Here is a 57,671-nt window from a genome sequence, read left to right as displayed (position 1 = left end):
CTAAATTATATAATTTTTCAAAGCCTTCCATATCTAGTAAAGTGCACGCAGTTATACTTCTATGGCCACTTCTACAGTACACTACTACATTTTTATCTTTATAATCTTCAATATCATCTAAATTAAACAAAAGTGTAGATATTGGAATGTTTATTGCTCCTGGTATAAATCCTTCTTCAAACTCTTCTTCTGTTCTTATATCTAATAATAAAATATCATCGTCATTATTCATCATATTATTTAACTTTTCTTTATCTATATTAACGTACATACTAATATCTCCTAACCTTAATTATTTACTAACTTTATACCCATAATTAGCTTTAATAATCTAAATAAAAAATAATTAAGATATAAAACGTTAGTTTAAATTTTGTCTCACTGGAAAATATAATTTTATCGATTAATTTTATTAACAATAACAATTAGAGGTGAAATATGATATATATAGAAAAACTACGAAAAGTCTATCCAAATGGGTACGAAGCCTTAAAAAGTATTGATTTACAAATCAATGAGGGAGAACTTGTATGTTTATTAGGTCCTAGTGGCTGTGGTAAAACAACAATATTAAATTTACTTTCAGGCTTATTAGATCCATCAAGTGGTGATATTAGGTTTGATAAAGAATCAATAATAGGAAAACATCCTAAAGATAGAAATATTGGTTTAGTATTTCAAAATTATGCCCTATATCCTCACATGACTGTTCTAGATAATGTAATGTTCCCTTTAGTTGTGGGGAAAAATAAAAAAACTAGAGATGAGGCAATGGAAGTTGCGAGAAAGTATATGAAAATAACTAGTATTGAAGAACTTTCAGATAAAAAGCCTGGTGAAATGTCTGGAGGTCAACAACAAAGGGTTGCAATAACCAGAGCACTTGTTCAAAATCCTAAAATATTATTACTTGATGAGCCTTTGAGTAATTTAGATGCTAGACTAAGATTAAAAATTAGAGAAGAAATTAGAAGACTTGTAAAGGAAATAGGTATTACTACAGTATTTGTTACACACGACCAAGAAGAAGCATTATCTATAAGTGACAGGATTGTATTAATGCACCAAGGTGTAGTTCAACAGTTTGACATACCTCAAAATTTATATTTAGAGCCTGCTAATCTATTTGTGGCTAAATTTATGGGTAATCCAATAATAAACATTTTTGAAATGAAAAAAGATGGCAATACTTTAGTTGGTGATGACTTCTCTATTGATTTAAGTTTACTTGATAAGAATAGATTCAAAATGGATTTAAATAAAGATAATTACGTGGTTGGTATTAGACCTGAACATTTTGTTATAAGCGATAATCCACTATTTATTACTACCGTAGAATCCAACGAACTTATAGGTAAAGACTGCATACTTAATTTTAATGTTAATAATAAAATAGCAAAATCAATAACTGAAATCAGCAAAACACTAAATGAAGGTGAAGAAGTTGGATTTAACATAGACTATAAAAATATTTACTTATTTGAAGAGGAAGGAGCTAGAGTGTACTGATGAAGACTCGAAGATACAGCGCAGAAAATTCACCTCAAGCTTGGTTATTTTTATTACCTGCATTAATAATTATTATAATTTTTAATGTATTTCCATTAATTCAAACATTTATTTTATCCTTTCAAAAAGGTACTTTAAATAATCTTGTATTTAATGGCTTTAGAAACTATCAAATTGTGTTATCTGACCCTAAGTTTCATACAGCATTAAGTAATACTGCAATATACTCATTTATTGTTGTACCTTTAGGTCTTATAATTTCAATGTTTATTGCAGTTACTGTTTTTGAAAAAATAAAGTTTAAAGATTTTTTTGAGACAGTATTTTTTATTCCTTATTTAACAAGTGTAATAGCTGTTGGTATAGTATTTAGATTTTTATTAAATGGTGAATATGGTTTTGTTAACTATTTATTAGGTTTTATAAATATTGGACCAATAAATTTTTTAGATAACCCTAAAATGAGTATTTATACACTTGTTATATTTGGTGTTTGGTCAAGTCTAGCATTTAATATTGTAATATTACTTTCTGGACTTAGAACTATTAATGGTGATTATTATAAAATAGCTGATATGTTTGGTGCTACTAAAATTCAGCAATTTTTTAAGATTACTCTTCCTCAAATGTTACCTATCATAACATTTTTATTAATGGTTAACTTTATAAGTGCATTTAAGGTATATGCTCAAGTATTTGCAATATTTAATGGTAAAGCCGGTGTTGCTGATAGTGCCACTACTGCAGTTTTTTATATATTTAATAAGTTTTATGTTGAAAACCGTTATGGTCAAGGTATGGCTGCTGCAGTTATTTTATTTGTTTTAATATTGTTATTTACCATAATACAAAATTACGTATTAAAAAGATTATCTAAGTAGGTGAAAATATGAAAAAAGTTTATACGTTTATTTCCTATACTTTTATTACTATAATGGCTTTTATTACATTGTTTCCCTTTGTATATATGATATTGTCAAGCTTAATGACATTCCAAGAGGCAACAAGTATACCTCCAACATTGTTTCCAAAAGATTTTCAATGGCAAAACTTTAGCCTTGCAATGAAACAAGCTCCTTTTGCTATATATTTCTTAAATACTATTTTAGTCGCAGGATTATCTACATTAGGAACAATAATAACATCAATACTTGCTGCATTTGCTTTAGTAAAGCTTGAGTTTAAATATAAAAATGTTTTAATACTTTCAATGATTGCTCTACTAATGGTTCCTTATGAAGTTGTTGTATTTACAAACTATCAAACAATTGCAAAACTAGGCTTACTTGATACTTACACAGCTTTAATAGTCCCTTCACTTGCGAGTGTATTTTATATATTCTATTTAAAAGAATACTTATCAAGTATACCTTTATCATATTATAAAGCTGCTAAGGTTGATGGATGTAGTGATTTAGAGTTTATTACAAAAATATTAATCCCTCTAGGTAAACCAGCTTTATTTACTATGGGAATATTAAGCTTTATAAACGGATGGAATTCTTTTTTATGGCCAATATTAGTTACAAACACTAAAGAAATGAGACTATTAAGCAACGGCCTTAGTGCCTTTGCAACTGAAAGTGGTACAAATGTTCAATTACAAATGGCGGCTTCAACAATAACTATAGTACCAATATTAATAGTATATTTCATTTTTAGAAAGCAAATAATCAGAGGAGTTGTTAAGAGTGGTGTTAAAGGATAAAAAAACTAAAATTACTTTTCATAATGGTATATTGACCATTGGAGGAACAATAATAGAAGTTATATATAAAGATAGCCATATATTTTTTGATTTTGGTAGTGAGTACAACCCAGCTTCTGAAATACAACCTAATGATTTACAAGGATTATTAGACAATAACTTGGTACCATATTTAAATAATATGTTTGACCCAGCGATACCTTTAAATAGTTATGAGTCTAAGGATGACAGTTTTATGAATACAGCTGTATTTTTATCACACGTACACTTAGATCATTCTAAGATTATAAACTATTTAAACCCCAATGTACCTTTATATACACTAGAAGGTACAAAGTCTTTGCTTAATACTTTAAATATTAACAATGATTTTTTATTCCCTCTTTATAATAATAAAGATAAAAATACAAGAGATATAATTGGTGTTAAAGAAAATGAAATAATAGAAGTTGGTGAAATAAAAGTAAAAGTAATGCCTATAGACCATGATGCTTACGGTGCATGTGCTCTTTTGATACAGACTCCTGACTTAAAGATATCTTATACAGGAGATTTAAGAATACATGGTTATAGAAAGGATGACACATATAATTTCTGCAAAGAAAGTAAAAACTGTGATGTACTTTTAATAGAAGGTGTTAGTGTTTCTTTCCAGGATTTTGATGATGAAAACCTTGGTGATGATTCTACTAATGAATGTGATTTAATAAATAGAATAAATAAAGTGATAAAAGAAAATCCTAATAAACAGATTACTTTTAACTACTATATTTCTAATATAGAAAGAATAATGAATATTATAAAGTATAGCCCTAGAAAAGTTGTTTTAGATGCATATTCTTCTTATGTAGTTAAAGAAGCTACTAATTTTGAAAGTCTTTATTATCAATTAGATGATAAAGACTATGGTTTAAGTATTGATAAAAAAGTAGATTTTAAAGATTTGTTAAAGGATGAAAGACGATTTTTATGGCAATTAGATACACTTGCCTTAAAATATATAGACAAATTAAAAAAAGGTGGACTATATATCCACTCAAATGCAACACCACTTGGTGAGTTTGACCCATCCTATGCTCCATTTATTAAAAACTTTGAAGATAGAGGTATTAAATTTATTAGGATTGGCTGTAGCGGGCATGCTCATCCAAATGACTTAATTAAAATAATTAATTTAATTAAGCCAAGGCTTCTTATTCCAATACACTCTTATCGTCCTGAAAAATTATATAACGAGCATGGGGATGTATTATTACCAAAGAAAAATCAAACTATTTAAGGAGGAAAAAATGAAAGTATCTAAAAAATTATTAGTTTGTTTACTGTCATTAGGTTTAATGACAGGATGTAGTAACAAAAAAGCAGAACAACCAGCCAATGAAGAAATTATAACAGAAATAACAGCACCAGTAGAAATAACTTTCTGGCATGCAATGAGTGGTGCTCAAGAAGAAGCATTAAAGAAGCTAACATCAGAGTTTACAGCTAGTAATAAAAACATAACTGTAAACCTACAAAATCAATCTAGCTATCCAGACTTACAACAAAAGCTTACTGCAACAATAGCTAGCCCTAAGAATTTACCAACTTTAACTCAAGCATATCCAGACTGGATGTTAAATCCTATAAAAGATGGCTTAGTTCTAGGATTAGATAACTATATTAATCATGAGAAAATAGGCTTTGAAAACTATGATGATATATTAGAAGGATTTAGAGCTGTTACAAAAATAGATGGTGTTACATATAGAATACCATTTAATAAATCTACTGAAGTTTTATGGTATAACAAAACTATGTTAGATGAATTAGGATTAAAAGCTCCAACAACATATGAGGAATTTACTAATGTATGTAAAGAAATAAAAGCAAAAAAAGGAATTGTTGGTGGTGGATTTGATTCTTTAAGTAATTATTATACTACGTACTTAAAAAATCAAAATGTAGTATATGATTCAAAATTTGATCCAACTAGTGAACCTTCAGTTAAAGCTGTTGACTATTACTTAAATGGTATAAAAGATGGATACTTTAGAATAGCTGGTACTGATAAATTCTTATCTGGACCTTTTGCTAACGAAACTATTGGTATGTTTGTAGGATCAAATGCTGGAGAAAGTTTTGTTACTTCAGGAGTTAGCGATAAGTTTGAAGTTGGTGTTGTACCATATCCTGCAAAACATAGAATGCAACAAGGAACTGATTTATATGTATTTACAAATGCTTCAGCTGAGCAAAGAACTGCAGCTATTGAATACTTAAAGTTTTTAACAACTAAAGAAAATCAAATAACTTGGGCTAAAGAAACTGGTTATATTCCTGTAAGAAAGAGCGCAATAGAATCAGATGAATATAAAAAATCTGGTAGCTTAGTTGCACCAATAGTATCTGAAGCTACTAAAGATTTATATACAAATCCTGTTATGCCAAATGCAGATAGTGCATACCGTGAATCAGCAATAATGCTAGAAGGCATATTAGCACAACCTACTTCTGATGTTAAAGCTAAGTTAGATGATTTTAAATCAACTTTAATGTCTATTTGGGAATAGTTTCTTTAAGATAAAATAAATTAAGGGTACTTCTAGGTACCCTTAATTATATTTAATATTTATTATAGTTGTGGATTTTCACCATTCATTAATTTTTTCATAGTTCTCATCGAACACATTTTACCACACATAGTACAGCTTTCCTTCTCATCAGGTATTGAACTTTCTCTATATTTTCTTGGCTTTTCTGGATCTAGAGCTAAATTTATCATTTCATCAAAGTTAATATCAGCTCTTGCTTTACTCATTTTATAGTCCCAATTTTTTGCACCATTAACTCCTTTGGCTATATCTGCTGCATGGGCTGCAATCTTAGCTGCTACTATTCCTTCTTTCATATCGTCTAAATCAGGAAGTCTTAAATGCTCTGCTGGAGTTACATAACATAAGAAGTCTGCACCATAGGTTGCTGCTATTGCTCCACCTATTGCAGAAGTTATATGGTCATATCCTGGAGCTACATCCGTTACTATTGGACCTAATACATAAAAAGGTGCTCCATGGCAAAGCTTCTTTTGAAGTACCATATTGGCTTCTATTTCATTTATAGCCATATGACCAGGACCTTCTACTATTATTTGTACATTTTTCTCCCAAGCCCTTTTAGTTAGCTCTCCCAATGTTATTAATTCTTTTATTTGGCAGGCATCTGTTGCATCATTTATTGAACCAGGTCTTAAAGCATCTCCTAAAGATATTGTCATATCATACTGTGCACATATTTCTAGTAGTCTATCATAATACTCATAAAAAGGATTTTCTGCATTATTTAGCTCCATCCAAGCATATAAAAGAGATCCACCTCTTGAAACTATATGAGTTAATCTTTTATTTCTTTTTAAGGTTTCAACAGACTCTCTATTAAGACCGGCATGTACAGTAATAAAATCCACACCATCTTCTCCATGTTTCTCAACTACTTTAAAAAATTCGTCTACTGTAATATCTTTTAATTCTTTATCATAAAACCCAATGGCATCATACATAGGCACAGTACCTATCATTGCACTTGACATATTAACTATATTCTTTCTTAAACCTTCTGTTTTTCCATAATTAGAAAGGTCCATTATAGCTTCAGCTCCCATATTAAGTGCTACTCTAACCTTCTCTAATTCTTTATCATAATCGCAGCAGTCTTTAGATATTCCTAAATTAACATTTATTTTAGTTCTTAAGCCTTTTCCAACACCTTCAGCACTTAATGATTTATGATTTTTATTTGCTGGTATTGCTATTTGTCCTTTTGCTACTAATTCTAATATTTCCTCTATTTTTTTACTTTCTTTAGTAGCAACAATTTGCATTTCTTTTGTTATTATTCCTTTTTTTGCAGCATCCATTTGTGTTGAGTAATTCATTTTATCCCCCTAATTTTTAGCTATACCTTGATTGAGAGTTTTATATACTAAAAAAAGCTATATTCCACATAGGAACATAGCTTTTTGATTACATTACAAAAAAGTATATAAATCTGCTTTCCTACGCTGGCATTATCCAGATCAGGTACAAGGGTTGATTTTCATCTCTCAGTCTTTCGACACCCCTAGCTAATATTTTATTTTACAATTGTATTGTAACTCTATTCTTTACAAAAATCAATTAAATTATTAGATTTATATGTATTCTTCAATTTTTTCTTTTAAGCTTTTTTCAGGAATAAATCCTACTAATCTATCTTTTTCTTTACCATCCTTAAAAACTATTACAGTTGGAACTGTAGTTACTGTAAATTTTTGTGCAAGATCCATGCTTTCATCTATATCAACTTTAAAGAAATCTGCTTTGTCTTCCATTTCTTCTGCTAATGATTCAAATACTGGTGAAAGCATTTTGCAAGGTCCACACCATGTTGCAAAGAAATCAACTACAACCACTCCTTCTTTATATTCTACTTCATTTACAAATTCATTTGTGTTTATTATATTAGCCATCTTTTACTCTCCTTTTATTTTGTTAATATAAATTCAGAAATTCATATAGTAATAATAGGTTTTTCATTTGTGTTTTTATTATACATTAAATAAATATATCTTTTTAAAATTAACTATAACTAAATTATGTAAACCATTTCGATTATATTTACTTTATAATAACGCTTTTTATACGTAAATAAGAGTTAGTATATGCTAACTCTTATTTACCATAATCTGATGAAATTACAAAGTCTTTAAAGGATTTACATATAGGTGAAAGATATGAATTTTTCATCCAACCCATATATATTATACTGTTTTTTATTTCTTCTTTAATTTTAATTACTGATACTAAATTTTTATTTATTAAGGGCGTATTAGGTATAATACTTATTCCTGCACCAGTAGCTACCAAACCTTCAAATATAGTAGAACTGCTTGGTTTAATTGAAATCTTTGGTATATATCCTAATGAATTTTTATACCACTGCATTTTATCTTCATTTATTTCACATGATGAAACAAAATACTCGTCTTTTAAGTCTTTTAAAGAAACTTCTTCTTCATTTGCAAGTTTATGATTTTTAGGAACTATTAAAACATATTCTTCTTTTTTTATTGGAATAAATTCTATGTCGCTATTTTCTGAAATAGAATCTTGTGTATCAAAAAAGCATAATTCAATATTACTATTTTTTAAATCCATTAACATATCTACTCTTGATTGATAATTAAACTGGAATTTAGCATTAGGATTATTATTAAAAAATACACTAATTACAAGAGGCATAAAGTACGTACCAACGTTAGAAGTTGAAGAAATTGAAATTGTTCCCGTATCAGCATCGGTTATTTTTTTTAATTCCTTTATACCCTTTTCTATTTCTTCTAATGCTTTACTTATATGATTTAAAAATATATTTCCAAAGGATGTAAGCTTTATATTTCTACCTTCTTTTTTAAAAAGCGGTACTTCAAGCTCTTCTTCTAATTTTGCTATTGCTTTACTTAAGGCAGGCTGAGATACTGCTAATTTTTGTGATGCTATAGTGAAGTTTTCTGTTTCTGCAATAGTTTTAAAATACTCTAACTGTTGTAAGTTCATATTACCTCCTTTAATAGTATAGAAAATATTTTATAATAATTTCATAAATTGGTTTTATATACAGTTTATATAACCAATAGTTATATAAGTATGAAAATTTTCAATTAGACATTACTGATTTACCAATGCTATAATTAAAAACATAGTAAATAAACTATAATTAATAATTATAGATATTTTATTAATTTATGTCAAATTCTTATTTGAGGAGATTAAATATTATGATGAATGTAAACAAAGAAAAATGTATTTCATGTGAATTATGTATTAAAGACTGTCCTACAAGGTGTATATCATTAGTAGATAATAAAGCAGATATTAATAATAATAATTGTATAAAGTGTGGTCACTGTGTAGCAATATGCCCTAAGTATGCTATTACTACAGACGAATATAACATGGATGATGTTATAGAATACGATAAAGAGAAATTTGATGTTGATAGTGATAATTTATTAAACTTTATTAAATTTAGAAGATCAACTAGACAATTTAAAGCTAAAGATGTAGAAATAGAAAAGCTTAATAAAATAGTAGAAGCTGGAAGATTTACTCAAACTTCAACGAATAGTCAAGATGTCTCATATATTGTAGTAAGAGATGATTTAGAAAAACTTAAAGAAATAACTTTAGAAGCATTACACGGTCAAGGTCAATACTTACTTAATAACTTAAATGAAAAAACAAAGCAATTTGAAAAATATGCAAGAATGTGGGTTTCAATGTATGAAAGTTATAAGAAAAACCCTAAAGAAAATGATAGAGTGTTCTTTAATGCTCCAGCTGTAATACTTGTAGTTTCTAAGACTCCGATAAATGGAGGTCTTGCTTCTACAAATATGGAACTTATGACTAATGCTTTAGGTCTTGGTACTTTCTATAGTGGATTCTTAGTAAGAGCATCTCAAGGAAATGAGAAAATGAGAGAATTCTTAGGATTACAAGGTGAAGAACAAATAATCACTGCTATGGTAATAGGATATCCTGCTGTTAAATACCAAAGAACAGTTCCAAGAAAAGATGTATCAGTTTCTTGGATGTAAATATATATAGAAAAATAGTTATTATAAAGCTATAAAAAATAAACAAAAAGGTCTGTAAATACAGACCTTTTTTCTTATATATAACTATCTTTTTATCTTTTTATCTTTTAATAGTAATCTTCCTAAATATAAAAATACTATCCCTATTAATATCATTTGAATAGATTGTATTAATGATATTGCATTTATTTGTGATACTTCAATACTACTAGATTGATTTGTTAAGTGCGTTACTACTACTGATAATCCATTATTTAATAAGTGGATCATCATAGCAACAAATATTGAGCCAGACTTATAAACGCTATATGCTAAAACTAAACCTAAAATTGTTGTTGGAACCATTCTTATAAAGTCAATATGCATTGATCCAAATAATATAGCACTAAATATTATAGCTCTCTTAGGTGATTTATCATTTTTATTAAATGATTTAAATATAAATCCTCTAAATAGAAGTTCTTCACAAATTGCTGGTAAAAGAGCTACTACTATTAAGTTAATAATAAATGAGTTTTCCATAAATAATGCTTTATTTAAGGATTCCACAACTTCTTGGTTACTTGGGAATAAATATAATAATATTTGTGATACTAATAGAGCTATTATATATCCACCAATCCAAAGAACTATAGAGCCAAAAACATGTTTTATCGAAGGTAGTTTTATACTAAATACCTTTTTAAAATCAGCTTTAATATAATAAGCAAGTAATAATGGTAATAATAAAAGCATTCCTTGAGTCATGGCTATTCCTGCCATTTTAAATTTCATTTGAACTATACTACCAACATAAATTAATGCAAGCAGAGCTGTTGCATAAAGTACTATACCATCACTAGGAGCAGGCATTGTTCCTTTTTTGATGTTTGATCTTTTTTCTAAGAATGAGAAGCTTTTGTTTTCTCCAAATAATACTTCCTCAGAGTTAAATATTTTAGATAAGGCTACTACTGATAAAATAACAAAAGCAATATTTGAAACTAATACTAATGATATTAATCCTAAATCACTATTAAATGACATTACACTTTTTATTAATAATGATATGTTTACTACAGGAATTACTGCTGTTGTAGAAGTCAATTTTAAAGTTGGAAGCATACAAGCGTAAGATGGTATCATAATTAATAACATAAGTGGAGTAACATAGTTTTGTGCATCTTTAAAGCTTTTTGTAAAGGAACAAATACACAAACTAATAGCTGATACTACCATTGCAAATAAACATACACATATTATACATACTATTATTGGTCCAATTAGTTTTGTAATATCAAAACTTTCTATGGCCATAGAATTTGCTAAGTCTTGAGAATAAGCCATAAATCCAAGAGTCAATGCTATTGATAATATATTTAGTATTGCTGTTACAATAGCACTAAAAGATACAGAAAGGTACTTACCTATAATAAGCTCTAAGTTCGATATTGGCAAAGTAAGCAATGTCTCTAATGTTCCTCTTTCCTTTTCTCCTGCCATAACATCTATTGCTGGGTATATTGCACCTAGTAATACTCCCATTATAAGAATAAATGGTAATATCTGACCTAATAGATATCCTGCTTTTTCTTCGCTTTTTGCTAAATCTATATTTTGATAACTTACTGGATTCAATATATATTCAGAATCTAAACCTTCATTTTCTAATTTGCCTCTAATTATTGAATCTTTATATTCTAATAATATTTCATCAATTTTACTTTGTACTGCTAAAGACTTATCATTGGAGTTACTAGTGTATATTTTATAGTTTATTTTATTTTCTATATTTTCCTCTTTAATATATGCATCTAGTTGGCCTTCTTCTATTTCTTTTTCATAGTCTTTTGAATCTATTATTTTTATGCCTTCACTATCTTCATTACTATTATTATAATTAGAAAACCTATTTATTAATTCTTTGTTTACATCTTTATCAAAGGCAACTATTACTTCTTGGCTTTCCATAGAGTTCATACTCATCATAAGTATTTGTGAAAAACCTACTAAAATTAATGGATATAATATAATAGGCAAGACTATCATCATAAACAAGCTTTTTTTATCTCTTAAAATATCTAGCATTTCTTTTTTAAAGATTTCAAATATTATTTTAGTCCTCATGTAACTCACCTCTTTCATTGGCAAGTTTTATAAATGTGTCTCTTAAGTTTGTAGAATTAGTAAGTTTTTTTAGCTCTGTAGCATTTCCTTGAGCTATTATCTTACCTTTATGTATCATAATGATTCTATCGCAAAGACTTTCAGCTTCTTCCATATAATGCGTTGAGTAAAGTACTGTTTTTTTATTTTTCTTTTCTCTTTTCATAAAATCTATTATTGATTGACTACTTATTACATCAAGTCCTAATGTAGGCTCATCAAAAATATATAATTTAGGTGAGTGAATAAGGCAACGGGCTATTGATGTTCTTTGAGTTTGACCTGTAGATAAATTCTCTATTCTATTATCTATAAATTTGCTCATATTCATTATTTCACATACATTCTCTATGGCATTTGGAATCTCATCTTTTTGCATTTCATATAAGCTTGCAAAGGTACTTAAAAGCTCTCTTGGTGATATTCTTCCATACAGTTTAGTATTTCCTGATAAATACCCAATTTCTCTTTTTGCTTTATCTTTATCTTTCTCATAATCATAGCCCATAACATTTATGCTACCACTACTTTGGCTTAATATTCCACCTAGCATTCTTAGTAGTGTGGTTTTTCCTGCACCATTTGGACCAAGTATTCCTATAATCTCACCTTCCTTTGCTGTGAAATTTACATTGTCCACTGCTAAAAATTCTTCTTTTTTTGTTTTTAGTTTTTTTAATTTACTTTTTTCATCTTTTACAACTCTAGTAAAGACTTTTGATAAATTTTTTACTTCTATTACAGTCTCCATAATATTCCCCCCTTCAAACAAGTTGATTTTTGCTATTAGTTCTATTGTAGCCTTCTATACCATTTTCTTCAATTATTTAGTTTATTTAGTTAGATTATTAACGTAAAAAGCTTAGAGTTTAACCTCTAAGCTATAATTTATATTACTTAACATTTTTTTGTCTCAATATCTCTATTGTTATTGTAATCAAAATTTGCGTAAACTTATTTAATTGTATATATTTTGTGCCTATATTACAATAAATACCAAGATTATAATCTGATATCTATAGAAGTTCCTTCCCCTATTATACTGTAAATTTTTATCTCTCCATTATGAACACTTATGATTTTTTTTACTTCTGGGATTAGTGATAATTAATTATATATCTACTTCTATTTTGCCCTTATAAATGCCGCCATGATAGCAAATAACTTTATTAATATCATAATTTAATAGCTTTTTTACTGATTGCTTAGCTCTTTCCATATCTAGTGTATAATGCGGGTTAGCTATTACAAGTTTATTACCTTCAATAACTAAAGCATCACCGCATATTAATGACTTACTTTCCCTTAGATATAAAGATATATGTCCTGGCATATGACCGGGTGTTTCTATTATTTCTAATCCTCCACACCAATCAAATATATCTTTATCTTTCACTTTAATATCTACATTAACTGGTTCAATATCCTTAAGTATTTTCTGAAAGCTTAGTGCCCCTTTTTTATCATCATCTGAAAGGCTATCGTAAATTCCTTCAGCTTGTTGTAACCTTAGTGATTTACATTTTCCATTGATATAATTTTCTTCTTTAGATGAAGATATAATTTTAAGATTAGGATACTTTAGCTTAAAAGCTTTGGCAGATCCCATATGGTCAAAGTCATGATGAGTTATTATCAGTTTTGTTAATTTACCTAAATCAATATTATTTTTTTGAGAACATTCTTCTATTAGTTTTAAAAAATTTGGATAACCACAATCAACAAGTATCATCTCTTTATCATCTTCTAATATTACTGGATATATTTTATCAATCATACCATTAGAATTAAATGGTATTTCTAGTATATTTATTTTATTCATTTTACTTACTCCTTCAACAATTTTTATATTATAAATAAAATTATATCATTATATAACTGAAATATTACTATTATAAACATTTCTGAATTAAAGTTGATAGGAATAAAAAAGAATGCTTATAAAGCATTCTTTTCTTGTTTTATTATTCTTCTAATACTACTTTCCGTAAGGTAGTATTCATTAACTAATTCTTTTATTTTTACACCATTTATATATTTATTAAAAATCTCTTTATTTCTTTTACTTAATTCTCTTTTTAACCCACTATTTTCTCCCCAGGATTTTTTCGTGTCCTGTTTTGTAGGTATATACAAATAACTACCATCTACATATTCTTGCACTAATTCAAGTAAATGCTTCGGTAATATCTCTTGTGCTTTTTTATACTTCATAATCTTTACTCCTATTCTATTTTAATTAACAAATAGTTATCGCAAAGACTGCACAAAACATATAGACCATATCTATTTTATGGCCCCAAACAACTTAACATTTTGTTATAGTCTTTGCTTGGAGCCTAATTCAATTACCAATTTAGATTTTCTAATCATATTTACACTTCCTTTCACTAAGTATATTATCATAAAAATAAAAACCATAGTAGATTTTACTATGGTTAAGGTTATTAAAATTATTTAATCATACTTTTTTAATCTTCTATTGGAAGATTTATTATAAACTTAGTTTCTCCATAATCACTATTAAGTATAATCTTTCCATCATGTGCTTCTACTAAGTTTTTAGTTATAGCTAGTCCTAAACCTGAACCACCATCATTTCTATTCCTTGATTTTTCTACTCTGTAAAATCTATCAAATATAAAAGGGATGTCAGCTTGTGGTATTGGTTCTCCGTAATTTTTTATTTCTACGACCGCAAACTTATCATCTTTTTTTGTTACAACATCAATATATTTTCCTTCATTGCCGTATTTTATTGCATTTGTTACTAAGTTTTCAAATACTCTAACTAATTTATCTGGATCTGCGTTTACTATAAGTCTATCATCTGAAAAATTAATTCTTACTTTCACATTAGCTTCACTTATTTGATACTCTAGATAAGATATTACCTGACCTATTAATTCTACTAAGTTTATATCAACTTTATTAAGTGACAACGATCTATTTTGAAGCTTAGTAAGCTCAAATAAATCATTAATTAATACATTTAAATTTTTTGATTTTTCATATGCTATTCTAGTATAATATCTTAAATGAACTTCATCTTTATACTTATCTTCTTCTATAAGATTTAAATATCCGATTATTGATGTTAACGGTGTTCTAAGGTCATGTGAAACATTTGTTATTAAGTCGGTTTTAGTTTGTTGAGCTTTTCTTTCTTCAACTGTAATATCTTCTAATTGTTTTATAATATGATTAATATTACTTGCTACTTTTCCTACATCATCACTAGATTTTACATTTATTCTTTTGTCTAAGTCACCATTAGCCATTATTTCTACACTTTCCATTAAATTTGCTATATTCTTATTGGTTCTATAAGATATTAGCACATATATAAAAACAACAAATATTAACATAATCGCCATACCAATATAGTATTCGAATGGTCCTAAATTATTAACTATAATTCTCAATAAAGGTCCTATTATTCTTATATCCAATATAACTCTAACTAAGTCATAAAACATGGCATTTACAAATATGGCTAACAGAAAACTTACTCCTATTAATAAAATCTGAGTAATAATATATTTATATACTTTAAATATATATCTAGTTTTATTTTTCAATTTTATAGCCTACCCCCCATACTGTATGAATAACTTTACTTCCACCCATGTGCTTTTCTATTTTCTCTCTTATCCTGCTCATATGAACCATAACCGTATTATTAGATTGGTAGTATTGCTCGTCCCATACGCGTGAGAATATTTCTTCTGTGCTAAACACTCTTCCTCTATGACTTGCTAGTAAATATAAGATATCAAATTCTCTCGATGTAAGCTGTATCTCATTGTCATCTGCAGCCACTATATGATTGATTTTGTCTATTTTTAATGATTCTATTAAAATTAAGTCTTTATTGCTGTCCGTTCTATTAGTAAAATAGTATGCTCGTCTTAAAAGAGCTTTTACTCTAACTGTAAGCTCTAAAGGATTAAATGGCTTTGTCAAATAATCATCTGCACCAGTCATTATACCTTGAATTTTATCCATATCTTCAGATTTTGCACTTAGCATAATTATCGGTACGCTCATTTTTTCACGTATTATTTTGCATGTTTCTATTCCATCCATCTTAGGCATCATTATATCTAGTACAATAAGATGAACATCCTTTTGCTCAATAATCTCTAATGCTTCTTCTCCATTGCTTGCTTTGCATACTTCATAACCTTCATTTAACAAATATATTTCCAACAGATTCCTTATTTCTGCTTCATCATCTACTACAAGTATTGTATTTTTCAATTTACTTCTCTCCTTACTCTACAATATAATTTATTTTATATATATTCTTCTTAAGTTATTCCTTACTGGTAAATATATTCAGTAACTTCGGCTAGTAGTTTAATTTTATAAAATAGATATTAAGATATTTATAAGTAAATATTAAGAATTCTTAAGTTTTAATTATAAATATATCTACATTAAGAAAGGTGTATTTTAGATTATTTCTAAAATACACCTATAATAAAATCAAATTAAATATATACTTTACAAACTCTTTGACCTATACCTGTAAGTGTTTCATTATTAATGGTATTGGTTAACTTACTTATCTTATCTATAGAAATATATTTATCTCCATCTTTACCTATTAATGTTACAGTATCACCCATATTAATATCATCAATATGACTTACATCAACTAACATTTGATCCATACAAATATTTCCTATAACACTAGCTTCTTTTTCATTTATTAAGACATTAAAGTTTTGTTTTGAAAGTCCTCTTGGATACCCATCAGCATATCCAATAGTTACTATAGCAATTTTAGAGTCTTTAGATGCTGTAAAGTTATTTCCATATCCTACTGTTTCATTTTTCTTTATATTTTTTACTAATCCAACTTTAGATTTTAAAGATAATGCAGGCTTAAGATTTAGGTCTTCTATGCTATCATCATAAGGACTACTTGAAACACCATATAAGATTATTCCTGGTCTTACTAAATCACATCTTAATTCTCTGTAATTTGTAATACCATAACTACTTTGTAAATGTATTTTACCTAGATTTATGTTGTTTTTTTCCAACAAGTCTATTATATCATAAAATCTATTAATTTGTTTTTTTGTAAACTCAATATCTTCTTCTAATAAACTATCTGCCCTTGATAAATGGCTAAATGTTCCCATAACCTTAAGTTTATTACTATTATATATATTAATTAACTCTTCAATGTCTTCTTTTTTTGTTCCTAGTCTATTCATACCTGTATCTAATTTTATATGAGCCTTAACTTGTCCATCACTTTCACAAAGCATGTTTGCATAGCTAAAGTTTACTATAGTTTGAGATATATCATAATACATCAAATCTTTTTTTCTATTAACATGTGTATATCCAAGTACTAATATTTCACCATTTATATTAGCATTCCTTAATTCTATTGCTTCATCAAGGCTTGCTACTGCAAAGTGTTCTACGCCTAAGCTTTCTAAGTGAGTAGCTACTTCTACTGCTCCATGTCCATATGCATCTGCTTTAATAACACCCATTATTTTACACCCATCAGATAATATAGATTGGATTTTAAGTAGATTATGCTCTATATTTGAAAGATTTATTTCTCTATACGCTCTTAAGTTATCTTTATTAACATTTTTAAAATTGTTCATAGTAGTTTCCTCATAATTAATTATTATTTTTAACTTTTAATTTATCATTTATATTTACTAATACTACTGATACCAAAATAGATATTAAAGTTACTGAAATATAATTTATTAAACTATTATTTATTAGAATATATGTGGTTTTAGTTATTTTACCTATTAATCTCACTAAAATAATAATCATTGGATGTAGAATGTAAATATATAAGCTTATGTCTCTTAATTTTTTCATACTTTTATTTTTTAGATCTATACATATTTTAAATAATAGATATACTGCTGGCACTAAAAAAACTGTCATACTGTCATGTTTAGGTATGTCAAATGTTTTTAATAGTGTAGCTTCTATACCTAAAAGCATAATTAATAATAAAAACAAAATTAAATCCTTTATAAATCCTTTGTTTTTTGTACTATATTTATTATCTTCATCTTTCAATTTGTCATTTTCTTTATTATCAAATTTTGTGAATTTAAAACCTAGTAATATAAATATTGGTGCAAAGAATATACCATTTCTTGTATAATCAAACACTAAAAACATATTACTATATAAATTATTTAATAAATCTATACTACTTGTTATTTTAAAATAACTATCACCTAATAATCCAAGAATATATAAAACTATAGTAATTATTAATGAGGTATTTATACTAAAATTATTGATTAATATAAATACAATACACATACCTAAGATTAATGCTGGAAGGTACCACAAATGATACATTGTTCCATTAAAAATTATGTCTTTCAGTATACTTATTAAACTAAAATCACTAGTAAAGTACCCATTATATATATTTATTGGAATGTATATTATTATTGATATCAAGTAAATACTAAAAATTCTTTATAAATAAGAAAACAATAGTTTATTATTTTCTATTTTGTTATCAGTCAATTTTAAAGAAAATAAATAGCCTGCACAGATGAAAAAGAATGGGACTGCTAATCTTGCAAGAACTCTTGTAAGTATAAAGTTTCCTGCTATGCTATAAGTTGTTAAAGGATCTGTATGAATAGTTATTACAAGTAATGATGCAACAAACTTAAACAAGTCTATATATCCATATTTTGTTTTTTGTATCATATTTATAACTCCTTTAATTCTTCAAAGAGAGTAACAATAAATCCATCTACATTATTACCTGATACATTATATTTTTTACTTTTCAATAACTTTACTTCTGTTATTTTATTTAGTTTTTCAGCATAAAATATTTCCACTTTATATCCGTTATATATTAACTTTAAAGAGTTTCTTTTATATTTAAAGTTTTTTAAGTAATCTATATATTCTTCTAAGCAAAAATTATTTTCATTCATTATTTTTGAATGAGGTACACCTACATATCTAAAGTGCCATACTTCTTCTGATATATTTGTTATTTTTTCTTTGTCTTTTTTATATCTCATTATAAAACCGTAGTCCTGGGCTAATTCTTTAAATTCTTTACATATACCATGGTTAGGAAAAGAAGGACATATAAAATCTACGTTTTCTAATACCTCACCTAAGTCAATTGCTAATCCAGTTTGATGTTCGCTTTGTCTAGGTTTAGCAACATATTTTTTTGTGAATTCTATTCCATTTTCTAGTATAGAATCTTTATATATTCTTCTTTGCTCTTCTTCACTTCTATAGCCACTTACTGCCACTAGTTTTTTCTTTCCATCTATATCATCTATTAAGTTTAAAAGAGGTTTTACCATTAACTCATTTATATATATTGGCTTTTTCCCATAAATTTCAAAATAATCATTATCTAAAGATAGTATGCTTACTATCCCTTGTCTAAACTCATTATCTTTGTTTACTAATATTAAGCTACCAGAGTATAGCTCCTTATTAGTTAGTTTTAGTGTTATATATTCATCATTATCCTTTAAACTTATTAAGTCTTTTACTTTATTTAATATGGAGTAATTGTATTTAGATTCTTTAATTAATTCATTCATAAGTAATATTCCTCTTAAACTGTTATAAGTTCTTCTACTAAAGTAACTTCTATTAATTTATCAATTAATTTTGTATAACTTAATCCTATTAAGTTCATCATTTTAGGATATCTACTATTTGCTGTAAATCCTGGTATAGTGTTAACTTCGTTAAAGAATATATCCCCTTTTTTATCTATAAACATATCTACTCTTGATATACCTTCACAAGAAAGTAGCTTATAAATTTTTGTAGCAGTCTTTTTTACTTCCTCTGTTTTTTCATTACTTATTCTAGCAGGAGTATGAATTTTTGAAGTTTCTAGATTGTACTTTTCATTAAAGTCAAAGAATCCTCTAGTTAACTCTATTTCATCAACGCCTCCAACTATTACATCACCTTGTCCAAGGACTGCACAACCAACTTCAAATCCATCTATTGCTTCTTCTAATACAACTTTATTATCGTGGGCGAATGCTTCTTTTATTGCGTCATCTATTTTTTCTAATCTTTCAACTCTTGTTATACCAATTGATGATCCTGATTTTGCAGGTTTTATGTAAATTGGTAATTTCATATTTTTTTCTTTTATTTTTTCAATAACATTATCTTCATCTTCAAATACTATTAATGATTTTGTTACGTTTATACCAGCTTCTTTTACTATATTATGAGCTATTGCCTTGTCCATACAAATTGATGATGATAGTGTTTTACAACCTACAAAGGGAATCCCTGATAATTCTAATAATCCTTGTAGTGTTCCATCTTCACCATTTTTACCATGTACCACTGGGAATATTAAATCTATAGCGTATTCTTTTATTTCATTGTTGTCTATCTCTACATAACCTTTATGACTTGTACATGGTGATATATATGCTTTTTTACAATTTTTATTTTCAAACCATGTGTTATTTCTTATTTCTTCAGTAGTTCCACTAAAACTTGACCATTCTCCATCTTTAGTAATTCCTATCATTGATACATTATATTTACTTCTATCTATGTTATCTATAACTGCTGATGATGATTTTAAAGAAACCTCATATTCATTAGATTTTCCACCAAATATTATTAATACATTTTTCATTTTTATTTCTCCTTAAATTTTAGTTTAGTATGTTAAATTAGTTATTTATTTTCCTATAAGACTATTCTAAGATTTAAAGATTAAGAGATTTATAAGTAAATCTTAAGTTTTCTTAAGTTTTTATTTTCAATTCTTAAGTTGAATTAATAATTATCTATATGTAGATATAATAAAAAAAGCTATGTTTTAATAATAATTATTAAAACATAGCCTATTTGTATACTTATATGATTCATATTCTATATCTATCTATTGTTAATTTACTTATAGCAGATCTATAATTTTAGTAGCAATTCTATTTCCGAAGCATTGATCATGTTCTACAAAAAGGATAGTTAGATTTTCTTCTAGTATCATGTTTTCTATTTGTATACGAGATATTACATCAATAAAGTTTAATGGTTCATCCCAAATATAAAGCTTTGCAAAATCACTCAAACTAGCAGCAATAAGCAACTTCTTTTTTTGACCTTCACTCCATTCTTCAATATTCTTTTCGTATTGAGTGTTGTTAATTCCTAATTGATTTAAACTACTTTTTAGTTTCTGTTCTTCTATTTCTCTATTTTTAGAAAAATCTCTTATATTTCCTTTTAAATATCCTGTATCTTGAGATACAAATGAGATATTATCACTTTTATTAAAATATCCAGTGTATTTAATTTCGTCTCCCATTATTAATTTTAATATACTTGATTTACCACTTCCATTTTTACCTCTTAGCCATACTCTATCTCCAGGTTCTATATTAAAACTTAGTGGTTGTTTAAAAAGCTCTTTTTCATATATTATCTGTAAATCTATAACTTTAAGTAATTTTTCACAGTTTCCACTTATATTTCCAATTTTTAGTTTTTCTGTATTTTCGATGTTTTTAAGAAGCTTAGACTTTTCTTCTATTGCTTTATTTTGACGCTTTTCAATGCATTTTGCTCTCTTCATCATTTTAGCAGCCTTATGTCCAATAAACCCTCTATCTACAGGTCCACAACCAATTTTTGTTGCTTCAAGTTTATTAGACCATCCTGCTTTTTGTTTTGATGCTATTTTTAATCGTTTTATTTCTTTTATAAGTTTTTCATTTTCTGCTTTTTCAAATTCATCTCTTCTATCATTGTTTAATTGCCAAGTGGAGTAATTACCTTTTTGAATATCAATATTACTTTTGTTAATTGATAAGACATGATTAACAATTTTATCTAAAAAATTTCTATCATGTGAAACTAATATAAAGCCTTTCTTATTTTCTAAGTAATTTGCCACACAATCCCTACCTTCTGCATCTAAATGATTGGTAGGCTCATCTATTAATAAGAAGTTATTCTTTCTTAAAAATAAAGCTACTAAAAGTAATTTTGTTTGTTCTCCGGAGCTTAAGGTATTGAATGTTCTATTTAATATATCTGGTTCTAGCCCTATTTTCCTTACTTCTTTTTCTATCATTTCATTTATAATATATCCGTCATTTTCTATATACTTATCTAAAATATCACCATAGTCCTTAATATACTTAGGATCTTTCATATACTTTTCCATTTCAACTTCCCATTTTGTAAAAGGTGCGATGGCTATTCTCATTACCTCTAATGCATACTTCCCATGATCTTCTACTTCCATAGGGAAGTAATCAAAATTTACGTGACTTGTAATTTTACCACTATACTTATAATCTCCTTTTAGGAGCTTTAAAAATGTGGTCTTTCCTCTCCCGTTTCTTCCTATAAAACCCAACTTCCAATCTGTGTCTATATTTATTGATACATTTTTGAATATATCTTCACCATGTGTATCATATTGAAAACTCAAGTTATTTATTTTAATTTGTGCCATAATTATCATCTCCTTTGTTAAGGAAATAAAAAAACTTCCTTAGCTCTATGGTATTTTTACTACCCAAAGAAAAGAAAGTTATATTATACAAATTTATGACATGTAAATAAAAGCTGTATTAGCTAGTACTTAATGATGATTATGTTATAATATTTAATCTTATCCTTAACTTTAAGTAGTTTATAGGCTTTGTTAATAAAACATCTATTATGATGCTTTTACCTATTAAAACTATCTGATTGTTAATTTGAATAAGATTAATTGTTCATTTTATCTAATCACCTCTATGTTTATTTTAATAATTATTATAGTAGTAAACTATATTTATTTCAAGTACATATTAATATTTTTCTAAATTCTAATAAAGTTTGTAGCTAATCGTTCTTCTAACTCAGGTCTTAAAACATTATTATTTTTCCCTAACTCTATACATTTTATTATCCAAGCCATATTTCTCCCTAAAACCCTCATTATTTGAAGTCCCTCTAAGTCTTGTTTTACTTCTTCAGGATTGTTTCCATGAACCATATTCCAATATTGAGAACTTACGATAGGCATATTTGAAATTGAAAGATATTTGTTCAATTGATCAAAAGTTGCTGTTGTTCCACCTCGTCTAGCACTACAGATAACTGCACCTGGTTTAAATGCAAGATGTTTACTGCCACTATAAAATACTCTATCAAGGAAAGATATTATTGAACCAGATGCTGATGCATAGTAAACAGGTGAACCAAATATAAATCCATCAGCTAACTTAGCTTTTTCAACAAACTCATTTACTATATCTTCCGTAAAACATTCTCCAGTTTTCTTACATGAACCACAGGCAATACATCCACCTATAGGTTTGTTTCCAAGTTGAAATATTTCAGTATTAATTCCATTTTCTTTCAAAGTTTTTGATAATTCTTCAAGAGCTGTATATGTACATCCTTTTTTATTAGGGCTTCCATTTACTAATAATACTTTCATATAATTCCTCCATTTTCCATCATAATATTTATGTCTATAATATTAAGACTAGTTATTTCTTATTATATTTGCAACTATAAATAATTTAAAATTACATTTATCCATATTATTTTATAGAGAATGTTTAGTAAGATAACCTATGTTTAATCAAAAAAGAGCTACAATTTTTATTGTAGCTCTTTTTAATATTTGAACTAAGCTTTAGAATATCCCCCTAATCTTTGAGTAATCACTACCAAGTTCTTTTTGCATTTCGTCTTTAAATATACTAGCACTTTTATAGAAGTACATATCATGGCGAACACACTCTGAAGCCATAGATATCATTGGCTTTGACTCTGTCCAAATAACCTCAGCTACGTTTTCACTAAGTATTTGCCCAAAGACTACTTCTTTTTTATCAGAAACAAGGGTAATAAATCGACCTCCCATTTCTTCGTACTTATCTTTTAACATACCATGTTTTACACAGTTTTTAAAAGGTAGCATAAGACCTTCATCTTCACTAAAGAGAACAACACCTACATTTACATCATTTTTATCTAATTCTTTAAGCTCATCGTAAACTTCTTGTATATCATCTTCCCAAATTTGAATTAGCAGTTCATGTTTTGTATTTTTAATCATATTTCTGCATTTAGCAAATACATTTTTATATTCTTTTATATGCCAAATATAGTCTAAGTCAGTAACTGAACCATAATCTTTTAATTGGATGGATAATTCATCTAAAGTGTTATTAGTTTCATGTTTAATTCTTTCAGAAACCTCTTCAATTGATACTGAAGCATATTTTGTTACTGAATCATTTTCAGAGAATAGTACAAAGCCTTTCCTCACTAATGACTCTAGTGTTATATATATTTTTGAACGAGGTACCCCTGATAGCTTACTTGCTTCATATCCTGAGATACTTCCTTCTTTTACTAAAGTTAAATATACTTTAGCCTCTGAATCATTTAAACCTATTTTATTTAATAAGTTTATTTTTTCATCTATCATTAATTATTCTCCCATATATTCAAATACTCATAAATACCTTTATTTATGCTTTTTACCATGGTTGCATTGCTCCGCCTTCTTCTGCAGGTCTACAGTTTTTAGCAAATAATGCAAGACACCCTTTTTCTTCTTTAAGTGGTGGACATACCCAGTTTTCTCTTCTTCTTGCTAACTCTTCATCACAAACATCTAGTGTTACTTCACCTTTAATAGTATCTACTATTATTACGTCTCCATTTTCTACTAAAGCAATAGTACCTCCATCATAAGCTTCTGGAGAAACATGACCTACTATTGCACCATAGTTAAATCCTGAAAACCTTGCATCTGTAACTAATCCTACACTTTTATGAAGTCCATATCCTACAAGGGCATCAGTTGTTAACATCATTTCTTTCATACCTGGAGATCCTTTACATCCTTCATAACGAATTACTATTACATCTCCTGGTACTATATCTCCATTTTCAATAGCTGCTAAAGATTCAAAGTCATTTGAGAAAACTTTAGCTTTACCTTTAAAGTACTTCATTTCTTCTGGAACTCCTGTCGGTCTTACTATTGCACCATTAGGAGATAAGTTACCTCTAAGTACTTGCAGTCCTGGTTCATTAAATAATGGATCCTCTAAACTTCTTATTATATCTGAACTTTCAACTTTTACTTTATCTAATATATCTTTCCATGTTCTACCATCTATTATTGGTACATCTGTATATAATTTATCTTCTATCATTTTCATTACAGCTTTTACACCACCAGCATAGTGGAAGTCTACCACTGTATAAGGTCCACTTGGTATTACTCCTGTTATACATGGAATTTCCTTTGCATATTTTTCAAAGTCTTCCATAGCTACTTTTATACCAAGTTCATATGCTATAGCTAATATATGTAGTACTGCATTTGTTGAACCTGCAACTGCCATATCAAACATAATTGCATTCATTAATGTTTCTTTAGTAATTAACTCTGATGGCTTACGTCCTGATTTTACTAGATCAACTGCAAAACTTCCAGCTTCTCTAGCTTTTCTTATTTTCATATTATCAGAAGCAGGTATTGTCCCTGTACCTGGTATTACTAAGTTCATTACTTCACCTAGCATTTGCATAGTATTTGCAGTACCCATTGAAGGACAAGCTCCAAATGAAGGACATACATGTTCTTCCATGTCTGAAAGTACTAATTCATCTTCACCAGCTAAAACAGCAACATCTAGTTCAGCTTCAACAACTTGTTTTCCACAGTAATTACCTGGTTGCATAGAACCACCTGTTACTACCATTGCTGGAATATCAAGTCTAGCTGCAGCTAAATATGTACCAGCTATTATGTTATCACATGATGCAACCATTACTATACCATCAAAATGATGAACTTTAGAAACAAATTCTACTGACATACAAACAATGTCTCTACCTACTTGTTCGTACTTTAATTCTTCAGCTCCATTTGCAACATTACCACAAGTAGCAGGTATTCCAAACTCTACAGGAATTCCTCCTGCTGCCCATATACCCTGCTTTACAGCTTCAGTAATTTGTCTAAGGTGTGCACTTCCTGGAGATCCTTCCATAAAAGAGTTTGCTACACCTATATGTGGTTTTTGTTTTATATCCTTATCTGTATATCCTGCAGCCTTTAACATAACACGTCTATGTGTTGCCTTTGGTCCATTCCAATATGCTCCATTAGTTCCCATAACATTTCTCCCCTTTGAATATTGTTATAATTTAATGTTTTATATTTTCCCAAGATATTTTATATTAATTTTTAGAAGTTAGGTTCAATTATTAAATCTTCAGCTTTTATTTGGTCAACTACTTCATCTTTCCAATTTTCTGGTGATATATCTTCAACAGATACTGATACATGTCCTGGTTGACATCCAAATTCTTGTACTGTTAACATTTGTACCTTTTTTGCAAAGTCCTCTTTTACTTCTTCGCTTCTTCCAGGATACATTTTTACTACTATATGTGGCATGATTATTCCTCCTTAAAATTTATTCCCACTCTGTTCCTATTCCTGCTTCTTTAGCTTTAAGGTTAATTGCTCTTGCAGTCATTAAGTCTAAAACTCCTATTCCAACATTTTCATAAACTATTATTTCATCATCATTTTCACGACCTACTACTTTACCAAGTAATACATCTCCTATATCCCCTGTAAAATCTTCTTTTGTTATTATTCCTTGTTCTAATGGTATTAATATATCTCCTGCTTCTGATAATACAGCTTCTTCTGAGTCAAAGTATATTTTAGATGTTCTTGGAAGTACAGCAGGGTCTAGTTCTTGCATATGATGTTGATATGCTCCTACACAACTTATTGTTGCTCCTTTTTTAACTTTTGTTCCGTCAAATACTGGTTTTGTTGATGGAGTAACAGTAACTATTATATCAGCATTATCAATTGCTTCATCTGAAGAGTTAGCTTTAATAATTTCTGTTTTATATTCTTTAAGGTCTTCTTTCATTCTTTCAACAAAAGCATTTGTTCTTTCTTCATCTAAGTCGTATACCTTTATTACTTCTAAGTCACGAGATACCATCATCGCTTCTAACTGAGCCGCAGCTTGTCCACCAGTACCTATTAAAGCTCCAACCTTAGCATCTTTTATTGCAAATAAATCAAATGCTGCACCTGAAGATGCTCCTGTACGAAGTTGAGTTACATAAGTACCATCTAGTATTGAACTTACTATTCCTGTTTTTCCATCTATTAATAAAACTTGAGCTGGTGCTGTTGGTAAATTTTCTTTAACATTTTCTGGGAAAATATTAACGACTTTAAGTCCAGCTACATCTAAATCTTCTACATATGATGGCATAAATAAAAATACGCCATTGTGATTAGGTGCTTGAATTGTTGTTCTTAGTGGCACCTCACTTTTACCTTGAGAAAATAACTTGAAAGCTTCTTTGTTAGTTTCTATAGCATCTCTCATAGTGAATACTTTTTTTATATCTCTCTTTGATAATAATAACATTTTGATCCCCCTAATTTATGAATATGATTTTAGTAGTTCCTTTTGGTTACTACTATTGTTAATTTAAGTGTATCAATTTTTTAACAAATGTCAATTATAAGATTTTTTATAATATAATTATTAATTATTATTTAGTAAATAAAAAAAGCTATGATAACCATAGCTTTTTTTACATCAGGGATATTTATTAATTTTTAATACTTACAATACTGAGTTCTTATATTTGTCATCTCATCTACTATCTCATCTACCTCTAAAACCATTTCCATCATTCCTATCTGTTCCTCATAAACAGATTCATTAAATAATTCTTTCATATCTGGTTCAACAACATGGAACACCTTTAATCCTAATTCTACACCTGCAAGTGGACCTGCAAATGTAGGATCTCCAGCAGTAACTGTTTCAGCTGCAAGACCTGCAGCTTCGGCTTCAGCAGCACCTAGTAATATCAAAACATTCTCTGCACCATATTTTTCAGCAGCTTCTTTAACTCTGTTTTGATTTTCTAAGTCCATAGCCCCAGCAGCCGTTCAGACAAAACATTCTGTTGATGAAAAAACTACTTCTGTGCCATTAACTGTCTTAACGCATTCTTCTATAGCTGGACCTGGTATACCATCTCGATCGCCTATAATAATTACTTTTTTATTTTCTAATAAGCTCACTATCTCTCCTCCAATATCTATGATTTTATTTTTTCTTTTTTATTTTCAGGAACCTTTTCTTCTAATAAGGATTTAGTTAGTGATATACAAGCAAATATCATTATAAATACAAATGGAAATGCTGCTAATAATGATGATGTTTGTAGGGCATTAAGTCCACCTGTTAATAATAAACTAACTGCTAGTAAAGACTGCATTAATCCTAACATAATCTTTCTTTTATTTGATGGATTTAAATCTCCATTTGAAGTGAACATTCCTAATACAAAAGTAGCTGAGTTTGCTGACGTAATAAAGAATGTTAGTAATAAGAATATTACTACAATAGATAAAATAAATCCAAAATCATAATGTGATAATACTTCAAACAGTGTAATTGATACATCTGATGACATATTTGTTAACTGTGCTAAATCAATAGTTCCATTCATAAATAAATCTATTCCTAGCGTCCCAAATATTGAGAAGAATACAAAAGATGCTAAAGCTGGAGCAAACATAACTCCTAGAATAAATTCTCTTATAGTTCTTCCTTTTGATATTCTAGCTATGAATGTTCCTACAAAAGGAGCCCAAGCTATCCACCAAGCCCAATAAAAAACTGTCCAACTGCTAAGCCATGAATTGTCTCCATATACACTTATATTCATACTATCAACAAGAATATTTTGAGTATAGTTACCAAAAGTACTTACAAAAGTATTTATAATATTTAATGTAGGACCTACTAAAAGTGCAGCTAAAGTCAGTAATGATGCAGTAAGCAAGTTTATATCAGATAAAATTTTCATACCTTTGTCTATACCTGACACTGCAGTCCATATAAATACTATTGTTGTTATTGCTATAATTGATAGTTGAGTCATAGCATTATTAGGTAAACCAAATAAATAACTAAGACCACTATTAATCTGTAATGTACCTAAACCTAGTGATGTTGCAATCCCTGCTATTGTAGCAAAGGCTGCTAAAGTATCTATTACTACACCTATTGGACCATTAACTTTATCTCCTAGTAATGGTTCAAATAATTGACTTATTAATCCTGACTTTCCTTTTCTATATTGGAAATATGCTAGAGAAAGTCCTATTATACTGTATCCTGCCCAAGGATGAACTCCCCAGTGTAAGAAGGATGACTTCATAGCAAACTTTGCTGCCTCAATACTTGCAGGATCTATACCTTCTTTAGGTGATATAAAATGTGATATTGGTTCAGCAGCGCCCCAGAATACTAGACCAATACCCATACCTGCACCAAATAGCATAGCAAACCATGAACCAGTCTTATACTCAGGTTTTGAATCATCTGGACCTAGCTTTATATTTCCAAACTTACTAAAGGCTAGCCATATTGCAAATACTACAAATATCATCATAGATAATAAGTATAGCCAGGAAAATTTTGATGTAAAAAAATCAAAAGCGCTTGATACTACTTTACCTAAACCTTCACCATCTATTACAGCCCATAGACATATGGGTATAGTAATAATCAATGATGAATAAAATACTTTATTATCTACCTTATTTTTTTTCTCATCAGCTCTTATCATAGTTCCCCCTATATTTTTAGTAATAAAGTCTACTTAAATAAACTAAATGAATAAACAAGATGATAGGTAGATAACTATTTGTGTTTAAATACAGTTTGTTCTTCTATTTCTGTACATAAGGCATCTAAAGCTGTTTTAACCATATTATGTCTCATTGTAAATTGCTCTTCTTTTGATAATGATGGGTTACCCATAGGATATGGTATAGATATAGTCGGTACTATTCTATTTGCTCCTACTGTTTTTGCTACTGGAATAAGGTTACACATTTGAACAATTGGGAATCCAGCTTTTTCAAATTCTTTTACCATCGTTGCACCGCAACGAGTACAAGTGCCTCATGTAGAAACCATGATTATTGCATCTACATTATCACTTTGTAAAAATGGTATTATTTCTTTAGCCATTTTGCTAGCTTCACCTTGTGTTGTACCTGTTCCAACAGTAGTGTAGAAGTAATCATGTAATTTACCTATTACACCTTCATTTTCATACTTTTTAAGAGAGTCTATAGGAGTTATTACATTTGGATTATCATCTGCTACAGCTGGGTCAAATCCTGCATGTATAGTTTTATATACTCCTGATTGTAAAGATTCTAAGTTAGATATATCATACCTTCCCCATCTTGTTGCTGAAGCAGATTGTATTCTATCAGGATTATCTACTGGTACTATTCCACCTGTGTTTACTAATGCTATTTTTGCTTTGCTTATATCTTTTATTGCATCAGCTATTTGCACTCTATCAATTTTTGGTACTATAAGTTCAGTCTTATAGCTTTTTCCCGTTAATTTATTTATAAGCATTTCTACTGCTCTATCTGATGCCATTATCTTATCGTCTCTAAAAGCTTGATGTCTTTTTCCTCTTTCAAAAATTCCTTCAGTATTTGCATCTAATATTTCTTCGCCATTAATTACTTTATTTCCTAATTTAGCCATAGTAGAAAGGTCACTTCTCATCTTTCCTGCACTGTTTCCACCCTGTAATATATACATATCTTTTTTAAACATTTCTACACCAGGATTTTCTATGTGCATTGATGTTACTACTTCTACACCAAACTTTTCTTTAACAGCCTTACATATATGTCCACATGCAACTCCATATCTACCTGCTTGGAAAGCTGGACCTGCAAAGAATATATCAAATTCTTTATCTTCAAGATAATTTATTATTTTATCTATTGCTTCATCTGTATTTGAACCCATGAAATTATCTCCACATATTATTGTGTGTGTAATTTCTGCGTTTTCTAACAGTTTATTAAGTTGTAGTGCAGGACCAACTAGTCCTTCTCTAATTTCTGGCTCAAAATCAGCCTTATCTTCTCCACCTATTTGACCAAAGAATTGATTAAGATATAATATAGCTTTTTTCATTTTTAGCACCCCTTCCTAGAATTCCTTCATTGTCTTTGTTGACCATCCTAATACTTGGTCTCCACAGAACATTGAGTTATTTTCCATAATAATTGATCCATCTTCTCTAACTGAAGGTCCTAGTATCTCATCATTTGACCATCCACCAGAAAGACCATCTCTACTTAATGCTTTTAATTCTCCAAGTACTACATCCATTGCCGAAAGCTCTATAAGCTCTGATACATTACCACAAGAAACTACTGCATCTAATTTTTCATCAAGAGTAACAAGTGGTTGTGAATTTCCATCTCTTCCTGTACATTCATTTGTTAAACCTACTACCTTAACTCCTGCATTTTCTAAAGCTACTACACATCCAACAAAGTCAGCATCTGGATTACCATATCCTTCTTCAGCAACTATAGCTCCATCTGCTCCTAAAGATTTTGCTATTTGAGCAACAAATAAAGCTGATCTTTCTTTTTGTTCTAAGGCAACATTTAAGTTTGATAATATTACACCTAAGAAATTTAAACTTTTTCCGTGTTCATTATAAATTCTTTTTATTATTGGTGCATTTTGCATATCATAAGTAGACCATTTTGATGAACATGGCATGAAGCTTCCAGAAATTAAAGCTCCATCTAGTATTTCATTTGGATGCATTAGAGTTGGAACAAAATGATTCATATCCCAACCATATACTAAGTCGTTATATCCCATCTCTTCCATTTGAGATTGCCCTTGTAATACTAATACCACACTTGGAAGACTATTTACTTCTTCACTTCTCTTTGTTATAGGCTCAAGTTCAAAAGTTTCCACTTCATCAGGTTGTAAATCTCTTAGACATTCAGCTATATACTCTGCCATTTTATGTCCTGCTTTTCTTAATGCATCATTTTTCTTTTGTTGTTCCTTTTTCTCAAAATCTTCGTTTGTATCAGCAACTAAAACTACATTTTTAAGTTTTGAGAAGTAAGTATAATCTGCTCCTTCCCCACCCATGTCTATAAGTCCATCTTGGAAGCCTCCCCAGTGCTTTCCAACAACTAACACACTACAATCTTTAAGTGCATAAGTAGTTCCTTCACCACACTGTGCTATATCTCCAATATATCCTGGGAATAAACTATTCTTATCTAACTTTATTCTTGGCTCTATAGCCTCTTTAACTGGACATAATCTAACCATATCTCCTGGATTTACAATATGTAAATCAGCATCAGTTATTCTTTGATCTGATTTTACAAAATTTAATACATCTTCTTTATCTATGGTAAGTATCCCATTATTAAAAGATGTTTCTTTACCAAATACAATGTCCTTAACATAAAAGTTCCCAAACTCTAATTTCACAATATTCCCCTCCATGATTTTTTCTTATTTGTTACAATTTGTTGTTTCTTAATATAATTTTACTTTTTTAAGAAGAAGATATATTTGTAAAATTTACAAACATTTAATCAGACTTTTAAAATTTTTATAAACACTTTTTTTAATTACCTTTTTTTGTTAAAATAAAAATAAACAAAATACTATGGGGGAATTTCTAATGGGAATATTAGTAAGAGATATATTGAAGCTTGATATTTTTAAAGATAGTAACTTAATAGCTGGCAAAAATGGATTAAACAATACTATAAACAGAGTTTCAGTATTTGATTGTCCTATTCATGAACAAAGAGATAGATTAGTATTAAAAGAGGGGGATTTTTTTATTACTAATTTTTTTGCTTTTAAAGAAAGCCTTGAGTATTCAATTTATGCTATTAACTTTTTAAAGTCTTGTAATAGTAGTGGTTTATGTATAACTAACGAATATTTAGATTTTTTTACTCAGGATTTGATTCATCATTGTAATAAAATTAATTTCCCAGTAATAACTATGGATTATAGTGTATCTTATGGGGATATTATAAGAGATATTTCCTACCTTATATATAAAAATAAAGATTTTCAGATGCATGAATTATTACTTGCTGATTTAATTAATTCTAATAGTTTAATAGAAACAAAGAAAATTCTTAACTCTATAAATCCACATTTTTATGATTATACAACGGTATTATATTTTCATGCTAAAGAGATAAATAATAATTTATTATCAATACTGAATATAAATAAAGAAAATATATGTATTCCATATAAAAATGGATATATTTTTATATTAAGTTATTTTGATACCAATTCTACTAATATAGATTCTTTACTTTCTTATTTTATAGAAACTATAAGAAACAACTCAAAAGATTGTATTATAGGGGTTAGTAATAATTTTAAAAATCTTGTAGATGCTAAAGATGCTATTAATCAAGCAGTAATTTGCGCAACTTCAATTAATTTTACTAATGAAGATGTTGTATATTATAATAATCTTGGTATTATGCCTTTATTGCATGCTTTTAAGCACACTTCTGAAGCAAAAAACTTTTATCATGACACCATAGACCCTATTATTGCATATGATCTTAAGTACAAAAAAGATTTATTGCATACATTAATTACCTTTATAGAATGTGGTAGTGATTATAAATCCTGTTCTAATATTTTATTCCAACATGAAAATACAATAAGATATAGAATTTTAAAAATTAAAGCTATACTAAATTTAGATGATAATTTAGTGGAGTTTTATGAAAGGATATCATTGGCTGTAAAATTACATAAAATATATAAAAAGGATATTAATTAATATCCTTTTTATATTTATTTATTAACTTTTATTAAGTAAATACCTTATTTTATATATAATCTGTTTAAAAGTACCTTTAAAATAGTTAACTCTGCCTTAGGTTTGCATCTTCCACAAGCTTGTCCAGCATGAGTTTCTTTTACTATTTCTCCTACACTTCTACATCCCTTTTCTTTTGCTTTTACTATATCTTCAACTGTTACATTAAAGCAACCACATACTCTGTTATCATTACTCATATATAGTACCTCCTATTGCTAGTAATATTTATATATATACCAAGTAAATATACTTTTAAACTTATAATATATAATACTAAGTTTTAGTTATTTTTTACTATAATCTTATTTAAATTATAAGTTTTTGATATAATAAAAATAATTACTTATAATTAGGAGATTTTAAATGAAAAATGAATTATCAAAAAACAACAACTCTAATAAATTTGCATTTAATGATGCTATGATATTAGATAAAATACAAGAACTTTTAAATGGCCAAGACTTAGATGATTTAGATTTAGCCCCTGAAAAATTAGAGCTTTTAAAAAATCAATTAATGGAAAATATATCTTTAGATGAAGTAAATGATTCGGCTTTCATACTTGCAAAAAATATTGAAGACCTTTCAGTTTTACCTGATGAAGATATTAAAGATTACATAAAAAGACTAAAAAATTACTTTGATACCACTTCTGTAAAATGTATTAAAGCAGAATACAAAGGAGTAGAATTTGAAGTATATAAAGACTCTAGCATAGATGATGTATTTAAGGATTATTATTCTAAGTATGATGAAATGTATGGGATTACTGATATGCTTCATTATTTAGGTCTAAAGTAATATATTATTACATTATAAAAATCCACGTCATTTCTGACGTGGATTTAAGGTTTCAAAGTGTTTAACAATATTTTCTAAACTAAACAACTATTTTCTATTTCTTTAATTATATGATTTCTCTAAACTCTTACATAAAATTTTGAACTAATGCCTTGACAATATCTTCAAAGTCTCCACTTTCATCAACTTCTAGTAATCTTGGTTGGGATATTTGTCCACCATGTTCAAAGTTAACTAGGGATATAACTATTTCCGAGTCATCTATATCAATAAGTATACTTACTAAGTGACTCATATCTAACATCAAGTCACCAATATCCTTTAAAACATTGTCTTGATAAATATCATCAGCATAATGACTTAAACTATATTTTTTTCCATTTATAAAATCTAATTTATCTAAATTTTCATTTGTTTTACCTATAGTTAATAATAATCCGTATTCTTCATCTAACAATAAATTAGCATAGTCCTCTGGACTATTTACGTCTTCATAATCTTCATCAAATAATATTACATCTAAGTAATCTTTATCTACTAAACTTACTCTTGATATTTCTTTTGGATATTCATAAAGTAATTCTTCTTGGTTATCACTTATATATTCTATAAAATTAGTTAATTTAAATTCTTCTGGTTTTATTCTTATGGCTTGCATATTATACATCCTTTCGTTTTTAAGCATAGAGTATAATTTTATCACATTTATGAATTATTTTGTAGTTTTTTGTCATATTTATTGTATAATGAAATAATTTTACCAGTTCACTATTTATGTATAACTCATGTAACATATTAAAAAGCCTAAAACAGTTTAGTTTTAGGCTTTTACAGTACTATATAATGTGAATAATGTTATATTTAACATTTGATTCTAAAAGTTATTTTTAAATAATAATTTATATTAAATACTTTCTTGTCTTATATTTTCTATTATATTTTCTTTATTAAGCTTCTTCATAGGAATCATAGCTGATAATAATGTTATAGAATAAACAGCAACTATTGAAACAATAACAGCTTCCCAAGGTAGTATTGTTCCAAAAGAAATAACTTCTCCTACAATTTTATTCATTAGAATACTTACTCCTACACCTATGGGGACTCCATACAATAAAGAAATAGTTCCATATAAAATACTTTCTAAGTAAACCATTCTATTAAAGCCTTGTGGAGTTACGCCTATAGATTTAATAATAGCTAACTCTCTTTTTCTTAAGCTTATATTTGTACTAATTGTATTTATAATATTTGTTGTACTTACTAGAGATATTACTATTAAAAATCCGTATACAAATATTTGCATCACAAGATATGTCTGTCTTAATTCTTCAGCACCTTTTCTTTCATCGTAGAAGTTCCATTCATATTTCTCAGAAAGTTCTTCGATTTTTTGTATTGAAGTTTCGTTATCTACATCAATATATAATGTATCCTTTTCAAGCTCAACTCCTATATTTTTAGCAACCTCATCGTATGTTATAAAATCTAATCCCCATTGTCTATATGAACCATAACCTAAAAGTTTTTCATCAGTTATTCCCATTATCTTAAGATTATAGTCACCTATTTTTTCTCCAAAGCTATTTTCAACACTAACTTTAATTATATCTCCAACTTTATATTTTGTTAGAGTTGCTTCTCCCTTTTTCCCAGGAGCTGAATATGAAATCTTATTTATTAATATCACTCCATTATCTTTTATTGCATCATCTTTATTAAAATTACCTTCATTAAGAGTAATACTACTTATAAACTCTTCACCAGGGAAGTTTATTACGTTATTTTTTGTATTGTAAACAAAATCATTTCCTATTTTTTCTTCATCAAACTGATCTTTGAATAATTCCTTTTCATTATTTTTCAGTTTATTATTTAAATCACTGTCTTTCATGTTAATACTTAAGTATGTTGGTAAATTCATGCTATCTTCAGCAAAATTATTTACACCATCTAACTTACTTATTTCATCTCTTATATTAGTATACTTTTTATTTTTAGAACTTGAGATTGATGACATATAAACATTATAGTTCATTTCCTCACTTCTAATTGATTGAGCCTTTAACATTACTTTCATAAATCCACTAAATGAAATAAATATTACTATACTAACTATCATTGAAAGAATTATACTTCTGTATCTTTTTCTATTTCTCTTAATATTTTTATATGCAAGTACACCTTCTGTTTTAAATATAGCTTTAACTAATTTAGAGTCTTTAACTTTTTTAAACTTAAAATCACCAGTGTTTCTAATTGCCTCAAGAGGTGATATTTTTGCTGCTTTTACAGCAGGTATCATTACTGCAATAAATATTGTAAATAATACTATTATTGTACTAAGTATTATAATTTTAGGAGAATATATTACTTGAAGGTTTAAGTCTGCAATAAATGAATTTTCAAAGAATTTTTTTATTACTTTAAAAAGTACATCTATGGCAACGGTACCACATAATAATCCTATAGGAACACCTATTAAACTAACTATTACCCCTTCAGTTACAACCATTTTAATTATTTGGCTTTTAGTTGCTCCTATTGAGCTTAGTACACCAAACTGCTTTTTACGCTCAACTATTGATATACTAAAAGTATTGTAAATAGTAGATATAGTACATATTACTACTATTGAAGTAACTAAAGTTATAATAGATATTATTGAAGAGCTAATATGTTTATATTTACTTCCACCAATTAAGTTTAGTAAGTGATTGTTATAATATATTCCAGGTTCTGTTTCAATATTTGATTCTATATTTTTAACTTTTGCAGACCCAGCAATTTTTGATGAATTATTATAAACTGTCTTAGGGTCTTTCATAATACATCCAATGTTTACAGTGTCAAAAGGTAACTTATCATTTATATTAAGATAAGTGAATCCAGTAGTAACACTTTTACCATATTCAAATCCTGGCTTTTTAGCTATCCCAACTACTTTAAAAGCATATTCTTTTGTATTTTTAATAGTTTCATCTTCTTCTACACTTGCTCCATTAACTATCTGTCCATCTGGAAAAGTTCTATCACCTATGTCTAATTTTATAGTGTCCCCTATTTTAATATCTTTTTCAAAGTTTACTAAACTATCTTCACTTAAAACTATTTCACTATTATTAGTAGGTAATCTACCTTCTTTTAATTCTATTAAAAAACCTTTAAAAGCATTTTCATCATATTCTTTTACTGTTAGGAGCTTGCCATTTTCTTTATCTATCATAGCACTTCCTAACAAACTACTTAATCCGCTTTCTTTTACGTCAGCATTTTGTTCAATATATTTTAAGTTTTCTTTTTCAACATAATTGAAAGATACATGGTAACTACCTTTACGCTTAGCTGTTTCTCTTATTTGAGAGTCCATTAAGCTTTCAAATATGTTTCCTATACCACAAATAAGTGCCGTTGATAATATTACACCTATAATAGTTATTATTGTTCTTCTTTTATTTTCCTTAAGATATTTAAGTGTTAAAGATGTGTATAAATTCATTTATATCACCTCATCACTTTTAATCATTCCATCTTTTATTGTAATAACTCTGTCAGCTTGACTTGCAATGTTTTCATCGTGAGTTATCATTATTAATGTTTGGTTATACTTCTTTACTGATAATTTTAAAAGCTCAATTATTTCCTTTGAGTTTTTACTATCTAAATTTCCTGTAGGTTCATCAGCAAGTACTATCGCAGGTCTATTTATTAGTGATCTACCTATAGAAGTCCTTTGTTGTTGACCTCCACTTAACTCATTTGGAAGATGGTCTTCTCTTTCTTTTAGACCTAATGTATTTAGTAGGTCATCTAGATATTCTTTTTCTATTTTTCTACCATCTAGTTCTGCTGGAAGTAGTATATTCTCTTTTACACTTAATACAGGTATTAAATTATAAAACTGATATACAATCCCTACATTTCTTCTTCTAAATATTGCTAGATCCTTTATTTTTAGATTGTATATATTTATATCGTTAATGTAAACTTCACCGCTTGTTGGAGAATCTACACCTCCTAGTAAGTGTAGAAGAGTACTTTTTCCACTTCCACTAGGTCCAACTATTGCTACAAATTCACCTTTATTTATTGTTAGGTCTATGTTTTTTAGAGCATCTACTTTTGTCTCATCTTTTCCATAGCTTTTGCATAGATTTTTTACTTTTACGATTTCCATAATTCCCTCCATATTGAATAGTTTATACTCTTATTCTAGGTTAGTAATGTGACTACAATGTGAATAATATTGTGACAGTTTAGTCACATTAGTTGTATAAAAAAAGAGTTAGATATTTTATCTAACCCTCACCATATATAGCTAATTTTTTAATTAATTATATCTTATTCTATATTTACTCTAAAACTTGATAAATACTTAGAAGTATCTTCAATATCCATATAACTTTCAATTACAAAGATATCGACATACTTAATCTCTTGTCCAATACTCTCTAGTTCATATATTTGGTTACTAATTCCATCACTACCATCTATACCAGTAGACATTCTTAGCTCCCTACCTTTATCATCTTTAACAATAATAAAATTATTATGAGGATTACCTAAAGAAGGCTTAACAGGAAGCTCCATAAATACCTCAACATAAGTATTAGTAACATCTATACTTAACAAAGTATAATCTCCATCTTTTTTATTAATATCAAAATGCTTCTTACCATCATCCATTGCAGCTATATCAAAATTAAAATACCATTCTCCATCAATTTTTCCTTTGAACACTTGATTTTTATATCTTGGTATACTAAATCCTATATTAAAGTTAGCTTCTTCAATATCATTATCTACATTCAACTCTAATAAATAACTTAAGTTTACAGTATGCTCATCAACAAATTCAACCACTCCCGGCCCGTATCCATAACTAATTGGCTCTACTCCATTAATAAGAAGCTTTAAATCCTCTATGTACATATTTTTCTGACCATCACCATATGGAGAGTCTGAAACAGCATTTATAAAGTCTGTATCCTCAAAAGGCTTGTCAGTTTTTAATGTCATATCTAAGTATAGCTTCTTTTTATCATACATTGCCTTATCTATAGTAATCTCAAGACCATTACTCTTACTAGATACATTTATAGGCGTTGCTATTAATTTATTCTTTTTAATCTCTTCTTTTTCTTCTTCCCTTTCAGGATAATTTTTGGGGTTATATTCTGCTTGAGTATCCTCTTTTATTGACTCATTTATTTTATCTAGCATACTTTGAAACTCTGATATATTTTTTATTATATTGTCAGCTAAAGAAGGGTTCATAATTCCTACCCCTAACATTATTACACTTATAGATGCAGCAGTTGTAATTATAACATTTCTTTTCTTTCTTTTATTCTTCATTCGCTCAGAAGAATATAATCGTTCTTTCATTTTTATTTTTAGATCTTCATCATTATCATTATTTATTTCTTTATACTTATCTGTATCTATTTTTACTTTATTAAAAACTTTAAACTTATCTATCATAATCTCACTCTCCTATTTTAAAATACTATTTCTAATCTTTTTTCTTCCTCTAGAAAGCCTACTATGTAAGTTAGTTACATTGGTATTGTTATCACTAGCTATTTCTTCTAACTTGTCTCCATTTAAATAGTATCTAGTGAAAAGTTCCTTATCTTTATCATTAAGAAAGCTTAACATTTCATTAATCTCTTCTTCGATCTCAAGTTTTGCTAAGTTTTCATCTACATAAAATAAATCATTGTCTAACTCAAGATTTACTTTGTGAATATACTTCCTTTTATAATCTATTGCTTTATACTTAGCTATTGCACAAATCCAGTTTTTAAAGGAGCTTTCCTTAGAATTAAACCCTTCTATATTTTCCCAAATAAGTAATAATACATCACTTATACATTCTTCTTCATAATTTTGTAGTGGGTTAAGATGTGTTCTAATTATGGAGGTTAATAATCCGTTATAATTATCTATTAATAACTCCATCCCCTTTGGATTACACTTTTTAATATATTTTACTATGATTTTATCTTTCAAATTTATACCTCCCTGTAAAAGCTTTTACAACAGTTAATACGAATTTTAGCACAAAAAACTGGCAATTATATAAAATTTTTTTATAAATTTTAAAAAGCAACTAATTAGATATTTATAATCTAGATTAGTTGCCCTTTATTTACCATATAATCAAATACTTCTGTATAATTATAATTTTATTTATATAGCTTTTTCATCTTTTCGATTATTTCTATATATAGCTTTTCACTATTATCGCTTCTTATTTCTTCTGCTATTAATCCATCCTTTAACCATATTATTCTATTACAATAACTAGCTATAAGTGGATCATGTGTTACCATTATTAATGTTTTATTAAGCTCAACATTTGCATTAACTAAAATATCTACTATCATCTTTCCTGTTTTTGAATCTAGATTTCCTGTTGGCTCATCCGCAAATATAACACTTGGTTCATTTATTAAAGCTCTGCATATTGCTGTTCTTTGTTTTTCTCCACCTGATATTTTTGATGGCTTTTTATTTAGTATATGTTTTATACCTACTTTTTCTGAATAGTAGTTACATTTTTCAAACATAGTCTCTTCTTCTTCTCTATCTATTATCATAGGAAGCATTATATTTTCTTGTACAGTAAGGCTATCTAGTAAGCGAAATTCTTGAAATACAAAACCTATATCCTTAAGCCTTATATCTGAAACTTCGTCACTGTACATTTCTTCTTGGTTTTGCCCCTTATAATAAACATTACCTTCACTTGCTTCTTCTATTAAACCAATTATTTTTAATAGAGTAGTTTTTCCACAACCAGAATTCCCCATTATAGCTATACGTTCACCTTGATTAACACTAAAAGTTATCCCTTTTAAAACCTCAACTTCTCCATAGGATTTTTTTAAGTCCACTACTTTTAAAATTTCCATATTACTTACCCCCAATCTGCTTAATTAATAAACGAGATATTGTAAAAGTTGAAATACTTAATAATATTAAAAATACTAATGTAATAATTATATATACTTTAGCACATGTAATAATCTCAACATAATTAAATCCACGCATTGAAATATTCATTATTATAAATACTAGTGATGTTAATATTGCTAATGCACATGGTACAGTAACAAAAGTTCTTACTTCTTTCTTTATTATAGAATCAGATTTCTTTTTCTTTTCTCCTAAAAATCCTAATAACTCATAACGATTTTTGTAGTAATCTATATTTCCAAAAACGTGAACAAATACTATAATTATACTTGCAATAGCAAAGGTAATTAAAACAGAAATATTAATAATCAAAGTAAAGATCTTCTCTCCTTGGAAAGCTTCTTCTAAATCTTTACCAATATATACAGACTGTACATGCCCATCTACTATTTTTTCATCATTATGTGTTTCTAAGTAATTATCAAAATAAGCATCTAATTTTTCGTCATTATTAGTATTACTATTTACAGTCATTAACCACTTTATACCATCTGTATTTTTATGTTCATTACTAAAGTATTCATCTGAGAATACTACTATATTTTCATACATTATATTAGATAATCGTCCTAATAGTATTTCTCTTTTTTCGCCAACCAAATTATAATCAAAATCAAAAATAATTTTTCTCTCCCCTGGTCCATACAGCCTAGGTTCACCTATTCTAATACTTGGCTTTGATCTTTTTACATAAAAATCTAGTGGGTGAGCCTTATTTGATTTATCTTCTTGATATAAAATATATATATCTTTATTCTTTAAATTAAGTGTTTCTCCAGTCAATTCTTTATAAGTACTTTCTGAAATTCCAAGATGATGACCTATAGGTAATGTTTTATAATGATAACCATATCCTCCATCTTCACCTCCAGGTACTGTTACTCTTAATACTTCATATAGTTTACTATCAACATCAAATTTTTCTTCTAAATTTTCAAGCTCACTTTTATCCTTATCATATGCTAAGCATATATAATCATAAGGATAAAGCCCTTCTGTATCTAAAGGAAATAAAGTTGCTATTTGGAAAATATAAGTTAAAAACATTACAAATATTAGTGAATATAACACTAATGAGTTTTTTAAATAACTTTTAGGTTTATACATTATAAGGTTATAAGTTAAAATGTTGTTTAGATAATGTGTTCTTTTGCTTTTTATCTTTCTAATTATATAACCTGCTCCATAATATATTGTTACCATCGCTACTAAAATCCAAGGATAAATTATATATATGGATTCTGCTCTATGAGGATCTGAGTATAATAATAGTAAAAATATAATAGTAATTGGTAATAGTAAAAATAGCTTATTTGCCTTAGGAGTTTTTTCTTCCATATCAGAATTTGAAATATTTAACATACTAGTTTCAATAGCCATTTCTTGAACTATTGCCATTATAAAACCTAAAACTAATACACATAAAACAAAAGATATAATAGTTATCATTATAATATTAGGCATAGGAATTATTAGGTTTTCTAGATAAATACTATATACTTTCCTAAATATAATAATCATAATGTTTCCTAAGATAGCACCAATAAAATAAGAAATAAATAAGCTTATTCCTAATATAAATCCCATACTTTTGTATATTTCTCTTTTCTTCATCCCCAAAAGAACTAATGTCTTAAAGTCATTCATTCTATTTTGAATGTAGTTTTTTAACGCATAAAATTGAATTAAAATATTTACAATTGTAATAACTACTAAGGCGTTAAGTACTACAACCGTAATTCCTTCACCAAGGTTTAAAGTATGTGTTTGTTGGATACTATGAACTACGAAAAGGTTTCCTAAAAAACCATAAACATATGTTACCGTTAATACTGCACTTATTATAAAAACTATATAATTTTTAATATGAGCTTTAAAATCCCTTAATAAAATCTTATAAACCCACTTATTATTTTTTTTAATTTTTATTTCACTATCAGTTTTAATTTCATCTTCTAATTCTACAAATTTAACATTATCTTCAAAAATTTCTTCATCATTATCAGTCTCTTTAACTAAACTTCCATCTTCATAATAAATATGCTGGAAAAGAAATACTGAAAAAGCAACTAGCCCCCTAAGAATAAGTACCCATGGTATAATTACAAAATTTGACTCATAACCATAAACAAGTAATATTACATAGGTTACCACATGCGCTACTAAACTCCCTACAAATGATAAATATACTAATATAGACTCATACAGCATATTTCTTTTATTTTTAATTACCTTTAAAAATTCTAATAAATATAATACAGAAATTATTAAGTTAAACCCTGTGTAGAATATTACTAATTTTTTATCTACATTAGTAAAACTTGCTGATGGAATTATCCATAAAAAAATTCCACATAAAAATATTATATTGAATAATTTTTTCATGTTCATAATTTTCTACCTTCTTTTATATATATTTGTTGTGTAATAGTAATTTAGCTTCACTCCCCCTTTGTTTCCTTTTTTTACCTATACAATAGAATTGTAGAAAATCTTGTAGTAAAAGTCTAGTAAAGTATATAATTTCACTAATATTTCTTAAATATGAAGTTCTTTTTTTATATTTAAGAAATACAAAAAAGGCTGTCAATAAAGACAACCTTTTTTTGCTACCAAGGTTTTGCCCAAGGTAGACCATAATATTCTTCTTTCCAAACTAAATCTGTAGATACTCTAAATATATCTGAAGATAAAGCTGATTTGTAGTAAATGTTAATTACATTTATTTTGTCAGATAAATCTTTGTTTAAAATAATAGTATAATCATCAGATTCATAAGTTACATCATTATCTGTTGCCTCATCCAGAGCCAAACTAAACATTGGACCATATCAAGCACTTATTTCTTTCATATATATTCTAATAGATTTGTTACTAATGTTATAAGCATCAAACATTTTATTTAATTCATCCTTAGCAGGATTACTTATGTTTACAATCATTTATACACTTCCTTTATTTTTTATAATAGTATTTTTATGTTATATAATAAATTATAAACTATTAACCTTCTTTACACTATAAGTTTATATTCTTTTTACTAGTATCAATATTTTTTACTATTTGATATGCAAACATACTCATTTCACCTGCTATTATTAATGTTTTATAAAAATTTTTTTCTAAGTAAACCATTTAAATTACAAAAAAAGTTAAGTTATTATTTTTCTTTAGACATCATAACGGCGATACAGATTATAGCTACTACAAATATTCCATATAAATATATGCCATTTAACAATATCTTCATAATTTCCCCCTTGAGCCTTAGTTTTCAAATTCTAAGAATTCAGTTACTATTATCTTTCAGCACTTTTTAATTTTATATAATTATCTTTCTTCCCTGAAAATATACCGATTAGCTTTAAGTATTATACTATTACACCAGTTTCTTCAAATACTTCTCTTTTACTAGCTGACTAAGTTGACTAACCTAACTCTATCAATCCTCTATCTAAATTTTAAAAAGTTTTTGTGAAATAATGCCTCTTTCCTACTATAGGATAATTTTCTAATGTAAAAACTTCCTTATATCCATGCTTTTTATAAAATACAGGTGCTTGAAAGCTAAAGGTATCTAAAAATGAGTACTTGCAACCTCGTTCTTTTGCTGTTTTTTCTGCCTGTATTAAAATATTACTTCCTATATTTTTACCTCTCAATTCTTCACTTACCCATAAAAACTTTATGAATAACCAATTACCATGTGTGTTTCCAATTAGACCAGCAACTATTTTACCTGATTCATCTTGTAAATAAATTCCTAAATCCCTTGGATTTTTATCTTCTATTCTTTCTAGATTGTAATCTATTAACTCTTTTAAAATAGTATCTTCATCCTCTTTTGTAATTTTGTCAGTAACTTTAAACTCCATATAAATTTTCCTCTCTTTTATAAAGATTAAACACTTACAAATTTCTTCTTTACATTTTATGACTTACAATACCCTCTCCATTTCATTAAAATTTGTTATAGAAAGTTCTAGATTATGTTTATTTAATGCTATTATTTTTAATCTTTTTGTATTAATTTCTAACATTTATAGTCTTCTACTAATACTATTGTATTTATATAAAAAATATGAGTATCTTTACCTACATTAACTTCTTAATATTAAGATTGCTAATTATTACTTTTGTATATACTATTTATTATCTAAATTTCCATTTGGCTCATCTGCAAATATTATTTCAGGCTTATTAGCTAATGCTCTTGCTATTGCAACTCTAATCCTAATATCTTTCTATTCTGTAATAATTACTAAAGCTCTAGTTTAATTATAGCAATCATCTATAAACCTATGGAGTAATAAATTATATAAGTCATATTTAATTAACTTTAAAATAGCATTTAAAATAATAAAATGCTAGGTTTTAACGTTATTAAAACCTAGCATTTTGCTTTTTAATTACTCTAATTTATATTTCAATATTAAAATAAAACTATTATTACTGCTAACTTTTTATAAAGATATCAGTTGTTTTATCTTAATCATTTAAAACTGTTGTATATATATAATTGTACAAACTTCCATGTCTTAACTCATCGCTTAATATATTAAATACCATATCTCTATAAGCTATATTAGGCATACCTTCCATTATTTCACGATATCTTTTTACTGCATTTAATTCGCCATTTAAAGCCATAATTATTCCATCTATAAAACTAGCTGGAGCTACAAATTCCTTATTTTCTGGAGTAGCCTCTTTTCCTGTCAGTCTTTTATACATTTTCTTAAAAGCTTTATTGTGAGACATTTCATCCTCTTTGATAGATATTATAGTGTCTTTTATGCTTTTTACTTGTTCAGATTTTAACCCTTCTGTTGGAATATTATTTATTAACCATTCATAAAATAATGCGTCGTATTTTTCCCCTTCAACGGATTGTTCTATAAGATTAACTGAATTAATAAACCCCTGAGGTGTTGGGTAATTATAGTTGTAATTAAACATATCTGTCCTCCCTAATAATATATACTTCATTATATATTACTAAGTTTTAACAAATTTTGTTACATACTTTTATATTAAATAGACTTAAATCTAATATTCTACTTTTCTACGACAAAAGACTAATTTATAGTAATCATTCTCTTACAAGTAAAAAAACTGTAGAACATATTACTGTCCAACAGGTTTAATCATTAATCGTTTTTATCTAACCAATTATTTAATACCTCAATATACTTTTCAGTCTCTTCAACAAAAGGCATATGTCTTGAATATTGGAATAATTCCCACTGGCTGTTAGGAATTCTATCATACATTGTCTTTGATATAAATGGTGAAGATAAATCTATAGCTCCACTTGTTATTAAACATGGCTCTGTTATTTCATGTAATCTATCTGTAAACTCATATCCAGCTAAAGTTCCTGTAGGAGAAAACTCATTATGTCCCCATCCAACTACATATGCTTCACTTCCTGATTTTTTAGGTCGTCTTAAACATTCAGGATCATTTTCTGTAACCGCACCTGCACAGTACATATCCATAAATCTACCTAATGCATCACCATATTCTTGGCTAGAATAATCTCCTGTTTTTTCTGCACCAAGTAAAGCCTTTTGATCTTCTTCATTCATATAAGATATTCTTCTTTTTTGCTCTTGTTCCCAAAGTTTTGCAGAAGAAAGTGTAGAAGATAAAATATAAGACTTTATACCTTCAGGTTTATATTCTAAAGCATACCATATAGCTTGCATACCTCCCCAAGATTGACCTAAAAGATGCACTTCATCAAGACCAAGATGCTTTCTTAGTTCTATAAGTTCTTTTATCCATGTATCAGCATTAAATAGTTCTGGATGTCCTTCAACAAATGAATTTCCACATCCTATTTGATCATACATTATTACTTGTCTACCAGTTTCAGCAACTTTATCTAATACTTCAAAATAGTTGTGTGTAGAACCTGGTCCCCCGTGAAGTAGTACTAATGGCTTCTTACCTTCTTTAGACTCACCTACTATACGGTAATAAGTTTGAAATCCTTCAAATGGCATATATCCTTCTGTTATCTTCATTTTATACCCCTCCAATTTGTCATTAGAAATAATATTAACTTCTAGTTAATATTGTTTATTTCTTGTCAAATATGTTTAATATATATGTATATTTTTTTATACTACATAAACAGTATAACATAAATCTTAAAAATCTCATAGAAAACTCCCCCTTATTTTCCTTTAAAATCCATTAATAAACAATACCGTTAATATTTTTAGATAGTTTATTTATACTATCCCTAAGATTCCAAGAATAATGTTAAATCATATTTATCGAATTTTCATTGGCTAATTAGTAAAAACATATTAATATCTACTAGGAATTATTTTTTCGTATTATTTTATGTATGTTTTTGCTAAGATATAAGCGTGAAGAACTTACTCTATTTATTTCTTTATTAACAAAAAGAAACCACCTAACCGTTAAGATTAGGAAGCTTAATTTGGACTTGCATCTAGTTAATAGATGTATTTATTAATATGGAGGGAATAGTTATTTATATCTGGTAAGAATTTTTAAATATATTCTAAAAAAGTATTTAGATACATAATATACTTAATTTATATTATGTATTTGTTTTAAATCTGTGATTAAGTTGTTAATTATTTAAGAACATGTTACAACCTGACTAGTTATATCTGAGTAAATTTGTAATCCCTTAGTATCATATACCTTAATTACATCCTCATTTATTTCATCAGAGTCTACTATATCTCTTACTATGTTTTTATTATTCAATAACTTACTTTCATTAAATACTACTTCATCTTTTTTATCAAATAATGCTACATAGAATATCCCTGTCTCTACTAAGTCCTGGAAGAAGTGACTCCCATAAGACAATTCAGGTGTTAGACCTTCACTACTATAAGCTACCTCACACATAACAGACATATTACTAAGCTCTGTAAACCTAACTGGTACACCTAATGATGGACTTCTACTTCCCCATCTTCCAGGACCCATAAGCATAGCATTTTTCTCTTTTAGCGAATTATTAATCATTCCTATCTGTCTAGCTATAGAAAACTTTTCACTTCTACTTAACTTAACATATTCTTTAGCAGAAACAAAAACAATATAATCTATTGGAAGTCTTACATTACCTCCCATAAAGTTTCCTATTGATGAGAAAATACATTCACTTTTATCTTTAAACTTAGGAAGTTCTACTGTCTTACCTAATCCTCTAGTTTGAAGAGGTCTACACTGAACTATATTAAATCTAAAGTTGCCATCTTTATTAAAGTTTGCTGTAAATTCCACATCTACAGGATGTTCATATTCTCTTGATAATACAGCTAAAACCTTCTTCATAACTTCAGGGTACTTAGTATTTTTTAATAGAGTTTTGAAATCTAATATAAAAGGTGCTGCACTAGGGTCTCTACCAATTTGTTTTAACATTTTTTCTGTTTCTTTATCTTTTACTCCAAACAAGTTAACATTTGCTTTTATATCATTTTTTAATGCATCATTAATATAAACTGTACTTACTTCATTTGTTCTTAAGTTCAATAAATCAACATAATGCTGAGAAAACTTACTTGGATCTTCACTAGTCATAGCTGGCACTCTCATAGGGTCATCTAATGTTACTATTCTTGCATAGTCTTCATTTACCCTATCTACTGCTCTAGTCCCTAGGCCAAATACTAGTCGAAGCATTCCTGCATTCATATCCACTTTTTTATTCCACACATATAAATTTGATGAGTTGCCAACACCTGCAACATGTGGGAAGAAATATTCTCCATAATAATCCCCTGATACCCTTTGAACTAAGATTGCCATTTGCTCATCACGTTTATCAAGGCCTCTTATTTTTCTATAATTTAATGCCTCATCATTCATTGTACTAGCATATACTTTTCGAACTGCTTCTTCAAATGCTTCTAGTCTTTGCTCTGGTGTACCTTGATTTACACAAAATACACTTTCATACTTACCAGCAAAAGCATTACCAAAGCTATCCTCTAATAATGAACTAGATCTTACAATAATTGGAGATTGACCATAATATTCAATCATATGCATAAACTGATCTTTTATAGCTCTTGAAAAATATCCTGATTCTAGCTTTTCTTTAAGTTCTGGTCCGTATTTAAAATAACCTTCATCTGTTTTTTGCTTAGTTCTTAAATCCCATAATCCATTATCAACTATATAATAATAAAATACATCAGCACCTATATAAAAAGAGTCATGAGGTTCTATTAATGGACTAAAATAATTTCTTGCATCCTCTACTTTTGTAAGTATTCTCGTAGCAAGTAACATTCCTATACTTTTCCCACCAATTAACCCTGCTCCTATTTCTCTTGATGCTATTTGTACTACATCAGCTAAATCAAAATACTTCATACACATATCATAAATCTTAGAGTTCGAACCAACTAACATATTAATTAGAAGTTTTTTCATTTTTTCTCTGGTTTCAAAATCTGCATTTAAAGATTCTTTTGCCTTATTAAAAGTTCTTCTCCAGTAACCCAGTCTTTCACTTCCCCAGTTAAACTGTGAAAATAATTGTGCTGCATCAGCACTTGATGTAACTGACTCTACCTTATCTCCAACTATCTTATGTGGGAAAAACATTGTTGGAGAATATCTTTCACATACTTTTAATGGATGTATATATATTTCACTATCTACATTATATATATCTAAATACAACTGTGTAATTTCTCTTATTGATGCAACTGTCTCAAAAGTATGAGAGTTTCTCATTACCGCAAAGTATGCAACTGTATCTAGTTTATAAAGGTATGGACATGTCACTTTGAAAAAATTAGTAGTCATCAAGTCTGAATACCAACTTTGCTGTAAGTATGTTAAACAGTCAAATACATAAAAACTTCTAGCTCCCTCTAACCCGATTATACTATGAACTGTTGTTGCAAACTCTTCAAAGCCTAAAAAAGGATCTAGTTGATAAATTTTTACACCACTAATATCTTCTATTACTGGCTTATGATCTCCAAATCTTATATATACAATTTTTCTATTATCTTTTTTTGCTTGATCTACATATGGACCCACTACATAACAATACTCATCTATAGAATTGATCTGCCATACTACGTTATCTCCTAGGCGTAAGTTATCAATCGCTTGATCAAGGCCTTTTATTCCCGTACTAACTGTGTCGTATCTTACCATAACATACCTCCTTGCAGATTTTATTATTTGGATGATTACAGATAAAATCTTTATAATAATTAATATATATATTATATCATAGATACGTTCAATTATCAGAAAATTCAAATAAATCAATATCGAAAATACATAAAATTATCCACATTAAAATAGCTAGAATAATAATTTCTAGCTATTTTTCATATATTCTATTTTAGTTAAAAAACTTATTTATTCCTTCTAAAATAGTGTCACCTCTATATTGAACTATAACAAAGTTACTAAACCTCATATACTTATCTTCTAAACTTTCACATTGTATATAAGCTCCTAGCTCTTGTAGAGATAAATTATAATCTGACATTACTGCTATTATTGAAAGTAAAACTTCATACACATCTTCTATCCCTTGACTTTTATAATAGTTATAGTCTTTATATATTGAATCACTTAAGCTTAAAGATTGAGATTGAATGTAATTTATATTTTTCAAATGTTCATCTAGCTTCTTTTCATCATTATTTTCTTTAGCGCTCATTACGTGCTTTCCTATTAAATCAAGATTTTTGCTTAATTTTTCTGCTTCATTAAGGTAGGCTTTTATAACTTTTACATTTTCATACTTTGCTGGTTCTAAATTGTTTGCAAATGAATAATTGTTAAATTTAATAAAACTACAAGTAAGTGTTATAGTACATATAAGTAATATTGAGATTATGCGCTTCAAAGTTGATACCTCTCTTTTTAAAAATTATATATATATTTTGTTCTTTAACCTTCCTTATTATTCACTATCAATAAAGGCATATTATTTATCTCATTTTAATTTTTTTATAAATATTAGTTTAATAACTTATTAAAAAATATTCCTATAATTATACAAAATTTTATAAGATATAGAACCATATGAATATTTTTAGAATAATATACTATAGTATAATAATTCTATTATCTATTGAAATTGGCAGATACAACTTCATTAATTAAAGAGGTGATATAGTATTAATAAAATAATTGATAAAGTTAGATATAAAAACTCTAAAAATAAAAAATTATATATTCCAATGAGAGTAAAATTTTACATCAGTATAGCTATATCATTTTCTTGGACTATTTTTTCATTATTATTGGCTCTACCCTGGGCTTATGACCTTTATATTGTAACAAATAGCTATGTACTTTCTTGGTTAATAATATGCGGTATTACTACAGTGCCAGGTTTCTTAAATGCTTTTTTAATAACTAGTGTACTACTTGATAGGCAACCAGAGTATAAAGTCAATAATCCTTTTAATGAAGTAACAATATTAATAGCGGCCTATAATGAAGAAAATTGCATATATAGAACTTTATCTTATGTTAGTAAACTTGTTTACAATGGAAATATCAAAGTTATAGTTGTAGATAATAACTCAAATGACAATACATATTCTGAAGTTATTCGTGCTAAAAATGAGTTCCATTTAGACTTAGTTATTATTACAGAAAGTAATCAAGGCAAATTTAATGCTTTAAACTCTGGACTTAAACATATTACTACTGAATATTTTATAACTTTAGATGCTGATACTATCTTGCATAAAGATGCTATAAACAATCTTATATGTAGAATGTTAAGTACTCCTAAAGAAAACAACATAACTGCTGCTGTTGCAGGCTCAGTACTTGTAAGTAATAGTAGAGATGGAATTCTTGCTAGAATGCAAGAATGGGATTATTTTCTAAGTATTGCGGGAATAAAAAGAATGCAAGGTATGTATCAATCTACATTAGTGGCTCAAGGTGCCTTTAGTAGTTATGATACTTCTATTGTTAAAGAAATAGGAGGTTGGTCTGATTCTATAGGTGAAGATATAGTACTAACCTGGAAAATGCTTGAAAAAGGATATAAAGTCTATTACGAACCATTTGCTGTTGCTTTTACTGATGTACCAACTAAGCTTAGTCATTTTATTAAACAAAGGTCTAGATGGGCTAGAGGAATGATTGAAGGAATAAGAGAGGTTAAGCCTTGGAAGCAAAAGACTATAATGAGCATGTTTACAACAGGTATGGACTTCTTATTACCTTATATTGATTTTAGCTATACCTTTTTTTGGACTACAGGTGTTATACTTGCTTTATTTTTCAAAAACTATATTATCGTAGGTATTATGACTTTACTAGTTCTTCCATTAACAGGTGTAAGCTTTTATGTTCTTTTTAGTTATCAGAAAAAACATGTTTTTGAAAAATTAGGCCTTAAGGTCAGAGCCAACAAAAGAGGCCTTATACTTTTTATTTTGGGATATCAATTAATAATGAGTCCTGTATCTTTGTATGGTTATGTACAAGAATTATTTAGATTTAAAAGAACTTGGAAATAAAATTGGAAGTAAAAAAAGGAGCTTTTGCTCCCTTTTTTTACTAATAAATAATTATATTATCTAATAATTTCTTTTATTTTTTCTTTTGTTTTTTCAGGTAAATCTTGATTTAAGTATCTATTTACTAATTTAATATTTTCAATACCATTATTTCTAAAGTAATTATTAAGAATCGGTATTCTATTTTTAGGATCATTCATAATTGTGTATGCTACAACCCAGTCTTCTAGCGATGCAAAGTTTACTATTACTTCATCAATATTTTTCTTAATATGAATAGATTCTTCATCTAGTATATAATTGTATATTTTGTTATTTCCTAAATCTATACTAAAACCACCTAGAAACTCTATTACTGTATCATCTACTAAATATCCAAAAAACTCTTTTGTTAAAAAAGGCTTCTTAGATTCTAACTCAATGTAGGTACCTATTTTATTCATTTTTCTTTTTATTTCTTTCGCATAATTTGGATCAATTAAAATATCTATATCATTTGGTTCTTCTATTAAGTTATACTGATTTAATAAAACAGAACCTCCAATTGCCCATTTACAATTTATATTATTTAACACTTTTGATACTTTTTTTACTACATTAAAGTCCATTTTGCCTCCTATTGCTCTTCATTTAAATCGAATATTTCTTCCATTTGTTTCTTTGTTAGTATCTTACTTCTAGATATTAATGTTTTGCACACCGTACAAAAATAGCTTATAGATCCTCAGCTATCCATTACTTCAAGTTTTAAGCCGCATTTTGGGCAGTAATAATCCTTCATCTTTTGTCACCCTTCAAAATGTATTTTTGAGTATATTATTTCATAAGCTTATGATAATTACAACTATAAAATTTAAACAATGTCTGTTTTACAGAAAATGTATATTCCTTATTATATATTAAATTTATTATTTTACCACTAACTGTAACTGCTATTAATGTGGAATTTATCGTGTACAGTATTACAAATATATCTATTATTCACCTTACTTTTAAATATATTTGATTTACTTATGAACCATTTTTCTATATTAACATATCTTATATAGAATGTACTTTATAATATCATAAAAAGGGGAATGAACAATGGACAGAAACTATTGGCAAGAATATTGGGATAACTATTATAAATTTATGGCTATGTATGTTAGAGAGTTGCAAAATGCATATCCAGGAGAAGATTTTACTGATGAATATATTGAGGTAGCAAAAATATTTGAACCTTCAATGGACTTCGATCAATATGAAAGTTATGAAGATTACTTTGTTGACAATGATGAATATTACGATTATCCAGATGATGGATATCATAAAACAACTCCAAAGATATCTCCTGGTGGAGGGCAATTTACAATAGATAACTGTAAAAAGATGACTGTCGTTAGAATAGAAATGAAAAAAGGTTATAAACCTTCAAAATTTTATATGTTAGTTGATAAGTATGATAAAAGAAGTATACAAGGATATAGAATAGATTGTGATGATGATAAAATAGAATTTAAAGCTATAGCATTAGAATATTATGATATTAGCTTAATTGAATGTGTATTTTAAGTAGTTGATAATTAAATTTATATTTAAACAATAACAAACACCTTTATATTTTTTAAAGGTGTTTATTATTTAAAAATTTATCTAAATGCCATGTTATAATGTAATGATTGCTATCTTTTATATTACTTTACTCAAATTTTTCAGGGAATTGTTTAATAATCCCTTCTGTTAATACATCTGCAAAATTTATCATATGTTTTTCACCTTTATCAAAGGCTTCTATGTCCGCTTTCCAGTTGGCAATTAGTCTTGCCATAACTTCATCTGTAGTAAGTTTTAAGTGTGTATGTAACATATCTTTTAATTGTTTTTTATCGTAATTTGGGTTAGATTCACTTAAAAAATCTGCTATTTTGTCAGCATTTTCATACCAAAGCTTGTTATTGTTTGCTAATTCTGTTTTATTATTTCTTTTAGCTGCATCTATAACTTTACCTGCTATAACGATATGCTCTTTTAATAATGCTGTTAATTTATTCCCTGCTTCCTCTCCATAATAAGACTTTATAGAATTCCCTATGTCTTCTTGATTTTTAAGTAGTCTTCTTAACACGTCATCCCTATCTCTTAAAACTGAAAGGTCACTTATTATAAATTCTCTAGTCCAAAATACGTGATCAATCCATAGTCTTTCTTCAATGCATTTTAAATCTTGTGCTGATTTGCTACACACGTTGCCTGATTCAGTTGTTACTTCTTTTGCGTAAGCTTTAATTGGAGATATTATTAAAATCGCACTTAAAAATATAAACATTACTTTTTTAAATAAGTTTTTCATGTTCATATCCTCCTTAATCATATTTCTAATATTTTGTTCAAGATTAAGTATCAATATGCAACTTGTTCCATGGTTAAAAGTAAATGGCTAAACTATAAAAGTTCAGCCATTTATATATCTCGTTCAATCTTTATATTTTTTTAGAATTTAAAATTAAATTTTGCTAATAAATAATCCTATTAATGCAGACACAAATGATATGGTCAAATAAATAAAATACTTTTCTATAACTCTATTATAAAGTAAGAATGGCATATCAATATGATATTTAATACCTACTTCATCTCCTACATTGGCAAATCTTGATACTAAAATCCTGTTGCTTGATATATAGTGCGTTTTATCTACATAATAACCTACAGTTGCAAGTTTTAAGTAATACAAAGGCTCACTTCCAAGTATATCAATATTTATTATCGTTCCCATAGCTATATCGATTTTCTCTTCATAAAACTTATTAAGCTTTATAGTATCAATAATAGCCATCACTATACCTATAGTTGCTAAAACATAAAATATTAATACTTTAAATTCCATTATCAAGTCCCCTTATAAACATTGTTGTATTTTATTACTTATATCACATCTAATAATATAATCAAAAGTAGATACTATTTTGTTTATATAATATACTATGTTTTAATTTCAATTAATGATAATAAAAGTACAAATTAATACTAAACTAATATACAAATTGTTCAAATATGTTCATTAAACTTAATTAACAAATAGTATTTTGCAAAAATAATGAATTCTTATATTTATTAAATTAACATATTATTTTTGTATCTATAATAGTTGCATCTGCAAATTCTTCAAGTAAATTTTTACCTAGTTCTAAATACTTTTCTAAATTCTCATCTTCATCAAAGGCTATTATATTCATAACTATATGACTAGTATATTCATTAATCATTGCTTTTAATGAATCTGACGTTGTACTTCCAAACTTACCTTCATCATCTTTAAATACTGGAAGATTTTCTAAATTTATTGATCCTCTTCCAATACCAGCATATCTTTCTCCTTCTCCTCCAACTGTAAATATTATATTTCCTTTTATATTATCTAAATCATAACTTCCTACTGAGTAACAAGTTTCTAATGATATTAAGTTATTTATCTCTACAATGTTATTTACAAAGTATAGACCCATTCCCTTCACTACTCTTTTTACAAGAGACTCAGAAGATAGTCTATATCTACTTGGATCTTTTCCTAATGCTTTATAAGCTTTTCTTGAAGAATCAATATTTTTTAAGCCTAGAATTTCACTTTGCTTAATATTAGTTTCTATTTCCTTGCATTTATCGTTTATTAACTTTACTAATTTTGCATCAGATTTTTTCACTTTAACTCTAGCTTCTATTGATGCTATATGTACATTACACTTTTCTTTAAGTTTTTTATCAATTGTTATATTAATCATTTTCTATTCCCTTCCTTTTTATATGTCATTTATTTACATTTTGTTATATTTTTATTATAGACAACTTTTTATATATAGTCATCATAGATAAATAAATTATGTTATAACTTATATTTATAATTTTTACGCAACAAAAAAGCACTGGTTTGTAAGCTATTGCTTTCAAATTCAGTGCTTTTTATAGGAAGTAATATAAATTACATCCTTGTCCTCTATGACTTTTATTAAATATAGTTTGCAAATCAGCTTGGCTCCAACCTTTGGCAATTAGACAGAAACTATTTGCACGGTAGTAGGTTGAGGTTTCCTAGTACCTTCATTATATTTAATATGATATTTTCACAAATATCTAGCCACCATCACTTCCAAAGGTACTATCAAAAGGTTAGAAATAATCTAGCTTTTGCATAGTTAGTGTTGGTTAGACAGTTAAGCTTTATTAACTATCTGATTATATATTAACCATTTCTGATAATAATATCCTAATATGATACTGTTAATAATTAGTATATAAGTAAAGAAATATCAAGTATGATTTACTTATATATTGCTGATAAAGTTAATGTTTATTAACATTAAATTATAAGGATATTTTTATTGTAAAAGAGTTATTTAAATTTTAAATTATAAGGTGATTAAATGAAAAGATATGAAGTACTTAGAGAGATTTATAACTCTTGTTCAGGTATGTATTCTATAGATTATTCCTTCACTAGAGATATTGAAACAGACAATATAGAAACTACTCTTAAAAGTTGGATTTCAGGTGTTTTTCCTGATTATGAAAAAAAAATAGTTGATGATGAGACAGTTATATATGTTTT

At 27.6% G+C, this 57,671-nt stretch carries 52 protein-coding genes, 2 pseudogenes and 1 riboswitch (2 of these 55 running past the window's edge); of the genes and pseudogenes, 11 read left to right on the top strand and 43 right to left on the bottom strand.

Annotation, left to right across the window (positions count from 1 at the left end; translation table 11 throughout):
- On the bottom strand, positions 1–271 hold the 5' portion of the coding sequence (locus ACI48P_RS09125) for a rhodanese-like domain-containing protein (RefSeq protein ID WP_475214992.1). It extends 23 nt beyond the left edge of the window; 271 of the gene's 294 nt are visible here — the first part of the coding sequence; its start codon is at positions 269–271; its stop codon lies off the left edge, out of view.
- A 167-nt stretch (positions 272–438) separates the two neighbouring features.
- On the opposite strand from ACI48P_RS09125, the gene ACI48P_RS09120 reads away from it, so the two are divergent.
- The 5 genes from ACI48P_RS09120 to ACI48P_RS09100 are packed head-to-tail and all read left to right on the top strand — an operon-like array spanning position 439 to position 5,769.
- Positions 439–1,509 (top strand): ABC transporter ATP-binding protein, encoded by a 1,071-nt coding sequence (locus ACI48P_RS09120; protein WP_475214991.1) that lies wholly within the window; start codon positions 439–441, stop codon positions 1,507–1,509.
- Complete coding sequence (locus ACI48P_RS09115) at positions 1,509–2,390, top strand: carbohydrate ABC transporter permease (protein WP_475214990.1); 882 nt, start codon at positions 1,509–1,511, stop codon at positions 2,388–2,390. Before ACI48P_RS09120 ends, ACI48P_RS09115 begins: the two co-directional genes overlap by 1 nt.
- Positions 2,391–2,398: 8 nt before the next feature.
- Positions 2,399–3,217: a carbohydrate ABC transporter permease gene (locus ACI48P_RS09110; RefSeq protein ID WP_475214989.1), complete on the top strand. Its 819-nt coding sequence runs from the start codon at positions 2,399–2,401 to the stop codon at positions 3,215–3,217.
- Positions 3,201–4,496 (top strand): MBL fold metallo-hydrolase, encoded by a 1,296-nt coding sequence (locus ACI48P_RS09105; protein ID WP_475214988.1) that lies wholly within the window; start codon positions 3,201–3,203, stop codon positions 4,494–4,496. The genes ACI48P_RS09110 and ACI48P_RS09105 overlap by 17 nt, the downstream gene beginning before the upstream one ends.
- Before the next feature lie 10 nt (positions 4,497–4,506).
- Positions 4,507–5,769: an ABC transporter substrate-binding protein gene (locus ACI48P_RS09100; protein ID WP_475214987.1), complete on the top strand. Its 1,263-nt coding sequence runs from the start codon at positions 4,507–4,509 to the stop codon at positions 5,767–5,769.
- A gap of 62 nt (positions 5,770–5,831) precedes the next feature.
- Here the strand turns inward: ACI48P_RS09100 and thiC are convergent, their stop codons facing one another.
- The 3 genes from thiC to ACI48P_RS09085 form a co-directional block, all read right to left on the bottom strand.
- Positions 5,832–7,130 (bottom strand): phosphomethylpyrimidine synthase ThiC, encoded by a 1,299-nt coding sequence (thiC, locus tag ACI48P_RS09095; protein WP_475214986.1) that lies wholly within the window; start codon positions 7,128–7,130, stop codon positions 5,832–5,834.
- 101 nt (positions 7,131–7,231) lie between these two features.
- Positions 7,232–7,327, bottom strand: a riboswitch (TPP riboswitch).
- A gap of 58 nt (positions 7,328–7,385) precedes the next feature.
- Positions 7,386–7,703, bottom strand: a complete 318-nt coding sequence (gene trxA, locus ACI48P_RS09090; RefSeq protein ID WP_475214985.1) for a thioredoxin — start codon at positions 7,701–7,703, stop codon at positions 7,386–7,388.
- Positions 7,704–7,905: 202 nt separating this feature from the next.
- Positions 7,906–8,790, bottom strand: coding sequence for a LysR family transcriptional regulator (locus tag ACI48P_RS09085; RefSeq protein WP_475214984.1), 885 nt, complete (start codon positions 8,788–8,790; stop codon positions 7,906–7,908).
- 221 nt (positions 8,791–9,011) lie between these two features.
- Between ACI48P_RS09085 and ACI48P_RS09080 the strand changes: the two genes are divergently transcribed.
- Positions 9,012–9,833 carry a nitroreductase family protein gene (locus tag ACI48P_RS09080; protein ID WP_475214983.1) on the top strand — a complete coding sequence of 274 codons (822 nt, stop codon included), beginning with the start codon at positions 9,012–9,014 and terminating at the stop codon, positions 9,831–9,833.
- 84 nt (positions 9,834–9,917) lie between these two features.
- On the opposite strand, the gene ACI48P_RS09075 is transcribed toward ACI48P_RS09080, so the two are convergent.
- The 20 genes and pseudogenes from ACI48P_RS09075 to ACI48P_RS08980 all read right to left on the bottom strand — a co-directional run bounded on the left by ACI48P_RS09075 (position 9,918) and on the right by ACI48P_RS08980 (position 32,401).
- Positions 9,918–11,939: an ABC transporter permease subunit/CPBP intramembrane protease gene (locus ACI48P_RS09075; protein ID WP_475214982.1), complete on the bottom strand. Its 2,022-nt coding sequence runs from the start codon at positions 11,937–11,939 to the stop codon at positions 9,918–9,920.
- Entirely contained in the window at positions 11,929–12,729 is an 801-nt protein-coding gene (locus tag ACI48P_RS09070) for an ABC transporter ATP-binding protein (protein WP_475214981.1), read from the bottom strand. The genes ACI48P_RS09075 and ACI48P_RS09070 overlap by 11 nt, the downstream gene beginning before the upstream one ends.
- Before the next feature lie 360 nt (positions 12,730–13,089).
- Positions 13,090–13,800, bottom strand: a complete 711-nt coding sequence (locus tag ACI48P_RS09065; protein WP_475214980.1) for an MBL fold metallo-hydrolase — start codon at positions 13,798–13,800, stop codon at positions 13,090–13,092.
- A 116-nt stretch (positions 13,801–13,916) separates the two neighbouring features.
- The gene (locus ACI48P_RS09060) at positions 13,917–14,192 is read right to left on the bottom strand and encodes a CD3324 family protein (RefSeq protein ID WP_475214979.1); all 276 of its coding nucleotides are present in this window, start codon (positions 14,190–14,192) and stop codon (positions 13,917–13,919) included.
- 257 nt (positions 14,193–14,449) lie between these two features.
- The gene (locus ACI48P_RS09055; protein WP_475214978.1) at positions 14,450–15,559 is read right to left on the bottom strand and encodes a sensor histidine kinase; all 1,110 of its coding nucleotides are present in this window, start codon (positions 15,557–15,559) and stop codon (positions 14,450–14,452) included.
- The gene (locus ACI48P_RS09050; protein WP_475214977.1) at positions 15,549–16,241 is read right to left on the bottom strand and encodes a response regulator transcription factor; all 693 of its coding nucleotides are present in this window, start codon (positions 16,239–16,241) and stop codon (positions 15,549–15,551) included. The genes ACI48P_RS09055 and ACI48P_RS09050 overlap by 11 nt, the downstream gene beginning before the upstream one ends.
- Positions 16,242–16,474: 233 nt before the next feature.
- Positions 16,475–17,617 carry a serine racemase VanT catalytic subunit gene (gene vanT, locus ACI48P_RS09045; RefSeq protein WP_475214976.1) on the bottom strand — a complete coding sequence of 381 codons (1,143 nt, stop codon included), beginning with the start codon at positions 17,615–17,617 and terminating at the stop codon, positions 16,475–16,477.
- 16 nt (positions 17,618–17,633) lie between these two features.
- Positions 17,634–18,707 (bottom strand): annotated as a pseudogene (locus ACI48P_RS09040) (acyltransferase family protein).
- A 2-nt stretch (positions 18,708–18,709) separates the two neighbouring features.
- On the bottom strand, positions 18,710–19,576 hold the full coding sequence (locus tag ACI48P_RS09035; protein WP_475214975.1) for a D-alanyl-D-alanine carboxypeptidase family protein: 867 nt from the start codon (positions 19,574–19,576) through the stop codon (positions 18,710–18,712).
- Between the two features lie 14 nt (positions 19,577–19,590).
- Entirely contained in the window at positions 19,591–20,649 is a 1,059-nt protein-coding gene (gene vanG / locus ACI48P_RS09030) for a D-alanine--D-serine ligase VanG (protein ID WP_475214974.1), read from the bottom strand.
- Between the two features lie 264 nt (positions 20,650–20,913).
- Positions 20,914–22,479 (bottom strand): ribosomal protection-like ABC-F family protein, encoded by a 1,566-nt coding sequence (gene abc-f, locus ACI48P_RS09025; RefSeq protein ID WP_475214973.1) that lies wholly within the window; start codon positions 22,477–22,479, stop codon positions 20,914–20,916.
- 351 nt (positions 22,480–22,830) lie between these two features.
- Positions 22,831–23,454 (bottom strand): flavodoxin family protein, encoded by a 624-nt coding sequence (locus tag ACI48P_RS09020; protein ID WP_475214972.1) that lies wholly within the window; start codon positions 23,452–23,454, stop codon positions 22,831–22,833.
- Between the two features lie 201 nt (positions 23,455–23,655).
- The gene (locus ACI48P_RS09015; protein ID WP_475214971.1) at positions 23,656–24,456 is read right to left on the bottom strand and encodes a TrmB family transcriptional regulator; all 801 of its coding nucleotides are present in this window, start codon (positions 24,454–24,456) and stop codon (positions 23,656–23,658) included.
- 52 nt (positions 24,457–24,508) lie between these two features.
- Entirely contained in the window at positions 24,509–26,161 is a 1,653-nt protein-coding gene (gene ilvD, locus ACI48P_RS09010) for a dihydroxy-acid dehydratase (RefSeq protein WP_475214970.1), read from the bottom strand.
- Between the two features lie 71 nt (positions 26,162–26,232).
- Positions 26,233–26,445, bottom strand: a complete 213-nt coding sequence (locus tag ACI48P_RS09005) for a tautomerase family protein (RefSeq protein WP_475214969.1) — start codon at positions 26,443–26,445, stop codon at positions 26,233–26,235.
- 19 nt (positions 26,446–26,464) lie between these two features.
- The gene (locus ACI48P_RS09000; protein WP_475214968.1) at positions 26,465–27,451 is read right to left on the bottom strand and encodes an ornithine cyclodeaminase family protein; all 987 of its coding nucleotides are present in this window, start codon (positions 27,449–27,451) and stop codon (positions 26,465–26,467) included.
- Between the two features lie 194 nt (positions 27,452–27,645).
- Complete coding sequence (gene grdA / locus ACI48P_RS08995; RefSeq protein ID WP_475214967.1) at positions 27,646–28,119, bottom strand: glycine/sarcosine/betaine reductase complex selenoprotein A; 474 nt, start codon at positions 28,117–28,119, stop codon at positions 27,646–27,648.
- Positions 28,120–28,136: 17 nt separating this feature from the next.
- Entirely contained in the window at positions 28,137–29,675 is a 1,539-nt protein-coding gene (locus ACI48P_RS08990) for a BCCT family transporter (RefSeq protein WP_475214966.1), read from the bottom strand.
- 74 nt (positions 29,676–29,749) lie between these two features.
- On the bottom strand, positions 29,750–31,060 hold the full coding sequence (gene grdH, locus ACI48P_RS08985; RefSeq protein ID WP_475214965.1) for a betaine reductase selenoprotein B: 1,311 nt from the start codon (positions 31,058–31,060) through the stop codon (positions 29,750–29,752).
- 15 nt (positions 31,061–31,075) lie between these two features.
- On the bottom strand, positions 31,076–32,401 hold the full coding sequence (locus ACI48P_RS08980) for a glycine/sarcosine/betaine reductase component B subunit (RefSeq protein WP_475214964.1): 1,326 nt from the start codon (positions 32,399–32,401) through the stop codon (positions 31,076–31,078).
- Between the two features lie 196 nt (positions 32,402–32,597).
- Here ACI48P_RS08980 and ACI48P_RS08975 point away from each other — a divergent pair, with 196 nt between their 5' ends.
- A complete protein-coding gene (locus tag ACI48P_RS08975; protein ID WP_475214963.1) occupies positions 32,598–33,737 on the top strand; it encodes a PucR family transcriptional regulator in 1,140 nt (379 codons plus the stop codon).
- Between the two features lie 44 nt (positions 33,738–33,781).
- Here the strand turns inward: ACI48P_RS08975 and ACI48P_RS08970 are convergent, their stop codons facing one another.
- Positions 33,782–33,976 (bottom strand): (2Fe-2S)-binding protein, encoded by a 195-nt coding sequence (locus ACI48P_RS08970; protein ID WP_475214962.1) that lies wholly within the window; start codon positions 33,974–33,976, stop codon positions 33,782–33,784.
- A 166-nt stretch (positions 33,977–34,142) separates the two neighbouring features.
- Between ACI48P_RS08970 and ACI48P_RS08965 the strand changes: the two genes are divergently transcribed.
- The gene (locus tag ACI48P_RS08965; protein WP_475214961.1) at positions 34,143–34,580 is read left to right on the top strand and encodes a hypothetical protein; all 438 of its coding nucleotides are present in this window, start codon (positions 34,143–34,145) and stop codon (positions 34,578–34,580) included.
- 127 nt (positions 34,581–34,707) lie between these two features.
- Here ACI48P_RS08965 and ACI48P_RS08960 read toward each other — a convergent pair whose 3' ends face one another.
- The 14 genes and pseudogenes from ACI48P_RS08960 to ACI48P_RS08895 form a co-directional block, all read right to left on the bottom strand.
- On the bottom strand, positions 34,708–35,238 hold the full coding sequence (locus ACI48P_RS08960; RefSeq protein WP_475214960.1) for a hypothetical protein: 531 nt from the start codon (positions 35,236–35,238) through the stop codon (positions 34,708–34,710).
- Between the two features lie 246 nt (positions 35,239–35,484).
- On the bottom strand, positions 35,485–38,079 hold the full coding sequence (locus ACI48P_RS08955) for an ABC transporter permease (RefSeq protein ID WP_475214959.1): 2,595 nt from the start codon (positions 38,077–38,079) through the stop codon (positions 35,485–35,487).
- Positions 38,080–38,757: an ABC transporter ATP-binding protein gene (locus ACI48P_RS08950; RefSeq protein ID WP_475214958.1), complete on the bottom strand. Its 678-nt coding sequence runs from the start codon at positions 38,755–38,757 to the stop codon at positions 38,080–38,082.
- A 164-nt stretch (positions 38,758–38,921) separates the two neighbouring features.
- Positions 38,922–40,064, bottom strand: coding sequence for a DUF4179 domain-containing protein (locus tag ACI48P_RS08945; RefSeq protein WP_475214957.1), 1,143 nt, complete (start codon positions 40,062–40,064; stop codon positions 38,922–38,924).
- 12 nt (positions 40,065–40,076) lie between these two features.
- The gene (locus ACI48P_RS08940; protein WP_475214956.1) at positions 40,077–40,595 is read right to left on the bottom strand and encodes a sigma-70 family RNA polymerase sigma factor; all 519 of its coding nucleotides are present in this window, start codon (positions 40,593–40,595) and stop codon (positions 40,077–40,079) included.
- A gap of 176 nt (positions 40,596–40,771) precedes the next feature.
- Positions 40,772–41,500, bottom strand: a complete 729-nt coding sequence (locus tag ACI48P_RS08935) for an ABC transporter ATP-binding protein (RefSeq protein ID WP_475214955.1) — start codon at positions 41,498–41,500, stop codon at positions 40,772–40,774.
- A 1-nt stretch (position 41,501) separates the two neighbouring features.
- Positions 41,502–43,955: an FtsX-like permease family protein gene (locus ACI48P_RS08930; RefSeq protein WP_475214954.1), complete on the bottom strand. Its 2,454-nt coding sequence runs from the start codon at positions 43,953–43,955 to the stop codon at positions 41,502–41,504.
- Positions 43,956–44,173: 218 nt separating this feature from the next.
- Entirely contained in the window at positions 44,174–44,386 is a 213-nt protein-coding gene (locus tag ACI48P_RS08925) for a hypothetical protein (RefSeq protein WP_475214953.1), read from the bottom strand.
- A gap of 639 nt (positions 44,387–45,025) precedes the next feature.
- Positions 45,026–45,439 carry a GNAT family N-acetyltransferase gene (locus ACI48P_RS08920; RefSeq protein WP_475214952.1) on the bottom strand — a complete coding sequence of 138 codons (414 nt, stop codon included), beginning with the start codon at positions 45,437–45,439 and terminating at the stop codon, positions 45,026–45,028.
- Between the two features lie 273 nt (positions 45,440–45,712).
- Positions 45,713–45,793: pseudogene (locus tag ACI48P_RS08915) on the bottom strand (ABC transporter ATP-binding protein); the annotation flags it as partial.
- Between the two features lie 259 nt (positions 45,794–46,052).
- Entirely contained in the window at positions 46,053–46,523 is a 471-nt protein-coding gene (locus tag ACI48P_RS08910) for a ferritin family protein (RefSeq protein WP_475214951.1), read from the bottom strand.
- A gap of 191 nt (positions 46,524–46,714) precedes the next feature.
- Positions 46,715–47,596, bottom strand: a complete 882-nt coding sequence (gene pepI, locus ACI48P_RS08905) for a proline iminopeptidase (protein WP_475214950.1) — start codon at positions 47,594–47,596, stop codon at positions 46,715–46,717.
- Between the two features lie 589 nt (positions 47,597–48,185).
- Entirely contained in the window at positions 48,186–50,741 is a 2,556-nt protein-coding gene (locus tag ACI48P_RS08900; protein WP_475214949.1) for a PEP/pyruvate-binding domain-containing protein, read from the bottom strand.
- A 193-nt stretch (positions 50,742–50,934) separates the two neighbouring features.
- Positions 50,935–51,447 carry a hypothetical protein gene (locus ACI48P_RS08895; RefSeq protein WP_475214948.1) on the bottom strand — a complete coding sequence of 171 codons (513 nt, stop codon included), beginning with the start codon at positions 51,445–51,447 and terminating at the stop codon, positions 50,935–50,937.
- A gap of 337 nt (positions 51,448–51,784) precedes the next feature.
- Between ACI48P_RS08895 and ACI48P_RS08890 the strand changes: the two genes are divergently transcribed.
- On the top strand, positions 51,785–53,086 hold the full coding sequence (locus tag ACI48P_RS08890) for a glycosyltransferase family 2 protein (RefSeq protein ID WP_475214947.1): 1,302 nt from the start codon (positions 51,785–51,787) through the stop codon (positions 53,084–53,086).
- A 56-nt stretch (positions 53,087–53,142) separates the two neighbouring features.
- On the opposite strand, the gene ACI48P_RS08885 is transcribed toward ACI48P_RS08890, so the two are convergent.
- Complete coding sequence (locus ACI48P_RS08885) at positions 53,143–53,694, bottom strand: nucleotidyltransferase domain-containing protein (protein WP_475214946.1); 552 nt, start codon at positions 53,692–53,694, stop codon at positions 53,143–53,145.
- A gap of 478 nt (positions 53,695–54,172) precedes the next feature.
- Here ACI48P_RS08885 and ACI48P_RS08880 point away from each other — a divergent pair, with 478 nt between their 5' ends.
- Positions 54,173–54,640, top strand: a complete 468-nt coding sequence (locus tag ACI48P_RS08880) for a hypothetical protein (protein ID WP_475214945.1) — start codon at positions 54,173–54,175, stop codon at positions 54,638–54,640.
- 127 nt (positions 54,641–54,767) lie between these two features.
- On the opposite strand, the gene ACI48P_RS08875 is transcribed toward ACI48P_RS08880, so the two are convergent.
- The 3 genes from ACI48P_RS08875 to ACI48P_RS08865 form a co-directional block, all read right to left on the bottom strand.
- On the bottom strand, positions 54,768–55,418 hold the full coding sequence (locus tag ACI48P_RS08875) for a glycosyltransferase (protein ID WP_475214944.1): 651 nt from the start codon (positions 55,416–55,418) through the stop codon (positions 54,768–54,770).
- 153 nt (positions 55,419–55,571) lie between these two features.
- Positions 55,572–55,955, bottom strand: coding sequence for a hypothetical protein (locus tag ACI48P_RS08870; RefSeq protein WP_475214943.1), 384 nt, complete (start codon positions 55,953–55,955; stop codon positions 55,572–55,574).
- 232 nt (positions 55,956–56,187) lie between these two features.
- Positions 56,188–56,847 (bottom strand): B3/B4 domain-containing protein, encoded by a 660-nt coding sequence (locus ACI48P_RS08865; RefSeq protein WP_475214942.1) that lies wholly within the window; start codon positions 56,845–56,847, stop codon positions 56,188–56,190.
- A gap of 639 nt (positions 56,848–57,486) precedes the next feature.
- Here ACI48P_RS08865 and ACI48P_RS08860 point away from each other — a divergent pair.
- On the top strand, positions 57,487–57,671 hold the 5' portion of the coding sequence (locus ACI48P_RS08860; RefSeq protein WP_475214941.1) for a hypothetical protein. 43 nt of this gene lie beyond the right edge of the window; only the first 185 of its 228 coding nucleotides appear in the window; the start codon lies at positions 57,487–57,489; its stop codon lies off the right edge, out of view.

This window comes from Romboutsia sp. LXY-2 (assembly GCF_056171995.1).
This window is presented reverse-complemented; position numbering and strand designations above follow the sequence as displayed.

Excerpts from the sequence above, each read along its gene's own strand:
- pepI (WP_475214950.1), bottom strand. The coding sequence starts at position 47,596 with ATGAAGATAACAGAAGGATATATGCCATTTGAAGGATTTCAAACTTAT.
- ACI48P_RS09005 (WP_475214969.1), bottom strand. The coding sequence starts at position 26,445 with ATGCCACATATAGTAGTAAAAATGTATCCTGGAAGAAGCGAAGAAGTA.
- abc-f (WP_475214973.1), bottom strand. The coding sequence starts at position 22,479 with ATGGCACAAATTAAAATAAATAACTTGAGTTTTCAATATGATACACAT.
- trxA (WP_475214985.1), bottom strand. The coding sequence starts at position 7,703 with ATGGCTAATATAATAAACACAAATGAATTTGTAAATGAAGTAGAATAT.
- ACI48P_RS08950 (WP_475214958.1), bottom strand. The coding sequence starts at position 38,757 with ATGGAAATCGTAAAAGTAAAAAATCTATGCAAAAGCTATGGAAAAGAT.
- ACI48P_RS08945 (WP_475214957.1), bottom strand. The coding sequence starts at position 40,064 with ATGATAGATAAGTTTAAAGTTTTTAATAAAGTAAAAATAGATACAGAT.
- ACI48P_RS09100 (WP_475214987.1), top strand. The coding sequence starts at position 4,507 with ATGAAAGTATCTAAAAAATTATTAGTTTGTTTACTGTCATTAGGTTTA.
- ACI48P_RS08990 (WP_475214966.1), bottom strand. The coding sequence starts at position 29,675 with ATGATAAGAGCTGATGAGAAAAAAAATAAGGTAGATAATAAAGTATTT.
- ACI48P_RS08875 (WP_475214944.1), bottom strand. The coding sequence starts at position 55,418 with ATGAAAAACTTATTTAAAAAAGTAATGTTTATATTTTTAAGTGCGATT.
- ACI48P_RS09065 (WP_475214980.1), bottom strand. The coding sequence starts at position 13,800 with ATGAATAAAATAAATATACTAGAAATACCATTTAATTCTAATGGTATG.
- ACI48P_RS08930 (WP_475214954.1), bottom strand. The coding sequence starts at position 43,955 with ATGAACATGAAAAAATTATTCAATATAATATTTTTATGTGGAATTTTT.
- ACI48P_RS09015 (WP_475214971.1), bottom strand. The coding sequence starts at position 24,456 with ATGATAGATGAAAAAATAAACTTATTAAATAAAATAGGTTTAAATGAT.
- ACI48P_RS09115 (WP_475214990.1), top strand. The coding sequence starts at position 1,509 with ATGAAGACTCGAAGATACAGCGCAGAAAATTCACCTCAAGCTTGGTTA.
- ACI48P_RS08890 (WP_475214947.1), top strand. The coding sequence starts at position 51,785 with ATGAGAGTAAAATTTTACATCAGTATAGCTATATCATTTTCTTGGACT.
- ACI48P_RS09070 (WP_475214981.1), bottom strand. The coding sequence starts at position 12,729 with ATGGAGACTGTAATAGAAGTAAAAAATTTATCAAAAGTCTTTACTAGA.
- ACI48P_RS08975 (WP_475214963.1), top strand. The coding sequence starts at position 32,598 with ATGGGAATATTAGTAAGAGATATATTGAAGCTTGATATTTTTAAAGAT.
- ACI48P_RS08865 (WP_475214942.1), bottom strand. The coding sequence starts at position 56,847 with ATGATTAATATAACAATTGATAAAAAACTTAAAGAAAAGTGTAATGTA.
- ACI48P_RS08960 (WP_475214960.1), bottom strand. The coding sequence starts at position 35,238 with ATGCAAGCCATAAGAATAAAACCAGAAGAATTTAAATTAACTAATTTT.
- ACI48P_RS08970 (WP_475214962.1), bottom strand. The coding sequence starts at position 33,976 with ATGAGTAATGATAACAGAGTATGTGGTTGCTTTAATGTAACAGTTGAA.
- ACI48P_RS09110 (WP_475214989.1), top strand. The coding sequence starts at position 2,399 with ATGAAAAAAGTTTATACGTTTATTTCCTATACTTTTATTACTATAATG.
- ACI48P_RS09035 (WP_475214975.1), bottom strand. The coding sequence starts at position 19,576 with ATGAATGAATTAATTAAAGAATCTAAATACAATTACTCCATATTAAAT.
- vanG (WP_475214974.1), bottom strand. The coding sequence starts at position 20,649 with ATGAAAAATGTATTAATAATATTTGGTGGAAAATCTAATGAATATGAG.
- ACI48P_RS09120 (WP_475214991.1), top strand. The coding sequence starts at position 439 with ATGATATATATAGAAAAACTACGAAAAGTCTATCCAAATGGGTACGAA.
- ACI48P_RS09020 (WP_475214972.1), bottom strand. The coding sequence starts at position 23,454 with ATGAAAGTATTATTAGTAAATGGAAGCCCTAATAAAAAAGGATGTACA.
- ACI48P_RS08935 (WP_475214955.1), bottom strand. The coding sequence starts at position 41,500 with ATGGAAATTTTAAAAGTAGTGGACTTAAAAAAATCCTATGGAGAAGTT.
- ACI48P_RS09075 (WP_475214982.1), bottom strand. The coding sequence starts at position 11,939 with ATGAGGACTAAAATAATATTTGAAATCTTTAAAAAAGAAATGCTAGAT.
- ACI48P_RS08880 (WP_475214945.1), top strand. The coding sequence starts at position 54,173 with ATGGACAGAAACTATTGGCAAGAATATTGGGATAACTATTATAAATTT.
- ACI48P_RS08920 (WP_475214952.1), bottom strand. The coding sequence starts at position 45,439 with ATGGAGTTTAAAGTTACTGACAAAATTACAAAAGAGGATGAAGATACT.
- ACI48P_RS08900 (WP_475214949.1), bottom strand. The coding sequence starts at position 50,741 with ATGGTAAGATACGACACAGTTAGTACGGGAATAAAAGGCCTTGATCAA.
- ACI48P_RS08955 (WP_475214959.1), bottom strand. The coding sequence starts at position 38,079 with ATGAATTTATACACATCTTTAACACTTAAATATCTTAAGGAAAATAAA.
- ACI48P_RS09080 (WP_475214983.1), top strand. The coding sequence starts at position 9,012 with ATGATGAATGTAAACAAAGAAAAATGTATTTCATGTGAATTATGTATT.
- ACI48P_RS09085 (WP_475214984.1), bottom strand. The coding sequence starts at position 8,790 with ATGAACTTACAACAGTTAGAGTATTTTAAAACTATTGCAGAAACAGAA.
- ACI48P_RS08885 (WP_475214946.1), bottom strand. The coding sequence starts at position 53,694 with ATGGACTTTAATGTAGTAAAAAAAGTATCAAAAGTGTTAAATAATATA.
- ACI48P_RS09060 (WP_475214979.1), bottom strand. The coding sequence starts at position 14,192 with ATGAAGTATAAAAAAGCACAAGAGATATTACCGAAGCATTTACTTGAA.
- ACI48P_RS08870 (WP_475214943.1), bottom strand. The coding sequence starts at position 55,955 with ATGGAATTTAAAGTATTAATATTTTATGTTTTAGCAACTATAGGTATA.
- thiC (WP_475214986.1), bottom strand. The coding sequence starts at position 7,130 with ATGAATTACTCAACACAAATGGATGCTGCAAAAAAAGGAATAATAACA.
- ACI48P_RS08925 (WP_475214953.1), bottom strand. The coding sequence starts at position 44,386 with ATGTTTAGTTTGGCTCTGGATGAGGCAACAGATAATGATGTAACTTAT.
- ACI48P_RS08910 (WP_475214951.1), bottom strand. The coding sequence starts at position 46,523 with ATGTTTAATTACAACTATAATTACCCAACACCTCAGGGGTTTATTAAT.
- ACI48P_RS08965 (WP_475214961.1), top strand. The coding sequence starts at position 34,143 with ATGAAAAATGAATTATCAAAAAACAACAACTCTAATAAATTTGCATTT.
- ilvD (WP_475214970.1), bottom strand. The coding sequence starts at position 26,161 with ATGGGAACTAATGGAGCATATTGGAATGGACCAAAGGCAACACATAGA.
- vanT (WP_475214976.1), bottom strand. The coding sequence starts at position 17,617 with ATGAACAATTTTAAAAATGTTAATAAAGATAACTTAAGAGCGTATAGA.
- ACI48P_RS09000 (WP_475214968.1), bottom strand. The coding sequence starts at position 27,451 with ATGTTATTATTATCAAAGAGAGATATAAAAAAAGTATTCACTATGAGA.